Source organism: Halomonas huangheensis (assembly GCF_001431725.1).
Classification (GTDB): Bacteria; Pseudomonadota; Gammaproteobacteria; order Pseudomonadales; family Halomonadaceae; genus Halomonas; species Halomonas huangheensis.
Map to the genome: position 1 here is coordinate 4,660,679 of NZ_CP013106.1, position 57,671 is coordinate 4,718,349.

The window sequence follows — 57,671 nt, forward strand, 5'->3', positions numbered from 1 at the left end:
ATCCTGCCAGAGCGCCCTTCCGCTCAGGTCATCGCCACGCTGGTCGCGGAACTCGAACCGCTGCTGGGCAAGCGGATTACCACCGCCCAGGGGATTCGTGATCAGCACGGACACGATGAATCCTGGCATCACCCCTCACCGCCGGATGCGGTGTGCTTTCCGCATTCGACCGAGGAAGTCTCGGCGGTGGTCAAGGCCTGTGCGCGGCTGGCCGTGCCGGTGATTCCCTACGGCGTGGGCACCTCGATCGAGGGTCAGGTCATCGCCGTGCGCGGTGGGTTGTGTGTCGATCTATCGGCGATGAACCGGATCATCGAAGTACGCCCCGAGGACATGGACGCCACGCTGCAGCCGGGGGTGACTCGCACCCAGTTGAACACCGACCTGCGCGCCACCGGGCTGTTCTTTTCCGTCGATCCGGGAGCCGATGCCAGCATGGGTGGCATGGCCTCGACCCGCGCCAGCGGCACCAATACCGTGCGCTATGGCACCATTCGCGACAATGTGCTGTCACTGACGGTGGTGATGGCGGATGGCCGTATCGTGCGCACCGGAGGGCGGGCACGCAAGTCTGCGGCAGGTTACGACCTGACTCACCTGATGATCGGTGCCGAGGGCACGCTGGGCATCATCACCGAGTTGACCGTCAAACTGCATGGGCTGCCTGAGGCGATCTCTTCCGCTACCGTGGCCTTCGAGGATGTCGAAGGCGCCGTCAACAGCGTGATTGCCTCGATCCAGTACGGCATCCCCATGGCGCGCATCGAGTTGCTCGACGCGCTGTCGATGCAGGCGGTCAATCGCTTCTCCCACCTCGACTACGCCGAGAAGCCGACACTATTTCTCGAGTTCCACGGCACCCACGCCAGTGTGCGTGAACAGGCCGAGGCGCTGGCCGAGATCTGCAACGACTTCGGCGGCAGCGACTTCGCCTGGGCGACTCGCGAGGAAGACCGTCAGAAGCTGTGGCAGGCGCGCCATGATGCCGCCTACGCCGCCAAGCAACTGCGGCCGGGGATGGAGTTTCTCGCCACTGATATCTGCGTACCGATCTCGAAGCTCGCCGAGTGCATCGAAGCCACCCAGCAGGATGTCAGCGCAACCGGCCTGGTGGCGCCACTGCTGGGCCATGTCGGCGACGGCAACTTCCATCTGGTGGTGGTGATCGATCGCGACAGCGAACAGGAAATCGAGCAGCTCAAGGCCTTCAACGAACGCCTGGTCCAGCGCGCCCTGGCCGCCGGCGGCACCTGCACCGGCGAACACGGCATTGGCCTCGGTAAACGCCACTACATGACCAATGAACACGGCGAGGCACTGAGCGTGATGCGGGCGATCAAGATGGCCCTCGACCCACAGGGCATCATGAACCCGGGCAAGATGGTGTAACGTCACTCAAACCCGGCTTCATCCATATAACCGATGAACTTGCGCTTCTTCTGGTGCACTTCACGCAATTCATCAATCGCATGCCTGAGTGTTTCCTGCTGTGTACTGGTCTTGAGCGTCTTGCGATAACGCTCAAGCAGGCCAATGGCATTGCGATAACCACGGTCATTGGCCTGCTCGACCTCGCCACGAATCAACTGCAGAAACAGCTCCAGACTATCCTCGGGACGATCCTTGAGTCTGGCGAGTAACTGACGAACGGTTGTCGGTGTCGTGTGCCACTGGCGACAGATGGCCAGCGCCGCATCGGTATCACCCTCGGCAAGATGAATTTCCACCAGCTGTGTGGCTTCTCGACAGATGTTGAGCGGGAATCGGGAAGAGCAGGAAATGGTGGATTGCGGCTCCGGCAGTTTCGCACTCAGCCCATCCACAACGCGCTGGCGATACTGGCTATCCAACCGCTGGTAATCACTCAGCTCACGTGTCTGCTGATAGATCCGCCATTGCAGCTCGGCGGCTTCATCAGCCTTTTCCTGGTGCTCCCATAGCGTCACTCTCAGCCTATCGACGTCTGCCTGCCATCTACCAGTGCTGGAGTGGGCCTCATCCGCCAACTCGAGCCAGTGTTCGGCGAGATCCCATGCCTGATGTTCGATACAGTCACGTACCGCATGTATACAATCCATCCGCTGATTGGCGGTCTTGCGATATAGAGAGAGGACAGCTTCCAGATCACCGCGTTGCCGGGCATCTTCCAGCAAGGGATCACGTATCCGAGAGAAACGAAATGTCAGGCTCCAATCACTACCGGCAGGGGGCTTCGGTAGCGCATCCCACTGCTGGCGCAGAATGGCAAGAAAAGCCGCCATCCCTTCATCGCCCAGCACCTCACGATAGGCCTCGGGAATCGGCGCGTACCAGTCCTCCCTTTCTCGGCCATCATGGGCAAATGAAAGTTCATGGAGATATTGCGCCTTGTGCTGTGCAGACCAATCGAGGCGCTGCATGGCTTCGATGTGCAATTCCTTGAGTGTTCCCTCGCAATGCAGTCGGAAACCGCCGGAATCATCAATGGTCTCAAGCGCACGGTACAAGCGAGTCTGGGCGTAATCGACCAGCTTCAACAGTTGCTCAGGGGACAATAGCGGCGCCTGGCTTTCCAGCAGGTCCATAAGCGGCTCGGCACGCGAGAAATACGTGCTCACCTGCGCATATCGGAACAGCCCATCACGGGGAAAAGGAAAGGCCGCCGTAATGCGCTTCTTCAGCTCGGCGGGCGCAATCGCCGCTTCAACCGTACTCTCCCTGGCAACAGCCTTTCCGCCAACACTTTTCCCGGAAGAACTCTTCTCAGCCGGAGCCTCAACAGGCTCTCCATTCAGTTCGGCACGATAGGCCAGGGCGGCAGCCACACAATGCTTACAGAAATCGAAGCCGCCCGACGCCGGGCAGATACAGACACCATCCAGGCCATTGCGGCTCAGCGTCAGATCAGCACGATAGACCTGGCTGCCATCCACTACAGCAACGATACGACTTCCGGTTCGATCAAGATCGCGTACCCGTCCCTGACGGTAGTATTTTTCTCCCCGCGCAAAAGCCCCCCCACCGGCCAGGCGGGCCAGGTGCTTATCGGACAGGAACGACATTTCCTCGTCATGGGTCATAGGGTCAATCAACTCGGCTCTCGATTGTGTTTCATCTCGTTTGTTTCACTTACCGCAACCTTCTTGTTCTTCGCTCGCCAGCATGTTCATGATCAAGCGAATCATGGTGTCCTTGTTGGTGGGATCGGACTCGGCCAACAGACCCTCATCATAGCGTTGCAGCAGAAAGGTCTGCGCATAGCGGCTGACGATATCCACCAGGCCACGCCCACTGGCGAACTATCCGGAAATCCCGGAGAGTTGCCTCGCGCTCCAGCTAGACGTTGTTATAGATATTTTCCATGAGGATAGCACTGAGGGTGTCTCCTCTACGGTCGATTCACCGGGGCAGGCTTATCACGGCGAAATCCAGCACATATCGATACTATCGACATGACAAGGCCACGTGTCGATAGAAGCAGATTCCATCGACACGTGGCCTTGAAGCGTTATCGCTCCAGTTATTGCACTACTTATTGCACTACCGAGCCGCCAGAATCTCCTTCAATGCCGCCAGACACTGGTCTACTTCGTCGAAGGTGTTGTAGTGGGCCAGTGAGATGCGCGTTACCGACGGCAGTCCCAGCGGGCGCAGGATATTACCGGAGAAGGTGTCGTCCTTGCGGGCATGCACGCGGATGCCGTGCTCGTCGAGCCGGGCGACGATCTCCACCGCATCACGCCCTTCCACCGCGAAGGACACCACGCCTTCCCGCCATGGGGAGTCGGCTTCGCCGATCAGACGCACGCCGGGTAGTCGGGCCAGGCCATCCAGGTTTTCGGTGCCGTGAATCACTCGGGTGGTCAGGGCGATTTCCTGGGCGTGCATGGCGCGTGCGGCGGCCAGCAGGCGTTCGCGACGTGATGTCGCCTCGCTGAAATGCCCGCCCAGCCATGCCAGATAGTCGACCATCTCGCTGACGGCGGCGAAGGCTGCCGGGTCACGGCTTCCCAGTTCCCAGGCGTCGTCCGGCTTGCCCAGCAAACGGTCGTGATCCACGCGGCTGAGCCGGGGTGACAGCCACGCATAGCCGTTGTTGAAGTGGCAGAAGGTCTTGTACATCGACACCACATAGCCATCGACGCCGTAATCGGCCACGTCGATATCGCCGTGCGGGGCATGCTGAATGCCATCGACGATGATGTAGCAATCCGGGGCAACGGCTCGAATGGCGGCGGCGATGGCGGCAACGTCCTGGGCCATGCCGGTGACCGGACTGGTGTGCAGGATGCTGGCGACGCGGGTATCCGCTCGCACCACCCTGGCATAGTGCTCGGCGGTTACACGGCCACTGCTGGTATCGAACGGCACCGTCAACCATTCACGACCGGTACGTCGTGCCCATTGGGCAGTACCGTCGAAGCTGGAGGGATGCTCCAGTTCACAGGCGACGATGCTGCCACCTTCCGCAGCCGCTGTGGCGGCGGCACGAATCAGGCGAAACAGGCATTCGCTGCCGGTCTCGCCGCTGATGATCACACCGTCCTCGGCACCGAAGAACTCACGCAGTGCCTCGCGCCCGTCCTCAACCCGTTGCTCGATGGCCCGTGAGGCGTCGTTGTCACGGTGCGCGTTGTCCGGCACGGCGGCGATCTCCGCCACACGTTGCACAACGGCCTTGAGGGTCAGTGAACCACCGGCATTCTCGAAGAACACGCGCTTGCCGGTATAGGGGCACTGCTCGACATGATGAAAGCGCTCGCGGATCGCGCTCAATAACTCGCCGGAAATGCCATCGCTCAGCGTATCGGGCTGTGCGACCCGGTCAGGGGGTGTTGTCATGTTGTCAGCTCCAGCATCCAGAAGGAAAAATCACGCAACGGCGCCCTGACGCTGTCGCCAGCGACGCCACAGCGGAATGACCAAAGCCAGCACCACCAGCAGGCACAGCGCCAGTGATAGCGGGCGGGTGAAGAAGGTGGTGATATCCCACTGGGAAATCTGCATCGCGCGGCGGAAGTTGACCTCCAGAATCGGTCCGAGGATCAAGGCGATGACCAGCGGTGCGGCGGGATAGCGCCAGCGCTCCATGAAGTAGCCCAGCAAGCCGCAGCCGACCGCCAGCCACACATCAAACATCTCGTTACGCAGCGCGTAGGTACCGACCACGCTGAACAGCAGGATCAGCGGGCCAAGCACGGCTCCCGGCACGCGCGTGACCTGAACCATATAGCGACACAGCCACAAGCCGAGCACGGCAAACATCAGATTGGCGAACAGCAGAGACACGATCAGGGTGTAGGTGCTCTCGGCATGCTGAGTGAACAGCGAGGGGCCGGGAATCATGCCGTGAATTGTCAGGCCACCGACAAAGACGGCGGTGACGGCATTGCCGGGAATCCCCAGCGTCAGTGTCGGAATCAGGGTGCCGCCGGTCACCGCATTGTTGGCCGCCTCCGACGCCGCTACGCCTTCGATCTCACCCTTGCCGAAATTCTCGGGGTTGGGCGCGTGACGGCGCGCTTCGTTGTAGGAGATGAAGGCCGCGATGCTGGTCCCGGCACCCGGCAGAATACCGACAATCGAGCCGATCACCGAGGAACGACACAAGGTGCGAAAGCAGCGCTTGAGGTCGGCCCAGTACGGCAGATTGCGACCCGCCAGGCGCTGGGCCTTTCCCGACAGCACTCCGCCACTGCGCGGAATACACAGGTTGAAGGCCTGGGATACCGAGAACAGGCCGATCAATACCGGCAGCAGCGGTACGCCATCGAACAGTTCACTGCGACCGAAGGTGTAGCGCTGTTCGCCGGTGAAGGCATCGAGGCCCACGGTGGCCAGAATCAACCCCAGCGCCGCCGCCAATACGCCCTTCACTGGTCGCTCGGACACCACCCCGACAATCGTCACCAGGCCGAAGATGGCCAGCCAGGTGTATTCCTGCGGGCCGAAGGCCAGTGCGACCTTCGACAAGGGCGGTGCGATGGCCAGCAGCACGAAGACACTGACCAGGCCGCCGAACAGCGATGCCAGGGTCGCCATGCCGATCGCCTCGCCACCTCGTCCCGCCACCGCCATCGGATAGCCATCCAGCGCCGTGGCAATCGAGGCATCGGTGCCGGGGGTTCGCAGCAGAATCGCCGTTACCGAGCCTCCGTAGACCGAGCTGACATACACGGCACCAAGCAGGATCAGTGCCAGCTCCGGCGGCATATTGAAGGTAATGGGGATGCACAGTGCCACCCCCATGGTCGAGGAAAGCCCCGGCAGGGAGCCGATCAGAATGCCGGCCAGAGTGCCCAACACCAGCGTCAACAATGCCGCGGGCGCCACCACATTGGCGAAGGCCGTTACCAGGATATCCATGCAATAGTCCTAATTTCTACAGGCTGGGTTACAGGCCCGGTTTGCTGCAGGTTCAACTCAGACTCAGCTTGCCAGCAGCCCCATCGGCAGCGGTACCGCCAGTAGGTAAGCGAAGACGAGATAGAGGATCAGCGTAAAGCCGCAGGCCAGCATCACTGCCGCCAGCCAACTCAGGCGTGCCAGTACTTTCAGGGTGAAGAGCAGAAACAGCGGCACCACGATAAAGGTGCCCAACGGCTCCATCAGCGCCAGCAGGGCCAACAGCCCCAGGCACCACAACCCCATGCGCTGGCGGTCGAAGGGTGTCGGTTGCTCCCCGTCCTCCCTCCGGGCCGCCTCCCCGCGGCAGGTCAGCGCCAGCCAGCCACAGGCCAGCAAACCCAGGCCGCCGCTGATGAGCGGGAAGACTCCCGCATCACCACGCATGTTCCAGCCCACCACCATCACCGCGAAGCAGGCGACGGCAGCAACCAACGTCACCAGCCGATCAATGCGATACAGTGTCATTGTTCAATCCACGGTTCCTGATCCCAGATCGCCTTGAGACGATCATGGCTATCCTTCAGGGATTGCGCATATTCCTCGCCGTAGATCGGCTCCAGCGGCATGTTGAGCCGTGCCAGCTCCGCCTCGAATTCAGGGTTCTCGATCACCTGCTGCGTTACGTCGAGCAGGCGCTGGTAGACCTCATCCGGTACCCCCGCCGGCAACGCCAGTCCGCGCGAGGCAGAGGACACCACGTCATAGCCCAGCTCTTCGCCGGTCGGCACATCGGGAATCGCTTCCATCCGCTGGTTCGACCACACCGCCAGGCCGCGAACGGCGCCATCATTGATATGCGCGGCGGCTTCCGACATGTTGCCCTCGAAGGCATCGATATGCCCGCCGAGCAGAGCGGCGGTCGCCTCGGCATTGCCATTGAAGGATACGAAGTTGAGTTCGATACCGGCATCGCCGGCAAAGTTGAGTGCGGCAAGGTGGTCATCACCGCCGACGCCTTCGTGGGAAACGGTGACCGAACGTGGCTCGGCCTCCACCGCCTCGACCAGATCATCCAGCGTCTGCCAGGGACTGTCTGCGGCGACGGCCAGCACGCCGGGATCGGTGACGACATTGGCCAGCGGCTGAAGGTCATCCATGCTGTAACCGACCGTCTCGGCACGGGTGAAGGGATGTGTTTCCACCGACGGGGAATTGATCAGACCGATGGTATAGCCGTCCGGGTCGGAGTTGGCCAGATACACCCAGCCCAACTCACCGCCCGCGCCAGGCTTGTTGACCACCACGACACGCTGGCCCAGTTGTTCCTCGGCATATTTGGCAAAGATCCTCGCCATGGTGTCGGTGCTGCCACCGGCGCCATAGGCCACGATCATCTGAATGGGTTTGCTCGGGTAATCCTCGGCCAGAGCGGACTGGGACATCCCCAGCGCCAGACCGAACGCGGCCAGCGCCACGCTTCCATGTTTTATAAACGAATGCTTTATGAATGAGTGTTTTACACGTCCGCGTTGCATGAATGGAAGCTGCATGGTGATGACTCTCCTTATTGGCGTTATTCGAGTGGCCTGCCGGTGAACAGCAAGTGCGACAGACCACCAGTGAGTCTTCCAGGCTGCAGGTAGCTACAGCGTCAAATCACTATAGAAGTCTTGCAAAGATGAAAAAAAGCGAATTAATTTCATCCTTATACATTCATAAAATTCACCAACGGTGACCTTCATGCTGACGCTCAAACAGCTGGAAAGCTTTGTGCAGATCGTTGAGCTGGGCACCTTCGAGCGTGCCGCTCAGCGCCTGAACACCACGCCTTCGACCATCTCCAAGCGTATCGCCGAACTCGAGGAGACCACCGGGCTGACACTGTTCGACCGCTCCCGACGTGGCGCCCAACTGACCGATGACGGCGAGCAGTTGCTCGAACACGCCATGGCCACCGTGCAGCAGGCCCAGCGCATTCTCGAGCTCAAGCACCAGCCCTCTCAGCTGCATCGCATCCGGTTGGGCTTTACCGACCTCACCGCACTGACCTGGCTACCGGGGTTCCTGGCATCTTTTACCGAACAGCGGCCCGATGTGCGCCTCGATATCAACATCGACATGAGCCGCACCCTGTACCAGCTGTTTCAGGATGGTGAACTCGATCTGGTAGTGATTCCGGGAGATCAGCAGGCCTTTGCCCAGCCGGGTACCGAATCGCGGCTGGTCGGCGAAGTGGAAATGGCCTTCATGGCGCGCAAGGGACTGGTGAAGCAACCGCGCCCGGTGGAATTGCGGGCATTGGATGGCTACACCCTGATCGGCCAGGGCAAGCGCTCGGGCTTCGCCCAACAGGTCAATCGCTGGCTGCACCAGCAGGGGGTGGTGGGATCGACACTGACCGCCGATAACCTGCTTGCGCTGGTCGGACTGGTCACCGCTGGTCAGGGCATCAGTGTGCTGCCATACCGCTGTGTCGCGGGCCTGGCCGGGAACCATGCTCTGGAGGTCATCGATACGCAGCCACCGCTACCGCGCATCGGCTACTATGCGGTGTTTCACGACGGTTCACGACTCAAGCTGATGGAGAGCCTGGCCCAACGGCTGGCGGAAGCGGCGGATTTTACCCAACCGTTCTTTCTGATTGGATCTGCCTCCCACAATCAGCAAAAAACCCCATCACCTTGATCGTGACAGGCCTGGCATTGGCCGTCAGCCTGAAATAAACTGGTCGTTATAGTGACTTTTCATCACAGATTTGGCCCAGAGAAGATGCCCATGGCGCTGCTGTCCGACATCAATGCTCCCCAGCGAGAACAGTCCCAGTCTTCGCCCTATGAACGCCTCAGCGAACGCGAACTGCTCGAGCGAGTGTTGGAAGTCTACGACCAGGGTCGTATCGCCGAAGCTCTGGCAGAAGCAGACCCCGGCAACTGGTGCCGTGAAACCGTCAATCGTTGGGTCAAGGGCAAGGCTTCGCCCCGGGTCACCAGAGCAGCATGGCAGAAGCTGGTCTCGATGCTACCGGCACCGCCGGTGAATCATCGCCAGGCTGACTTTCGTTTTATCGACCTCTTCGCCGGTATCGGCGGTATACGCAAGGGCTTCGAGGCCATCGGCGGCGAGTGTGTGTTCACCTCTGAGTGGGACAAGTACGCGGTACGCACCTACAAGGCCAATCACTTCTGTGATCCTGTCCGCCACCGTTTCAATCATGATATCCGCGATATCACTCTGTCCGCGCGCACCGATGTCGATGAGGACACCGCCTACCGCCACATCGACCGCGAGATTCCCGATCATGATGTGCTGCTGGCGGGCTTTCCCTGCCAGCCATTCTCTCTGGCCGGCGTATCGAAGAAGAACTCGCTGGGGCGCAAGCACGGTTTCGAGTGCGATGCCCAGGGCACACTGTTCTTCGATGTAGCGCGAATCATCGCCGCCAAGCGGCCAGCCGCCTTCCTGCTCGAGAACGTCAAGAACCTCAAGAGTCACGATAAGGGCAAGACGTTTCGCATCATCTGCGAGACCCTCGATGAACTGGGCTACGAGGTTGCCGATGTGGATGCTCCACGCAGCCGCGACCCCAAGGTCATCGATGCACGACATTTTGTGCCCCAGCATCGCGAGCGCATCGTGCTGGTCGGCTTCCGCCGCGACCTCGGTGTCCATCAGGGCTTTACCCTCAAGGATCTCGACAAGGTCATCCCCAAGCGGCGCCCAACCTTCGGCGAGTTGCTGGACAGCGAGGTCGACAGCAAGTACATCCTGACGCCCAAGCTGTGGGAGTACCTGTACAAGTACGCCCAGAAGCACCGTGAAAAGGGCAACGGATTCGGCTTCGGTCTTACCGGCCCCCATGATGTGGCACGCACACTGTCGGCGCGCTATCACAAGGATGGCTCGGAGATTCTGGTCGATCGTGGCTATGACGAGAACCTGCCCTTCCACGGCGAGCGTAACCAGCGTAACCGGCCGCGCCGCCTGACTCCCCAGGAGTGTGCAAGGTTGATGGGCTTCGACCAGCCAGGTGAATCGAACTTTGTGATTCCGGTCTCGGATACCCAGGCCTATCGCCAGTTCGGCAACTCGGTGGTGGTGCCGGTGTTCGCCGCCGTGGCACAACTGATGCACGAGCGGATCGTCGCGGCCCGAGAGAAGACGCGCCAGCGCGTCGAGGCCGAAGTACCGCAATTGGAAATGCCGCTGAGCCTGTAATCGCCAGGCGTACTCACTGGCCAGGCTGGCTCGCAGCAGCCCGGGATTCACCATGGCCGAGAAGATTACCCCGCAAACCCGCTCGCGGATGATGTCATCAATTCGTGGGCGCGATACCCAACCGGAGCTGGAGCTGCGGCGCTTTCTGCATGCCGAGGGATATCGCTTTCGGCTGCAGCGTCGTGATCTACCGGGCCGGCCCGATCTGGTGCTGCCGCGCTATCGCCTCGCCGTCTTCGTTCACGGCTGCTTCTGGCATCGTCATCCCGGTTGCCACTACTGCTCTACTCCAGCCACCCGGGCCGAGTTCTGGCAGCAGAAGTTCGCCGACAACATCGCCCGCGACCAGCGCAACCAGCAGGCGCTGGAGCGCCTCGGCTGGCGAGTACTGGTGGTGTGGGAATGCGGCTTCAAACACTGCCTGGAGCGCCTCGATGAAATCCCGCTGTTGATCGAAGCGGTCAACCAGCTCCAGCAGTGGCCATATCAGCCGCCACGGCTGAATTGAAGACGAGTCACACGTACTCGTCTCCTGTATATATGTATACAACCTAGAAAACACTTGAGTTTATATTGTTTTAAGTGGCCAATTACTTCCAGAAAATACTACTAAAATTGAGCGGCATTCAACGTCCTTATGTTCTATCATTGTCACGGATTCGCCATATAGAACTATTTAGTTTCACCTAGTAGATTCATTCAGCCAGATGGCTGCATTACGAGGCAAAAGAACACCATGAAACAGGACAGCTCTCCAGCCTCATCACCCAACTCTGACGCTTTGGCTGAAGACCTGGTGTATGACCGTATTGTCGATGCCTTGATCGACAAGAATCTACGCCCGGGTGAGCGCTTGAATGAGGCTAAGTTGGCGAATGCCTTCAATACACCAAGAAGTCGAGTAAGGCGCGCTCTAAACCGTCTCATGAACGAGCGTCTGGTGCGCTTCGAGATGCATCGCGGTGCCTTTGTCTCGTTGCCTTCCATCAAGGAAGCTTACGATGTCTTCGAAACAAGGCTGCATATCGAGGCTGCCGTGGCACGCATTGCCTGTGAGCGTATCAATAGCGACGGCATTGCCACGCTACGAGAGCACCTGCAACTCGAGCACGAGGTTTACGACGACCACCGGCCCAGCGTCAATCGCATATCAGGCGACTTCCATGTCCTGCTGGCAGAATTGACCGGCAATGAAGAGCTGACCGCAATTGTGCGTCCAATCATTCGCCGCTTCTGCATTATCCAGTCCCTCTATGAGCGTTCCTCCGGAGTGCTATGCCTTACTCATGAACATGGCACTCTTGTCGATTTGATCGAGGCTGGAGATGCAGAAGCAGCGGCGACGGAAATGATGGAGCATTGCAAACATATTTTCTATAGTCTTGATTTGTCGGAAAAACGTCGCTCAGAAGCCAACATCTACGGCATTGGTGAAGACAACCTCAACAAACAATGACTCATTCAATAAAAATATTGAGGTCGCCAGAAAAGGCGCCTTGATTCGGCGCCTCTACGTTACTGCTGTCATCAGTAAGTATGATATTACATGGCATCGTCCAGCGCCTTTATCAAGCGATCGACTTCATCAAAGTTGTTGTAATGCACCATGGACATTCGTACCACACCGTTGATTTTCATCAAACCAAGATCTTCCGCAAGACGCCGAGCGTAGAAGTCACCATAACGAATTCCCACCATGCTTTCATCGACCTTACTGACAATTTCATCCGATTTCCGACCATCGACGGTAAAGCTTACCGTCGATACACGGTGTTCGATATCGGCATCATCACGCCCAATAATCCTGACTCCTTTCCTGGTTTTCAGGTAACTCAGTAGACGCTCAGTTAGTCTCGCTTCATGTTCAGCGATATTGGCGAATGTACTGCGTAGCCTATCCCGAGGGTCATCGCTCTCAACAGCCCCCAGCCCCAGCAAATAGTCGAGGATACCCGTGCAGGCGTAGGTGAGTTCGTAGTTGGGATTGCCTGGCTCAACCTTGCCGGGAATCTGGTCGCGGGTGAAGAAGTGGTGATAGATATTGTCGAGCTCCAGCAGACACTCCTTCTTCGCATAGAGTACCGCGTGGTGAGGACCGAAAACCTTGTAAAGACTGAAGCCGTAGTAATCCACATCCCAGTCCTGGACATCAATGATTCGATGAGGCGCAAATGCCACGCCATCGACGCAGAGCCGTGCACCGTATTCATGGACGAGGGTAGCGATCTGCTTGACCGGATTAATGGTGCCCAGCAGGTTTGATACATGGGCGATACACACCAGTCGCGTACGATCCGTGAGTAGGCCACGCAGGTCATCGAGCTCCAGTTCAAGGCTTTGCGGGTTACAGTTCCAGAATCGGATGGTGGCTCCACTGCGCTCGGCGAGGCGAACCCAGGGACCGACATGGCTTTCATGGTCAGTATTGGTGACGATTATCTCGTCACCAGCCGCAAACTGACTGGTCATGGCATCAGCCAGCAGACGGAACTGAATGGTGGAGCTGGGCCCGAACACCAGTTCCTCGACGTGGCGTGCATTGACCAAAGTGGCGACAGCCTGGCGCCCGGCATTGACCTTGTCCCGCGCATGCTGGCTAGGCGCATAGCTTGCTCCCAGCTGCACATTGTCACCGAGTAGGTAGTCACTGATTCGCTCTACAACTACCCGTGGAACCTGGGCACCACCCGCGTTATCCATGAACACCCAGTCACTGTTCAGCGAGGGAAACTGCGATCTGACGAGGTTGATATCAAGGGTCATGTATTCATCCTATTATTGTCACTGGCCGCCAGACTATGCCCAGCAGTGCCAAAATACGTATCAATAACGTCCAGGTATTTCAGTGCTCCAGCACCGACTTCAAGAACGCTTGAGTACGTGGCTCCTGTGGCTTGCTGAAGATCAACTCCGGCGCGCCTTCCTCAACTACCTGGCCGGCCTCCATGAAGATGATCCGGTCGGCCACATGGCGGGCAAAGCCCATCTCGTGGGTGACCAGCAACATGGTCACACCTGTATCAGCCAGCGTCTTGATGACGTCCAGTACTTCACCCACCATTTCCGGGTCCAGCGCTGAGGTAGGCTCATCAAACAACAGCACACGGGGTTCGTTGGCCAACGCACGCGCAATGCCAACCCGTTGCTGCTGCCCACCGGAAAGCGCCCCGGGGTATTTGTGCATCTGCTCAGCAATACCGACCTTTTCCAGCAACTCCTTAGCTCTATCTTCTGCCTGTTCGCGACTCATGCCCCGCACCCGGATCGGGCCCAGGGTAATGTTTTCCAACACTGTCATGTTGGGAAACAGGTTGAAGCTCTGGAACACCATACCTACATCCTTGCGCACTTCGATCAGTTCAGGCCCTGGCTGTACTCGAATACGGTCGACATAAATATCCCCCTGTTCGTAGGGCTCCAAATAGTTTATGCAGCGAATCAGCGTCGACTTACCGGAGCCTGATGGTCCGAGAATGGCAACGACTTCCCCTTGGGCAATCTCCAGGCTGATGTCCTTCAGTGCATGAAAATTACCGTAGTACTTGTTGATCTGTTGCAGAGACACAATGCCTTGGGTGCTCATGTCATATCCTCCCTTGGGCGAAGCGACGTTCGAGCAGACCTACCAGACGTACCAGTGGCAGGAGTACGGCCAGATAGAGTAGGGCCACCCCGATCAAGGGCGTCGGATTTGCCGCCAACGCCTGGGCTTGGGTGGCTTGCTTGAGAAGATCAGGCATGGCAACCACCGAGGCCAGTGCCGTGTCTTTCATCACATTGATGCAATTACTGGTAAGCGGCGGAATGATCAGGCGAAAGGCCTGGGGCAACACCACGTCACACATCACCCGATACTGGCTCAGGCCAATCGACTGGGCTGCCTCGAATTGTCCCCTGGGCACAGCTTCGATCCCGGCACGATAGATCTCGGCGGCATAGGCACTGGAGATCATCGACAAGGCTGTGCATGCCGCAGCGAAAGGCGACAGGGTGATACCCATGAATGGCAACGCGTAATAGACGATTACCAACCACACCAGAACCGGCAATGAACGGAAGATATCGATATAGGCAATGGTGACAATACGCACCACCAGCGGCCCATAGAGCCTGAGCAGCGCCAGCACCAGGCCACCTATCAGGCCAATCAGAATGCTCAGAAAGCCCAATACCAGGGTTTTGCCGAGCCCCTGCAACAACATCGGGAGTGTGCGCACGAACACATCCCAATTCAGGAAGGTCTGGACGAGATCCATGAAGCTTGTCTCCACCACCTGCACGAAAGGAATAGCGCGGCATGTTAGCCGCGCCCGAAGTTGCACTGTCGATTACTGAGTAACCGGCGTGGATTACTGGGCAACTGGCATGTCACGCACCTGCACGGTGCTGGTCGTCGCCTCAGCCTCGGCACCAAACCATTTCTGATGCAACTCAGCGACGAAGCCCTCTTCTTTCAAGGTGGAGATAACATCACTGGCACGTGCCGCCAGCTCAGAGTTTTTGGCAAACATCATCGAGTACTGTTCACCGCTGGGGATTCGCTCTACGACCTGAAGCTGAGGCTTGTCGCGGACGTAGTACTGTACGGCGGGAATATCCGAGATATAGGCTTGCAGGCGGCCACTGGTGAGATCAAGCATGGCCGGTTGAAGGCCTTCATAACGACGGATTTCAGCGAAGCCATACTCCTGCTGATGCTCGGTGGCCCAGATATCACCTGTCGAACCGGTATCAACACCGATGACCTTGCCGTCGAGATCCGCCAGACCGGTGACTCCGGTATCAACGCTGGTAGCCAAGGATTGATCACTGTCGTAGTAGGGCTGAGCAAAGGACACCGACTGCAGACGCTCAGCGGTGATGGTAATCGATGATACCGCGACATCAATGCGCCCAGACTGCACCGCAGAGAACAAACCATTAAAGGGAATGTTGTTGATAGCTACTTCGTCATAGCCGAGACGACTACCGACTTCATTGACAAGATCGATCTCGAAACCGACATAGTCACCATCGGAGTCCTGAAACTCCCAGGGCAAGTTTCCGATATTTGCACCTACATTGAGGGTTTCGGCGTAGACAGTACTGGAACTCACGAGTGCTGCCAGAGAGAGAGTCAGTGCTAGAGAGATTTTCTTCATGGAATTGTCCTTCATTGTTATCGTTGTACATATCTTCTGTGATGCGTCACTTTTCTGTACGTCGTTGTTGTTGCGTATTATTGTTACGTATTGTTGTTATAAATCGATATCAAGAAGCGGCCCTTGTAAGCGGCTGTCCTGATGACACAACCTGCTCATTCTTCAAGAGCAGGCACTCCACAAGCAGACGAAGTATCACCACGCGCCACCCATGCCCTGGCAATCTCCTCTCGTGTAGCAAACCATACCCCTTCATGGGTCTGGGCATAGGCGATGAAATCCTTGAGTGAACGGATCTTTCCCGGACGTCCAATCATTCTCGGATGCAAGCCGATTGACATCATGCGAGGACCTCTCTCAGCCTCTTCCAGCAGCACATCAAAGCCCTCCTTTAAATAATCAAGGAACTCATGGCCACTGGTCAGCCCAGGAGATAACCAGAAACGGAAATCATTGAGGTCAGTGGTATAGGGCACCACCAGATGGGATTTGCCCGAAACCTCGGTAAAGTAGGGCACATCGTCATTGTAGGCATCGGCGTCGTAGAGGAAGCCTCCCTCCTCCACCAATAGACGACGGGTGTGCACGCTGGGCCCATAGCGGCAATACCAGCCAACCGGGCGCTTGCCGGTGGTACGCGTAATGGATTCAATTGCCAGCCGAATGTGCTCACGCTCCTGGTCCTCGCTGAGACGAAACACCTCTTCCCAGCGGTATCCGTGACTACAGAACTCGTGCCCATCTGCGGCAGCTCGCTTGGCGACCTGGGGGTTCTGCTCCAGAGCGATGGCACAGGCAAAGAAGGTCGCGGGCACATCAGCATCGCGCAGAATATCCAGAATGCGCCAGATGCCGACCCTCGAGCCATATTCATACATCGATTCCATGGCCAGGTTGCGGATGCCGGGAGGCGTCACGTAACTGCCCCATTCAGTCATCGTCTCCTGATCCGCATCGCCCATAGCAAAAGAACGCTCGGAGCCTTCCTCATAATTGATGACAATGTTGATTGCCAGGCGTGCCCCATTGGGCCAGCTGCCTTCAGGTAGCTGCTCACCGTAACCAATCAGGTCACGCTGGACCATATGCCGTCTCCTGTGATCATCGCAGAGGGCGTTCGAGAAGCGCTCTAAAAATTGCACGCAATTATGCGTGCGATATAAACAATAAAGCACAAGAAAGGTCTGCCCGCAAAGAAATACTGGTATTTCCCCTGGCCAGCCATTGCAGTCAAGGACGATAGGGAAGGGAGAGGAGCAGTCGTGAACAAGAAACAGAGCAGGATCAGACGAGGAATGAGGACTGGATAAAGGCACCTGGCAAAGGGCTATGCTCCCGTGGTCCATGACTACATACCGGGTCGCCGAGTCAGGGAACCAGGATCGAGGAGAAGGTTCAGCAGCCCTGAATGCTCTCCACTAAAGTATCGAGAAGTACAGGCCAATACATGGGTACGTTTTGCACATTGTCGGCGGGGGTTTGTGATTAGCGGACAAATTTTTTTGCCTGCATAGATGAAGCTGGTAGGGTGCTCGGTCCCATCGCGCCCCTGGCGTTCGGCCCCTCCCATTCGATCAAGCATGGAGGCAATCAAGATGACGACCCACAAGGTCTCGCAACCTGCTGAAGATAAACAGTTCTTCGGCCATCCCCGGTCTCTCGCCACGCTGTTCGGCATGGAAGTCTGGGAGCGCTTCTCCTTCTACGGCATGCAGGCCATTCTGCTGATCTACCTCTATTACGAGGTCAGCCGTGGGGGATTGGCGATCAGCCAGTCGGTCGCCATCGGTATCGTTGGTGCCTACGGCAGTGCCGTGTATCTGGCGTCGATTCTCGGTGGCTGGTTCGCCGACCGGCTGTTCGGTGCCGAGCGCACGCTGTTCTATTCCGGCATCGTGGTCATGCTTGGGCATATTGCACTGGCGGTGCTGCCCGGTGTGCATGGTGTTACGGCAGGTTTGATCTGTGTGGCGCTAGGTAGCGGTGGGGTCAAGGCGACCTGCTCATCATTGGTGGGGGCGTTGTACGAGCCCGGCAGTGATCGACGCGACGCCGGTTTCTCGCTGTTCTATCTAGGTATCAATGTCGGCGGTTTCGTCGGTCCGCTACTGACCGGTCTGCTGCAGAAGAACATCGGCTTTCACTTCGGTTTCGGCATCGCCGCCATCGGTATGGCCATCGGACTGACTCAGTACGCCTTCGGCCGCAAGCGACTCCCGGAATCCCAGAAGGTTGCCCCCAACCCTCTGGAAGCTGGTGCGTTCAAGTATTACGTCATCGCCACTGCCGCAATCATCGGTGCAGTGCTGGTCGCTGTCACCATCGGCTGGGTACGTGCCGACAATCTGTCGGATGTAATGCTGACCATCATCGCCATCTTTGCGGTTGCCTACTTCTGCGTGATCCTCTCTTCCAGCCGTGTGACCAGTGAAGAGCGACGCCGTGTGCTGGCCTTCATCCCGCTGTTCCTGACCAGCGGTGCCTACTGGGCTCTGTACAGTCAGTCCTACACGGTGATCACCGCCTTCTTCGATCAGCGTGTCGATCGCAGCGTGTTCGGCTGGGAAGTTCCGGTCGGTTGGTTGGTGTCCGCTCAGGCGTTGACCGTCATCGTCCTCTCCGGGGTCTTTGCCTGGTTGTGGACCCGGCTGGGCAAGCGACAGCCCAGCTCGGCCAGCAAGTTCGTGATTGCGATGTTCATTATCGGCCTGACCTTCCTCGGCTATCTGCCCTTCCTCGGCAGCGATGCTGCCAGCATGCCGCTGATCATGCTGATTGTCCTGCTGCTGGGCTTCACCGCCTCGGAGCTGTGCCTGTCACCCATCGGCCTGTCGGTGACAACCCGGTTGGCCCCGGCGGCCTTCCAGACCCAGATGATGGCGTTGTTCTTCATGTCACTGGCGCTGGGCTTTGCCGCTGGCGGCAGCCTCGGTGGCTTCTACACCGAAGAGAACGAGGTCCAGTACTTCATCGGCATGGCCGGGTTGGGTATCGTCACCGCAGTGCTGTTGGCGCTGTGCCTGCCGTTCATCAAGTACGCTTCACGCGGTACCGAGTAAGGAGAGCCCATGAAAGCCCAGCAACCGTCTGTTCCCGGACTCGATATCATCGATCACAGTATCGAGGTGCCTCTGAATTGGTCACAGCCTGACAGTGGCAAGACCATCGAGGTGTTCTTCCGCGAGGTCTGCCAACCCGGCAACCGCGATAGCGAGCTGCCGTTGCTGGTGTTTCTACAGGGTGGGCCGGGAGGCAAATCACCACGCCCGACCTCGGCTGGTCCCGGCTGGTTGCTGGAGGCGATCAAACACTTTCGCGTGATCCTGCCCGACCAACGTGGCACCGGTCGTAGCTCGCGGATCACCGGCGAAACCATGGCGGCCTTCGCCGATCCCGAGCAGGGCGCCGACTATCTGGCCTGCTTCAATACCCATGCCATCGTCGCCGATCTCGAGCATATTCGTCAGCAGGTCTATGGCGGCGTGCGCTGGCATAGCCTGGGCCAGAGCTATGGCGGCTTTCTGACCCTGAGTTATCTGTCCTCGGCACCACAGGGGCTGGAGAAGTGCTACATCACCGGCGGTATTCCCGGCCTGACCCCTGATGCCGATGAGGTCTATCGCCTCACCTGGCGTCGTGTTCAGCGCAAGATGTCGGCGTTTGTGGCGCGTTATCCCGAAGATGGGCAGACATTGAACGCGATTGCCGATTACATAGCCCGGCATCAGCCGACGCTGCCCAACGGCGACCCGCTGACCATCCCGCGCCTGCAGAGCCTCGGCCTGCTGCTGGGCATGGGCGATGGCTTCGAACGCTTGCACTGGCTGCTTGAGGAAGCCTTCAACGACGACAGCCAGCAATCTCTCAACCATCACTTCCTGTGCGACGTGATGGCGTTGACCGGCTTCGACGAGAACCCGCTCTACGCCGCCCTGCATGAACACATATATGCCTCTCCCGATACGATCTGCGATTGGGCCGCCGAACGCCAGCGTCTACAGCTCCCGGAATTCTCGCCATCACACCGCCCTCTGCAATTGGGCGGCGAGATGATTCATCCGTGGATGTTCGACGAGATCAGTGTGCTCAAGCCATTCCGCGACGCCGTGCACTGTCTGGCCCAGCGACGCCTGGCAAAGCCGTTCTACGACCCACAGCAGTTAGCAGCCAATGAGGTTCCGGTCGCGGCCCTGATCTACTTCGATGACATGTATGTCGACGCCAGCTTGTCGCTGGCCAGTGCCGAGGCCATCGGCAATCTCCAGTACTGGGTGACCAATGAGTACGAACACGACGGCCTGCGCCAGGACCCCAGCGTCTTCACTCGACTGATGGCGATGATCGAGGAGGCGTGATGCCTGTCATCACGCTGTTTAGGGTACCTTGGCAGGAAGTCCGGCAGTATGAGAGCAGACATCAGGAGGACTGAGCATGAGTACCACCAGCTTCACAACCAACCACTTCAAGCTGGCGCTGCGTGAAGGCCGCCCACAGATCGGCCTGTGGCTATCGATGGCTGACTCCTATAGTGCGGAGATATGCGCGACATCGGGCTTCGACTGGCTGCTGATCGATGGCGAGCATGGACCCAATGATGTGCGCTCCACGCTTTCCAATCTGCAGGCGGTCTCCGCCTACCCCAGCCATCCGGTGGTGCGTGCTGTTCAGGGAGACACTGCACTCATCAAACAGTTACTGGATATTGGTGCTCAGACACTGCTGGTACCAATGGTCGATACACCAGAACAAGCTGCAGCCACCGTCGCCGCTACTCGCTATCCCCCAGAAGGCATTCGTGGGGTCGCACCTTCCATCGTTCGCGCCTCACGCTGGAACGCCGAGCCAGACTACATCCACCGTGCCAATGAGGAAATCTGCCTGCTTGTCCAGGCAGAAAGTGTGACGGCGCTCAACAACCTGGCGGCAATCTGCGCCATCGACGGTATTGATGGTGTCTTTGTCGGCCCAGCAGACCTCGCCGCATCCATGGGCCATCTCGGCAACCCGAACCATCCCGAGGTTCAGGCTGCCATCGATGAGGCCATCACCACCATTATCGCCAGCGGCAAAGCCGCCGGCACTCTGACCAGCGATCCCGGTCAGGCAAGACATTACCTGGCCCTTGGAGCCCAGTTTGTGGCAGTGGGGCTCGATGTTTCACTGCTGGCTCAAGCAGTGCGTCAGCGCGCGGCTGATTTCGATCTTCCCCCCCACCATAGCCACCTCACATAGCTTCCGACCAGAAGCCGTCAACTGGAAGTGCAGGCCACAGGCTCGCCGATATCCCGCCGCGCGCTGTCGAGGCATGACTGCATACGCGACACCTGCCCATTGGTGAACATGACCATGGTGTCGTCGTCGACGTAGTCCATGAAGTTCATGAACATGTCGCCATGTGGTGCGTTATCACAGGAAACACTGGGAAATTCCGGTTTTCCGGTATTGGGGCCGGCCTGGTTGGGAGTGTCGTCGACAAAGTCGCTGCCTGAGCAGCCGTCACCATCGTCACCCCATATATGGCGCAGATTCAGCCAATGGCCTACCTCATGGGTAGTAGTACGCCCCTGGTTGGAAGGCGCTCTGGCGGTACCGGTGGTGCCGAAGGCGGTGTAGGTGACCACCACGCCGTCTGTCGCCGCTGGCCCTCCGGGAAACTGGGCATAGCCCAACAAGCCTGCGCGCAGCTGACAGACCCAGATATTGAGGTAACGATCCGCCGGCCACGCATCCTGACCACCAATGGCGCTGGACTTGACGCCATCATCAACATCGAAGCTGTCATGCGCTGTTTGCGTCCGAGTAATGCCTTCGCTGGGATTACCATTCGGATCAGCGGTGGCCAGCTCAAACTGAAGACGCGCATCACCGGCAAATTCGGCAAAAGCATCCGGAACCTGGTTACGGTCGGCGTTCTGGCGGCGAAAATCCTGGTTCAGGACCGCGATCTGGCTCTCTATCTGTTCACGGGAGATGTTCTGTTCCTCGGTATGATGCACCACATGCACCACCACCGGAATTCTGGAACACCCCTCCCGCAGTAGATTGCCGGCGCGCCGGGCGCGAAACGCCTGGTCCTCTATATCCCGCTGGCGCCGGGCATACTCCGGGTCATTGTCAAGCAAGCGGCGGTGTACCTGCATGGTACCGCAGCCACGGCAGACTGCTGATGATCTCTGATGGTCCGTCATGATGATTCTCCCTTGATCTCAATGATCTCAATGATCTCAATGTTCAGTGATCGTCGCCGTTTTCCGGCTGGCGCGATTGCAGAATCAGTGTGTCCGGCAACAATTGATCGATACGATAGTCGCCATCCCAGCCCGGCAACGTCAGGCTCAGTACCCGGCCGACACAGTGCCAGCGCCCCTGGGACTCACACTCGAGCCCGTCATCAGGGCTACCCCTCAATAGCTCAGCATAGCCGTCGTGATGCAGATACAAGCGCCTGCGTGGCTGGCGTCTTGGTGCGATATCGGCCGATACCTCGCGCCATACCAGGTAGCCGGGGCGCTGCTGCTCCTCAATTTCGACCCACTGTCTTGCCAGTTGCTCGGGGAGAATGCTGGCGCTGCTCATACGCTGCCTCACGGGTTATCCCATGTTCGTCATCGCCCTGGCTCGACAGCCGCCAGGTTCCAGCCGGTCTGGAATCAGCTTTCACTATTGCTGACAGCCAGATCAATGTAAAAGTGCCGGAGAAATTCCACTTCAAGCCATGGCGGATTCGCTCTACCATGACCGGCCACCGGGTGGAGGCAGGCTGATCATTACGGAACATTTCATTCTTTCCGTTTTGTTACCATGCACCACTATTGAGCATAGATCCGGGTCTTTACCTTCCATTACGCCAAAGTTACCGCTTTTTCCCTACTGGAACGCCCCACATACTGCTGTGAACTCTCGCAAAGGTATCCAGCATGCCTTATACTTTGGTAGTAAATTAACTACACCCATCTATTATCTCTGGCCGCCATTCGTCGCCGGGAGGTCAATTAATGCCATTCAAGATTACCGCCATCCGAGCACGCTATCCGCGCCTGGCGGAGCTCGCCCTGGCCCTTGGCGGGTTCGGTATCGGTACCAGCGAATTCGTGATCATGGGCTTGATGGAGCGTGTCGCCGGCGACCTCTCGGTGACTAGTGCGGATGTCGGCTACGCCATTTCCGCGTACGCGCTGGGTGTAGTGGTCGGTGCACCGTTGATATCGGCGCTTGCGGCGCGAGTCCCGCGCCGCACACTGCTGATTGCGCTGATGCTGGTATTTGCTCTCGGCAATATCGCCAGTGCCATGGCGCCAGGTTTCTGGTCATTTGTTGGTCTACGCTTCCTCGCCGGCTTGCCCCATGGCGCCTACTTCGGTGTTGCCGCGTTGGTCGCCGCGGCCGCAGTACCCATCGAGGAACGCGCCAGGGCCGTGAGCCGCGTGATGCTGGGTTTGACTACCGCCATCGTGATTGGGGCGCCACTGGCCACCTGGGCCGGACAGTGGCTGGGTTGGCAGTTCGCCTTCCAGGCCGTGGGGGTCATTGCCTTCATTACCATGGGCATGATTCGCCTGTTCGTGCCGCGTCAGCCACACGATGTGGAGGCCAGCCCGAAGCGCGAGCTGACGGCGCTGGTCAAGCAGCGCGTACTCTTTACGCTGGGCGTGGCCAGCATCGGCTTCGGCGGCATGTTCTCCGTGTTCAGTTATGTGGTACCGACGCTGCGCGCCCAGGCGGATATGCCGGAAACGGTCGGCCCCTGGGTACTGGCAATCTTCGGTATCGGTGGCATTCTGGGTAATCTGGTAGGAGCTCGTGCCGCTGACAGGAACTTGATGAAGTCGGTGCCGCGTATTCTGGTCTGGTGTCTGGTGGTACAGGCAGGCTTCTACTTCGCCGCCAATAATCTTTACACCGGCATCCTGTTCGTCGGACTGGTTGGCACCAGCATGGCGTTGGGTCCTGCATTGCAGACCCGCCTGATGGATGTCGCTGGCGATGCCCAGACCATGGCCGCGTCAATGAACCATGCGGCCTTCAACTGTGCCAACGCCCTCGGTGCCTGGCTGGCCGGCGTGACCATCAAGTCCGGTGCCACCTGGTCATCCAGTGGTCTGGTTGGCGCCGGACTCGCCTTCGGCGGACTGGTGGTGTTCTACATTGGCCTGCGGATGGAGAAGCGCAGCGACAAGCGTCGCGCCCTGCGCGCGCAGTCGAAGAGCCTCTGACCGAGATGTCGACTCCAGGCTCCCCGCAGAATGGGGAGCCTGGCTGCTCTCCGCAGCGTCTCGTCACACTATACTGTCGACCAGAAGTAGCGCACCACGTGAAAGAAGATCGGTGCCGAGAACACCACCGAATCGAGACGATCGATAAATCCGCCATGCCCTTCGATCAGATGCCCCCAGTCCTTGATGCCCCGGTCACGCTTGATCGCTGACATCACCAACCCACCGGCGAAGCCCAGCAAGGCGATCATCATCGCCAATGCCGCCGCCTGAAGAAAGCTGAACGGTGTCATCCATGCCAGACAGCCGCCGATCAAGGTGGCACTGGCCACCCCGCCAATAAAGCCTTCCACGGTCTTCGATGGTGACAGGTTGGGAGCGATCGGGTGTCTGCCCAGCAACTTTCCCCACACGTACTGCAGTACATCACTGAGCTGCACGACCACAATCAGGAAGGCAATCAACAGCATATTTCGGCCTTCAAAACCGGGAATCTCGAGGCTCAACAGCGCCGGCACATGAGATACGCAGAACACGCAGATCATGAGTGCCCACTGCACCTCACTGATGCGTACCAGGTAGCCCTTGCTGTCACCGCGCAGTGCCGCTATCACCGGTAACAGCAGGAAGGCATAGACCGGGATGAAGATCGAGAACATGCCGTAGTAGTGTTGCCAGACGAAGATGTACTGCACCGGCAATATCACAAAGAACACCAGTGCCAATGCCCAGTGATCGGACTGACGTGCCTGAACAAGGCTGATGAACTCGCGCAGTGCCGAAAACGAGGCGAAAGCGAACAGCAACACTACTGCGGTGCGCCCCCCCAACAGAGCAATCCCCAGCAGGATCGCCATGATCCACCAGGAGCGAATCCGCTGATTGAGATTCTCGACCACATCATTGTCGCCCTGCGGAGAATAGCGACGCTTGAGCGCGTAACCGATGATACTGGCCACCGACAGCAGGCCGGCCACCGCACTGAGCAGGGTCCAGAGCCCCGCCGGAATGGTACTACTCATCATCTTGCGACTTCCCTCCATGGGCTGGCGAAAGCGCCAGCAGCGATGCTCGAGCCCGCGCAAGGAAGGCGTCTCGATTCTCGTCCGACTCAAGTGTCAGTGGTTGACCATAGATCACGCTGCACAGTAGAGGAATCGGCACAACCTCACCCTTGGGTAATACCCGGTTGAGGTTATCGATCCATACCGGCACCAACTCTATCCCGGGGTGGGTGCAGCTCAATTGATAAAGCCCCGAGCGAAACTCCTGTAACGGATGCTCCGTGGTATTACGGGTGCCCTCCGGGAACAGGATCAGCGAGTCACCAGCGTTGATCGCAGCATTCATTATCTCCAGCGGGTTTTCCTTGCGCGGCTCGTGCCGCTCGATCAATAGCCCATGGAATACGTCATGAATCAGGAATCGCCGCAATCGCGAGGCCTGCCAGTAATCGGCACCGGCCACCGGTCTAGCAGACTGACGCAGACGTGGCGGCAAGGTCATCCAGATCAGTACGAAATCCCCATGGCTGGCATGGTTGGCAAAGTAGATACGCTGGCGCGGTATCGGCTCCATGCCCTGCCACACGGGGCGGGCCGCTGTCACCAATCGCGCCATCAGGCGCACCATTGCTGCCGTTAGAGAGGCCGTCCATTGCCGAATCACATCCATCCCCCTACATGTGCACCGAGGCTTCCATCATAGCGGAGTTCAGAAGCCCGCCAAGTTATGCGATACTTCGCCCCCTCTCATTTCCCCCTTACGACCGCGACAATAGGCGCCGATCATGTCCCAAGGCACGCTGTTCATCGTTTCCGCCCCCTCCGGCGCCGGCAAGACCAGTCTGGTGCGTGAGCTGATCGAGAGCCTCGACGGTATTCAGGTTTCTGTCTCGCATACCACCCGCGCCATGCGTCCGGGTGAGGTCGACGGGGTCAACTACCACTTTGTCGATGTCGCTACCTTCGAAGGCATGGTCGCCAAAGGTGACTTCTTCGAGCACGCCAGGGTCTTCGACAACTACTACGGTACCTCGCGCAGCGCCGTGGAAGCTTTGCTGGCTGCCGGCCAGGACGTGATTCTCGAGATCGACTGGCAAGGCGCACGCCAGGTCCGTGAGCAGATGGACAACGCTGTATCGGTATTTATACTGCCACCATCGCGCGAGGAGCTGGAGCGTCGCCTGGCCAGCCGTGGCACCGACGACCATCAGGTGATCAGTGGCCGGATGCGTGAAGCCGTCAGTGAAATGTCGCATTACGGTGAGTATGATTTCGTGGTGATCAACGACGACTTCACCAGCGCGCAGGACGAGCTTCGAGCGCTGGTGATCGCCCACCGCCTCGAAACTCAGCGTCAGCGTCAGCACCACACCAGGCTGCTGGATGCCCTGCTGGCATCCTGATCCAGCGTCTCCATCTTGTCAGAAGCCATCGGCATCAAGTAATCTAGCCTGTCTATTTGCAGGTGCACCCCCGGGCCCGGTCTGTATTCAACAGACGTCGGCGGGGGCATAGTCCGTGAGGCCAGCACCTGTCAGACACACTGCATGTCATCTCAGGAAGGGCCCTATGGCACGTGTTACCGTCGAAGATTGTCTGGAAAATGTCGAGAATCGCTTCAAGCTGGTGATGATTTCCACCCAGCGCGCTCGTCAGCTGGCTCGCGGTTCCCGTGACGCCCTACTGCCGTGGGAAAACGACAAGGTCACCGTCATGGCGCTGCGCGAAATCGCTGATGGCTTGATCGACTCAAGCGTTCTTGATGAGCCGCTGGAAGCCCCTACTCGCTTCCGCCCCGAGTACCAAAGCTCGCCCTCCGAGGAGTGATCACCTCTGCCAACGTGGTCTGACGCCACGCGCAGGGCTCTCATCCAGCACTCAGGGCACGCCACATGTTCACAATCGATGATCTGTCCGACCGACTCGGAGGCTATCTGCCTGCCGAAGAAATCCAGCAGGTCAGGCGTGCCTTCTACTATGCAGAGCAGGCCCATGACGGCCAGCGCCGTCGCTCGGGTGAGCCCTATGTGACTCATCCGCTCGCAGTAGCCAATATCCTCGCCAACATGCACATGGACCATCAGAGCCTGATGGCCGCCATGCTGCATGATGTCATCGAGGACACCGGCGTCTCCAAGGAGGCCCTGGCGCTGCAGTTCGGTGAACCGGTCGCTGAACTGGTCGATGGTGTTTCCAAGCTGACCCAAATCACCTTCGAGGACAAGGCCGTCGCCCAGGCGGAGAACTTCCAGAAGATGGTGATGGCGATGTCCCGCGATATCCGCGTGATCATCGTTAAACTTGCTGACCGCCTGCACAACATGCGCACTCTCGGTGCGCTGCGGCCGGACAAGAAGCGACGCATTGCCCGCGAGACACTGGAAATCTACGCCCGCGTAGCCAGCCGCCTGGGTATCAATACCATCCGCGTCGAGCTCGAGGATCTGTCCTTCCAGGCAATCCATCCGATGCGTGCCGAACGCATCAAGCGCGCCGTGGCCAGCGCTCGAGGCAACCGACGATCGGCAATTCGCCAGGTCCAGGATGCTCTGCAGACCCGACTTGATGAACACAGCCTCAAGGGCACCGTCATCGGCCGTCAGAAGCATCTATTGTCGATCTATCGCAAGATGCGTGACCAGCGTAAATCGTTCAACGAGATCATGGATGTGTTCGGTTTCCGGATCATCGCCGACGATGTCGACAGCTGCTATCGGATTCTTGGCATAGTACACAACCTGTACAAACCGGTTCCCGGACGCTTCAAGGATTACATTGCCATCCCCAAGGCCAATGGCTACCAGAGCCTGCACACCACGCTGTTCGGCGCCGGTGGTATGCCCATCGAGGTGCAGATCCGTACTCGCGAGATGGAGGCGATGGCCAACAACGGTATCGCCGCCCACTGGCTGTACAAGGCCGGTCAGACCACGCATCCGATTGCCGAGGGCAGTCACGCCCGCGCCCGTCAGTGGGTCAAGGGACTACTCGAGATGCAGCGCCATGCCGGGGATTCGCTGGAGTTTATTGAACACGTCAAGAACGATCTTTTCCCCGATGATATCTACGTGTTCACGCCAAAAGGCGACATCATGGAGCTACCTCAGGGAGCTACCGTGGTCGACTTCGCCTATGCCGTGCACACCGAGATCGGTAACAGCTGCATCGCCTGCCGCATCGACCGCCACCTGGCACCACTATCGTCACGACTGGAAAGCGGTCAGACGCTGGAGATCATTACCTCTCCCGGTGGCAAGCCCAACCTCGCCTGGCTCAACTTCGTCATCACTGCCAAGGCACGCTCGGCGATCCGTCATGCGCTGAAACATCAGCAACATACCGAGGCGGTACAGTTGGGACGGCGGCTGTTGACCAAATCACTGGCCGAATTCGAGATCAACCTCGAAGAGTTGACCGACCCAGTTCGGCAACAACTGCTCAAGGAAATGGAGTACAAGGATGAGCCATCACTGCTTGGGGCCATTGGCCTCGGCAATTGTGTCGCTCACCTGGTTGCCCGTCGCCTGGTCGAGCTGGCACGTGGTGAGGCAATTGGTGTCGACAACTACGCCTCTCAGGGCCCTGTGACGATAAGCGGTACCGAAGGCCTGGTGATCAAGTTCGCACGCTGCTGCCATCCGCTACCCGGTGACACCGTGATCGGCCACCTTTCTGTCGGCAAGGGCATTGTGGTCCATCGTTCGGAATGTCGTAATCTGCAAGAACTCAAGAGTGACCCGGAAAAGCTCATTGTTCTGCGTTGGTCGGAGAACACCAATGAGGATTTCCCGGTTGCCCTGCGCCTGGAAGTGGAGAGCCGCCGTGGACTGGTTGCCGAACTGGCTGCCCTGATCACCGATGCTGGTGCCAATATCGAACGTATCGGTATCGAGGATCGCGATGCGCGTCTGTCGATCGTCAACCTGACTCTGTTGGTACGCGACCGTACGCACCTCGCACGCATCATCAAGCGCATGCGTAACCTGTCGAACATCGGTCGAATCTCACGCCTCGGCAACTGACGACCCGGTAACGGAAGACTGAGGGAATGCGGCCCTTGTGGCCGCTCCCATTCGCAGTGGCAATGACAACGCTGCAGTGACAATTGAACCCAGCCGTAGGCCATCGCAACCGCAATGGTCCGGTAACTGTTTTTTTGCTGTTCCTGCGAACGGCATGACTTAATGGAGGCCACAATGAGCAATAAAGCCGTCATCAACACCGACAAAGCCCCCGCCGCCATCGGTCCCTATTCCCAGGCGATCAAGGCCGGCAACACCGTCTACCTGTCCGGCCAGATTCCACTGGACCCGGCGAGCATGGAAGTCGTCTCAGAGGACTTTGAAGCCCAGGCCCGTCAGGTGTTCACCAACCTCAAGGCAGTCTGTGAGGAAGCAGCCGGTACTCTGCAGGATATCGTCAAACTCAACCTGTACCTGGTCGACCTCGACCAGTTCGCCATCGTCAACAAGGTGATGGAAGAGTACTTCGACAAACCGTATCCTGCCCGTGCTGCTGTGGGCGTACGCGCTCTGCCCAAGGGTGTACAGGTGGAAGCCGAAGCCGTGATGGTCATTGGCGACTGATTGAGCGCTGCATTGCATTGCGATGCGAGCTACGGGCACCTTATATGCTCGTAGCTTCTCGCCCGTAGCTCACCAGCTGCATGCCCATGCGCCTGTTTCTCGCTCTCTCACCACCCGATGACCTTCGCCAGCGCCTCGGTACGCTGGCGGACAGCCTGCATGACGAGTGCGGTGGACGGCGTGTGCCTGACGCCAACCTGCACCTAACGCTGGCGTTTCTGGGCGAACAGAGCGCGGAGCAAGCGCAGCAGCTCGAGGCCTGGCTACAGCAGATGCAGGTTGCCGCTGGTGATATCCGGCTGGATCACTGCGGCCACTTCCGTCGTCCCGGTATCGTGTGGATCGGTCCACGACACACGCCCAGCCCACTGAAATTACTGCATGCCGACGTATCGCATGCATTGAAGCACATGGGCATTGCGACGCATCCGTCCGAACATTTCCGCCCGCATGTCACTCTGCTGCGCAACGCCAACGCCCCGGTGACCACCATGCCAGTACAAACACTTCACTGGTCATACAATCAAATCCAACTCATTCAATCGACGCTGAACACCAGCGGCAGCCACTATCGTTGCCTGGCCTCGACGACAGTGCGGTAAGAGCGCTGGGCATTTTCCGCACGCACTGAACGAGCAACTGATGACAAGTCAGTTGCTTTCCCAATATCTCATCCAGCTTATCTGTGATGAAAAACCGCCGCGAAAAGCACGGCGGCACCCGCTATCAGGCGCGTTGCGGGCTGAGGAAGCCTCCTTCCTTGAGCACCTGAGCATAGCCTTCGCGGTAGGTCGGGTAACGGAAGCGATATCCGCTCTCGACCAACAGACTAGAGTCACAGCGTTTGCTCGCTCGTCGACGTAGAGGTGACTGGATGATGTCGGTGGATTCGACCTTGAGCTGTTTTGCCAGCCAGGTCATGACTTCATTGAGTGGTGCAGGCTCAGTGTCACTAGCCAGATAGATGGGAGCAATTTCCTCGCCCTTCAGAGCCCTGGTGATGAGATGAGCCATCGCTCCTGCGCAATCATCGCGATGGATACGATTGCTGTACATCGGCGGTGTAGCCGGCGCGATTCGTCCCTCACTGACCTGGCGGATAAGACGATCACGGCCCGGGCCATAGATGCCCGAGAAGCGCACCACAGTGCCGGGCAACGCATGATCGACCAGCGCCTGCTCTGCCTCACGCATCAACACTCCGGAGAAACCGGTGGATTGCGTGGCACTGTGCTCATCTACCACCTCGCCTTCCTGCTGAGCGTATACACTGGTGGAGGAGACGAAGAAGACATGCTTCGGCTGTTTCTTGCGCTCAGCCATTACCGACAGCACCTGTTTCAAGCCATCGGGATAGGCTGCGCGATAGGCAGCTTCCTCGAAGCGATCCGCAGTGACCGTATAAACTACGATATCCGCATCCGGTAACGTGGCCACGGCCTCTGCATCGTTCAGATCGATACTGATACCTTCGATACCGGTATCAGCGAGACGCTCGGCACGACGACGAACGCCAATCACCTTGTGTCCCAGCTCGATCAACTCGCGTCCCAGCGTAGTGCCAATATCACCGCAGCCGAGAATCAGTGTTGTTGTCTTCACCTTTACCTCGTCCCCTTGATATAAAATCCCTATCAGGTTCTGTGAAACGGTCGCCAAGGTAGGCGAATGCCGTGACCAGAACCGGGCTGAGCCGGAGCCTCATGCTCCGGATTCATGCCGCCGAGCAGCACAATCCCCAGACTCGAGGATGCCGCCAGGCGCCACCATGACTCTAACAGAACTCAGATACATCGTAACCTTGGCTCAGGAGCGCCATTTCGGGCGTGCCGCTGAACGCTGCTTCGTTTCACAGCCGACACTGTCCGTGGCGGTGAAGAAACTCGAGGAAGAACTCGAGGTAGCGCTGTTCGAGCGATCCAAGTCGACCGTGCAGGTCACGCCACTGGGCGAGAAGATCGTCGAGCAGGCGCAGCGGGTACTGGAACAGAGCAGTGCCATCAAGGAACTGGCCACTGCAGGGCGTGACCAGCTCATCAGCCCGCTGCGGATCGGCGCCATCTACACCATCGGCCCTTACCTGTTTCCGCAACTGGTTCCGGAACTGTTGCGTGCCGCGCCACAGATGCCGCTGTATATCGAGGAAGGTTTCACCGGAAATCTGCGGCGCAAGCTGCGCAACGGTGAGCTGGATGCCATTATTGTGGCGTTGCCGTTCACCGAAACGGACGTGGTCACCAAACGCCTCTATGACGAGGACTTCGAGGTTCTGATACCCACGGACCACCCCTGGGCCAAACGCAAGACGGTAACCAAGGAAGCCCTGCTGGATGAACGCCTGTTGCTGTTGGGTGAAGGGCACTGCTTCCGTGACCAGATCCTCGAGGCCTGTCCGGCGATTGGCCAGAAGCTGAACAATCCCGACAACACACTCACTGCAGAAGGAGGCTCGTTGGAGACAATTCGCTACATGGTCGCCTCTGGGCTGGGTATTACCGTGCTGCCCAAGTCAGCCCTGGGTACCCCTTACTACGACAGCGGTTTGTTGACCAGTCGTCCGTTCACGGATCCACCGGGACGCACCGTGGCTATCGCCTGGCGTGCCAGTTTTCCGCGACCCAAGGCGATTGATGCGGTGACCGATGCCATCGCTTCCTGTCGAGCAGGCGGGTTGGAAGTGGCAACTCCGTGAGTGAGCTGGACAGTTCCGTCACGACACTCAAGGGCGTCGGGGAGGCCCTGGCCCTGAAGCTGGCTCGATTGAAGATCGAGAATGTGGCAGATCTGCTGTTTCATCTGCCACTACGCTACCAGGATCGCACCCGTATCACGCCGATAGCGACCCTGCGTAGCGGCCACGAGGCAGTGGTCGAAGGCGAGGTGGCGGCCGCCGATGTGGTACGCGGCCGCCGGCGCAGCTTACTGGTACGCCTACGCGATGGCAGCGGCATTCTCAGCCTGCGCTTCTTCCATTTCTCTCCGGCCCAGCAACAGCAGTTTCGGGCCGGAGTCCGTGTACGCGCCTTTGGCGAAGCGCGTGCCGGGGCGACTGGACTGGAGATCTACCACCCGGAATATCGCTTGATCGGCGCCAATGAACCACCGGTGGAAGACCACCTGACTCCGATCTATCCCACCACGGAAGGCCTGCATCAGGCGCGTCTGCGTGCGCTGATCGATCAAGCCATGGTTATGCTCGAAGCGAACCCTGAGACACTGCCTGATGGCATTCCTGACGCATTGCGCCAGCGCTTTGACCTGCCGCCGCTGCGGGAATGTCTCTCTACCCTGCACCACCCACCTCCGGATAGTGATGCCGATGCCCTCAGCGAGGGTATGCATCCGGCGACTCGACGCCTGGCCATGGAGGAACTGCTCGCTCATCAGTTGAGCCTGCGCGAGGTGCGCCTGCGTATCCAGACCGATGGCGCGCCACAGTTGCCCAGTGGGCGTGGCTTGAAGACTCGCTTCCTCGCACAGCTCCCCTTCTCGTTGACTGCAGCCCAGCGCCGCGTGCTCGATGAGATCAGCCACGACCTGGCACGCCCGGCACCAATGCTGCGCCTGGTGCAGGGCGATGTCGGCTCGGGCAAGACTGTGGTGGCGGCCATGTCGGCACTGACGGCAATTGCCGGCGATTGCCAGGCCGCGATCATGGCTCCTACGGAGCTGCTCGCTGAGCAACACTACCGCTCTTTTCGCGACTGGTTTGCGCCACTCGATATCGAGGTGGCCTGGCTGTCGGGCAAACTCAAGGGCAAAGCACGTCTCGATACCAAGGCGGCGATCGCCGATGGTCGCGTGCGGATGATTGTCGGGACTCACGCCATCTTCCAGGATGACGTACATTTTCAGCGCCTGGGGCTGGCAATCATCGATGAACAGCATCGCTTCGGCGTTCACCAACGCCTCGCACTGCGCGAAAAGGGTGAAGCCGGTGGTCTGACGCCACATCAGTTGGTCATGACCGCTACCCCTATTCCCCGCACGCTGGCGATGAGCGCCTATGCAGACCTGGATGTGTCGGTCATCGATGAATTACCTCCGGGACGCACTCCGGTCACCACTGCCGTAGTCCCGGATGAACGCCGCCCGGATGTGATAAGCAGGATTCGCAACGCCTGCGCCGAAGGGCGCCAGGCATATTGGGTGTGCACGCTGATCGAGGAGTCGGAAACCCTGACTTGTCAGGCCGCAGAAGTGACCCGTGATGAACTGGTGGAAGCACTACCGGATCTGGCTATCGGCCTGGTTCACGGACGCATGAAAGCCAGTGACAAGGCGGAGGTCATGGATGCCTTCAAATCAGGAGAGCTGGATCTGCTGGTCGCCACTACCGTCATCGAAGTCGGGGTCGACGTGCCGAATGCCAGCCTGATGATCATCGAGAATCCCGAACGTCTGGGGTTATCACAGCTGCATCAGTTACGCGGACGGGTCGGGCGCGGCAGTACCGAAAGCTTCTGCGTACTGCTTTACCATCCTCCCCTGTCGGATACCTCCAGGCAGCGCCTGTCGGTCATGCGCGAAACCACCGACGGTTTCCGTATCGCAGAACGTGATCTACAGATTCGTGGCCCCGGTGAAGTACTCGGCACCCGCCAGACCGGCCTGGCACAGATGAAGATCGCCGATCTCGAACGCGACGCCGATCTATTACCGCGTATTACCCCACTGGCCGATGCTCTGCTGAATACTCAACCAGATGCCAGCAAGCTATTGATTCGACGTTGGTTGGGGGAGGAAGCCGGGCGTTATGGGCAGGTATGAGGAAGAGGGAAGAAACGAGAGGGAAGAAGTAAGAAGTGTGGTGCGCCTCAGTCTTCGCAGACAAGACCTGGGGGTTGGGGTTACTTACCTCTTACCCCTTCCTTCTTTCCTCTTGTCACCGCAAATGCTTGAACAACCGCTGTAGTCGATCCAGGTCCCGTGAATCGCCGACCACTCGCAGTGTCCCTTCCATCAGGGCGTTGCGAAAGGTGGTCGGGGTCGGGCGGCGCAGCACACTGACGGCGCTGGCGACATCCTGAAAACGTAGTTCCAGATCGAGGTCAACCGGCAAACCAGTCGCCGACTCGATACTCCGATGATTCATGCGGTAGTGACGTGCGATCGACAGATCCTCCGTGGCAATCCCCCAATCGAGGCCACCGATCTGTTCGAGCTGCTCACGAAAACGCGCCTTGCGGTTGCGTGCCCGCTTGAGCATCAGTGCAAGTAGCCACAGCATGAATTTGAGTGTCATGGTACCTCGTGATATCAGGCTTGGGTGAAGTACCCCATGAAGAGAAGTACACGGCCCGGGGCGCCGGGCCGTGTGCATCGCCTATCCAGTGGTGAAGCGGCGAGCGGGGAGCCTAATGGCGATTTACTTCGCAACAGCGTCCTTGAGTCCCTTGCCGGGACGGAAAGCGACCGTCTTGCTCGCCGGGATATTCAGCGGCTTTCCGGTCTGAGGGTTTTTACCGGTGCGGGCAGCACGCTCGCGCACAGTGAAAGTACCGAAACCGATCAGCGCGACATCATCGCCCTGGGAAACACTACCGGTGATCTCGTCGAGGATGACATTGAGCACCTGACTGGCCTTGTCCTTGGAAAGATCGGCACGCTCGGCAATCGCCGCGGCGAGTTCTGGCTTGCGCATAAAGCCCTCCTGAGTTTGGCTTGCCACCGGTGAGATGACACCGGTGTCATTGTTATACCTACAAATACGGATACATATCCACTTTCTGTCGCACTCCCTCAGCCAAGCCAGGGAAACAGCTACGACACAAAGATGGCACCTCAACGGAGCATCGAAAATCAGATCCATCCGCCCCGTTGACCAATCTAGCCTAGCAACGGCGGTGCCGCCCGCGCCAGTTCGACTTTCCGACGAACGCAGCTACCGGTCAACGCAAAGCCCTGCAATTGTCCAAGTTCATCCTCTGCCAACGCCGTCATATCCTCACCATCAGCCTCGATACGCCAGGTCACTCGGTCGTGGGCCGGAGGCAGAGAGACCACGGGCAATAACGGGGTTTTGACCAGCACTGGCCAGGCACCATAACCGACTTCTGTCGGCTTGCCATCAAGCGTTGCAGCCAGTGCCCTGATGGCTGCCTGCAGGGGTTGGACGTACATGGCATTGATACCGTCGACACAAGCCACATCCCCCAGCGCATGCACATGGGCCTCGCTAGTGGTCAGCCGACGATTGACCTTGACGCCATCTTCGCCAACCTCGAGCCCCGCCGCCACAGCCAGCTCGGTGCGCGGCTGCAATCCGGTTGCTACCAGCACCAGATCGGATTGCAGTTGTTGGCCGTCATTCAGTATCAAGGTGGCTTGAGCGCCCTGCTGGTCCACCCTGGTCACCAGACGCTGATAATGGACATCAATACCTGAGGCAACAAAGACACGGCCCAGCGCCAGCCCCAGTGGCTCTGGCAACAAACGTGGCAGAAGCGCCTGCTCGGGGCCCACCAGCGTCACCTGATGTCCACCGGCCTGCAGATCATTGGCGAATTCACAGCCAACCAGCCCCAGCCCGACAATCGCGACCCTCGCCGGACGCCCCAGTGACTCCAGAGCGGCATGGAACCCTCGGTAATCATCGAGATCATTGATGGAAAATACTCGATTAGCCAGTGATGAGCCGATCGCAAACGGTGGACGTGGAACAGCACCGGTTGCCAGCACCAGGTCCGACCACGGCAGACGCTCCTCTCCAATCACCAGTTGCTGCGCCTTGGTATCAATGGCATCGACCCTGGTTCTGGTGCGAACCACCGCGCCGAGCTGATCTGCTACCTCAAGCGCCGAGCGCATGGCCAGACGCTGTGGCGGCATACGCTTGGCAAAGCCAGTGGACAGCAGCGGCTTGGAGTAGTCGTCACCGGAATCGGCGGTTATCAGGGTGATGGGGCGGTCATTGCCCAGAGCACGCAGTTGGCGGGCAAGGCCGATTCCCGCCATGCCAGTGCCAATGATCGTCAGGGGTGCTTGCATCTTGCTTCCTCAGGTCCTTGCAGGCTTACGGAGGCCATCGGGGGCCAATCCCGTCTATGCCACATGGTACACTACCGCCCCCCAGCGGTTTACGACGGCGACAGGGGTTCGAGCTGGCGTGGGGTTTGAACTGGCATGAATGTTGAGCAGACATGATATTTGGAAAGCGCGATGACACAGGATCCTCGATGGCAGCCGCTGGCGACTGCACGGCCGAAGATGAGCCAGAGCTGGTGGCAATGGATCTCCTCTCGTGACTCCTTGACCCAACGCCTGGTACAGGCCGCAGGAGAGCGCCGCTTCAATGTCCGCCTGCTCGATGAACGCAGTGGTCAACCCTACCACGACGAAGCCGCCGCACTCGGCCTGATGGACGGGCGCCGTGCCTGGCTACGTGAAGTCGCGTTGTGCGTCGATGACCAACCTTGGGTGGTGGCGCGTTCGGTCGCCCCTTTGGTTCCACGTCGTTCAGCACCTTTTGCCGGGCTCGGAGAAACCTCACTGGGCAGTTGGCTGTTTCGCCAGCCAGATCTCGAGCGTGGTCCCATCGAAGTCAGTCAGTCACCGCGCCCGATCCATGGTGAGAGCGGGATCTGGCAACGCCGCTCAGTCTTTCGCCATGATGGTTGGGCGTTGCTGGTTCAGGAAGCCTTTCTGCCACAGATGTGCCGCGATCTGTCACTGACGCCCTGAGCCTTACAGCGGTACTGGTCAACCCCGGCTGGCCGCGATAGGCTGACCCCATTTCCGATCAGGCCGCATCGACAGCAACGCGGCAGCCAACCACGAGATAGCCAGATGGATCGATCCCTGCTGCGCCCACAAGGCCTGCTGACGCGCCTCCCCGATTTTCTCGCCCTGATGCGCCTCGACCGCCCTATCGGCACCTGGCTGCTGATGTGGCCAACGCTATGGGCGTTGTGGGTCGCATCGCAGGGCATCCCGGAACGCAGCACGCTGCTGATCTTCGTGCTCGGTGTCTATCTGATGCGTGCCGCCGGCTGCGTGATCAACGACTACGCGGATCGTCATTTCGACGGTCACGTCAAACGCACCCGCAACCGGCCGCTGGCGACTGGCCGTATCAGCGAGACCGAAGCCAAGGTGCTGTTTGCGTTGCTGATTACTGCGGCTTTCGTGCTGGTCTGGTTCACCAACGGCTTTACCGTCTGGCTGTCATTGATCGGCGCGGCGCTGGCCGCCTGCTACCCCTTCATGAAGCGCTATACCAACCTCCCCCAGGTCGTACTGGGCGCGGCCTTTTCCTGGGCAATTCCCATGGCCTTCGGTGCAGTACTGGGCGAGGTGCCCAAGGTCGCCTGGTTGCTGTTTATCGCCAATGTGCTGTGGACGGTGGCCTACGATACCCAATACGCCATGGTCGATCGTGATGATGACCTGCGCGTCGGCATCAAGTCGACGGCAGTACTGTTCGGGCGCTTCGATTGCCTGATCATCGGGCTGCTGCAGCTGGCCACATTGGTATTGCTGATCTGGGTCGGTGCCCTTCTCCAACTGGGCGGTTTCTACTGGTTGGGCCTGGCCTCCATGGCCGCGACCTTCCTCCACCAGCAACGCCTTATTCGTGATCGCGACCGCGACCGCTGCTTTCAGGCATTTCTCAACAATCACTGGTCGGGCCTGCTACTGTTCGCGGGGCTGGGATTGAGCCTGTACCCCAGCATCACTCCTTGAGTAACTTTCAGTCACTGAACGGCACCAATTCAGCTTCCGGCAGCATATTTTTCGGCATGCCATATTCATGTTTCTGCACAAGCTGTAACCAAAACGTCATAATTAAATGCTGTCATCATCAGCGTAGTATCTTGTGCTCCTGAGCACTGTCCATGCCCCAGAGCAGTATTTACGCCCCTGATTCATGAGGCCCCGGGATGACCGCCAAGACCGTTCTGATCGTCGACGATGAAGCGCCTATCCGTGAGATGATCGCTGTGGCGTTGGAAATGGCCGATTACCGCGTACTCGAGGCCGACAACGCCCAATCCGCGCATGCGATTATCGTCGACCACCAACCCGACCTGGTGCTGCTCGACTGGATGATGCCTGGTACCAGCGGTATTGAACTGGCTCGTCGTCTCAAGCGCGAGGAAACTACCGCAGAATTGCCGATTATCATGCTCACCGCCAAGGGTGAGGAAGACAACAAGATCCAGGGGCTCGAAGCCGGCGCCGATGATTACATCACCAAGCCGTTCTCACCGCGAGAACTGGTCGCCCGCCTCAAGGCAGTACTGCGCCGTGCGACGCCACGAGGCATCGAGGACCCCGTTGAAGTTGAGGGTTTGATGCTCGACCCGGTCAGCCATCGCGTCAGCGTAGAAGGTCGGTCACTGGAAATGGGTCCGACCGAGTATCGCCTGCTACAGTTCTTCATGACCCATCAGGAACGTGCCTACACCCGTGGCCAACTGCTCGATCAGGTGTGGGGTGGCAATGTCTATGTGGAGGAGCGCACCGTGGATGTTCATATCCGCCGCCTGCGCAAGGCACTCGGTGAGCCGCATCAGCAATTGATTCAGACGGTCCGCGGCACCGGCTACCGCTTCTCCGCCAAGGTGTAAGGGCCATTAGTGGGACTTCTCTGGAGACGCGAGCTGTGGCGACTGACTGCACTGGTTACGATTGGTGCGCTGCTCGGCTGGCCTTTTTCCCTTGCCGCCTGGGGCATCATCATCGGCCTCGGCCTGATACTGGCCTACCATCTGCGTCAGCTACACGCCCTCTATGACTGGCTGACCCACCGTCCTCAGCAGGAACCCCCCGCTGCCACCGGCATCTGGGGTGAGTTGTTCGATCGTCTATACCGCTACCAGAAAGGCCAACGCATCACCCAGCGTCGCCTACGCTCGACGCTGCAGCGTATCCAGGAATCGTCTGAAGCCATGCGCGACAGCGTGGTGATGCTCGACCGCCATGGTGACCTCGAGTGGTGGAACAGCGCCGCCGAACGCATGCTCGGGCTCAAACCAGCCCAGGATCGCGGCCAGCACATCACCAACCTGCTGCGTGATCCGCGCTTCGTCGGTTACCTCAACAAACGAGACTATCGCGAACCGCTGTCGCTGCCGTCGCCCATCGACGAGAACATGATGCTGCAGTTCCAGATCACCCTGTATGGTGACGACGAACGGCTGCTCATGGCACGCGACATCACTCGTCTCCACCGCCTCGAACAGATGCGCCGTGACTTCGTGGCCAACGTCTCGCACGAATTGCGCACGCCTCTGACCGTACTGACTGGCTACCTGGAAACCTACAGCGACATGGCGGAGATGCTTCCAGCACGCCTGGCGCGGAGCATCGATCAGATGCAGGGACAGACCCGGCGCATGCAGAACCTGGTCAATGACCTGCTGCTGCTGTCACGGTTGGAAAATGACCAGGGCGGCAATGACCATGTCCGTCTCGACCCGCGCAGTCTATTGCAGGCCGTGGAACGCGATGCCAACGCGCTATCCAATGACCGCCAGCGAATCGAGATCAGTGTCGATGACCCCCATGCGCTCTGGGGTAGCGAAAAGGAAGTCCACAGCGCGCTGTCCAACCTCGCCTTCAATGCGGTGCGCTATGCCGGAGACGGTGCGCACATTCAGCTGCGCTGGCGTTCCTGCCCGGGAGGTGCCTGCTTCGAGGTCGAGGATAATGGCGAGGGCATCGATCCACGCCACATCCCACGCCTCACCGAACGCTTCTACCGTGTCGACAAGGGACGCAGCACCGCTACCGGTGGGACCGGCCTTGGCCTCGCCATCGTCAAGCACGTGCTGCTGCGCCACAATGCTCACCTCGAGATCAGCTCACAGCCTGGTCAGGGCGCGACCTTCCGCTGTATCTTTCCTACCCAGCGGCTGGTTGATATTGCCGCCAATGACGAGCCCGGCGCAGCGCAGTGCAGCCAGGCACAGACACCAGAGTAGCGCAGGATACTGGCTACCCCTTGTCTCAACGTCCGCTGCTGCCATCGGTCACCGCTGGTAGCTGTCGATAGTGTTGATCCCACATCAGGACCGCTCCCGCCACAGCACCCGGCAGCAGGAACAGGTTCGCCAACGGAATCCAGGTCACCAGCGTCACCAACCCGCCAAAGCTGAGACTCGGCCACCAGCGAGCCGACAGGCGCTTGCGCATATCCCGGAAACTGACCTTGTTGTTGTCCATCGGATAGTCGAGGTAAGTGATGGACATGGTCCAAGCGGTGAACAGCACCCAGAGCAGCGGCGCAATCAGGTTCAACACCGGAATCCAGCTGATGATGAACAACGCAATCATGCGCGGCAGGATATACGCCAGCTTGACCATTTCCCGGCCCAGCGCGTCGACACCGGTCTTCAGCCAGCCACGATCATCGAGCGGCTCCCTGCCGGTCAGCTCGACTTCGGCCCGTGCCGCCAGAAAACCGTAGAAGGGCGCGGCGATCAAATGCGTCACAAGGGTGAAGGAAAAAAAGACGATCAGCACCAGACTGACCACGAACAACGGCCAGATCAGCCACTCGAGCCAGCTCAACCAACCGGGGACCATCGCCATCCAGCTGGCTAGCCAGCCACCAAACTCGCTCAGCACATAGCTGAACATCGAAACATAGACCACCAGATTAACCAGAATCGGCAGAAACACGTAACGCCGCAAACCGCGACTGTAGACCAGACGAGTGCCACGTCTCATGGCATCCATAGCATTCAACATTTCATACATCCTTGGCAGTGACCGGCCTTCCAGCCCCTGAAACTGATTTCGACCTCCTGAAACGAGAACGGGCCATCGCCGATTGCGATAGCCCGAAGAGGACAGCGGCATATTGCCATCCCGCCAGGAGCGGCTCTATTGAGGCCGCTTATGTCTCGGAGGTCAAGACTCGATACACGCCTACCAGTTGCCCGACCACGCTTATTGCTTTCTCGCCGGGCCAGGCCCGGTGATGGCATCATGATCAAGATCATCGGGGTCGGTATGGCGGATATCCAGCCCCTTGACCAGGTAGATGACATATTCGGCCAGGTTGTTGGCGTGGTCGCCGATCCGCTCGAGAGCGCGCAGGATCCACATCACACCCAGCACCGGAGAAATCGAGCGAGCATCTTCCATCATGAATGTCATCAAGGCACGCATGGCGCTCTGATATTCGCTATCGACGCGATCGTCTTCCTGGACGACTTCCATCGCCAGTTCAGTGTCGAAACGTGCAAAGGATGTCAGTGCATCACGCACCATACGCCGCACATGCTCACTGATGTTGCGGACTTCCACGAAGCCTCTGGAACCATTATTGCTGCCGATGAGTTCGATGGCATTACGCGCGATCTTGCTGGCTTCATCGCCGATCCTTTCTAGATCGGAGGCCGCACGAATCACCGCCAGCACCAGACGCAGATCCGAAGCCGCCGGCTGGCGACGCGCCAGTACACGGGTACACTCATCATCGATCTTGATCTGCATGTCATTGACCGCACGATCATTGTCGACCACACGCTCGGCCAGCGTCGAGTCACCATCGAGCAGTGCGCTGACCGCGTCCTGCACCTGCTTCTCGACCAGTCCACCCATGGCCATCAGGTGGGTCTTGAGCTCCTCGAGTTCATGGTTGAACTGACGAGAAATGTGCTGGCTGTGGGTATCGCTGGTGATATCCATAGGTCTCTCCTGTCGGACTCGGTCAACTGACCATTCGCCCGGTAATATAATTCTCGGTGCGCCGCAGACGGGGATGGGTGAACAGGGTATCCGTCGAGCCATACTCCACCAGTTCGCCGTTATGCAGAAACGCTGTGTAATCCGACACCCGCGCCGCCTGTTGCATGTTGTGGGTCACCAGCACCAGAGTGAGATGCGACTTCAGGTTGCCGATCAACTCCTCGATCTTCAGTGTCGAGATGGGGTCCAGCGCCGAGGCTGGCTCATCGAGTAACAACACTTCCGGCTCAACGGCCAGGGTACGGGCAATCACCAGGCGCTGTTGCTGGCCCCCCGACAGGGACCATGCCGACGCGCGCAGGCGCCCCTTCACTTCCTCCCACAGCGCCGCCGATTTCAGCGCCCACTCGACGACATCGTCGATACGCCGTTTACTCAATCCTCCCTGCAAGCGCAGGCCAAAAGCCACATTGTCGTAGATCGACATCGGAAACGGGTTGGGTGTCTGAAATACCATGCCGACCCGCCGCCTGAGTTCCGCTACCTCAACCCGAGGATCATGAATGTCATGTCCTTCCAGATGAATGGAACCCTGCCGCGTCACGCTCTCGTCCAGATCATGCAGGCGGTTGAGAGCACGCAGCAGAGTGGATTTTCCGCATCCCGAGGGGCCGATGAAGGCAGTCACTCGATGACGTGGAATACGCAGCGTCAAGTCTCTGAGCGCCGGCTTGCCATCATAGGCGAGCGTCAGCCCTTCGATATCAAGGCTTGTCTCGGTGGAGGGAAAATCCATGATCGCCCTATTCCGAGTGCTCTGAACACTGCCATCCTTCGGCTTACGATTGACGGACATCAACTCCCCAGCCTCATTGACGCGCGAACGCGCCATGACGCGTGCGCAAATAGTGACGCAAGAATATTGCAGTAAGGTTAAGCACCAGAATCACCAGTACCAACAATAGCGCTGTGGCATAGATCAAAGGCAAGGCCGCCTGCACATCACTGGAATGGAAGGCCGAATCGTAGATCTGGTAGCCAAGGTGCATGAACTTGCGTTCGAGGTGCAGCCAGGGGAACTCTCCATCCACCGGCACCTGAGGAGCCAGCTTGGCCACCCCAACCAACATCAAGGGAGCAACTTCTCCGGCGGCACGCGCAACCGCCAGAATCATCCCGGTCAGCATCGCCGGCATTGCCATCGGCAGCACCACACGAGTCAGCATTTCAAGGTGGGTGGCCCCCAACGCCAATGCACCTTCCCGCTGATGCATGGGAATTCTCGCCAGTCCTTCCTCGGTGGCGACGATGACCACTGGCAAGGTCAGTAGCGCCAGTGTCAGCGAGGCCCACAGTAATCCTCCTGTGCCGAAGGTCGGCGATGGCAGCGTATCGGCGAAGAACCATTCATCCAGTTGTCCGCCGATGCCATAGACAAAGACACCAAGCCCGAAGACGCCATAGACAATCGAAGGCACGCCCGCGAGATTGCGGACACCGATCCGCACCAGCCGGGTCAACCGTCCCTGATGGGCAACTTCATTGAGGTAGACCGCAGCCAGTACACCGAAGGGGGTGACCAGGATCGACATCAGGATCACCATCAGCACCGTGCCGAAAATCGCTGGCCATACGCCTCCCGCCGTATTGGCTGCGCGGGGTCCCTCTGCGAGAAACTGCCATACCCCACGGGCCCAGTGACCCACTTTCTGGAAAAAATTCATGCTATTGGGCTGAAAGATGGCATCCACTTCGTCAAGTGGTTGTTCGAGGCGCCAACCCTCAGCGGTCTCGAGAATCAGCGTGGTACCGCCCATCGATGCTTGCAGATCATGCGCCTGTTGTTGGAGCTCACTGAGACGCTGATGAAGCTGAATGTCTTCACCATTGCCTTCCAGTTGACGAATCAACGGCAGAATTCGAGTGTTCTCCAGCACGTCACGCTGATCACGCAACTTCCTGATTTCGGAAAGGTTCTTGTCAATCTGTTGCCAAGCCGCGTCACCATCGAAACGTTTGCCAGCCACATTGACCGCCACCAGGTGGCCAAGAAAATCACTCCAGCTCATCCGCTTGAGGTGCACAATATCGGCTGGGGTGGTGTCCTGCTCTATGTCTTCTACATCTACCCAGCGCCAGATGCCACCGGAGACATCACGGTTGGCAGTAAAGTAACGGCGCTCCTCTTTACCCTCTCGACTGCTACCCGCTTCGCTGCTACCTGCGTCCGGAATTTGCCGAGTTTCCACCGGCACGCCGATGACCTGACTACCATCCGCCAGGCCAAGTCGATGCACTTCGGAGGGCCAGAAGTTGGCCAGACCGCGGCTCATCAACAACACCAGCAATGCACCCAGCATCAGCAGCGACAGTGCCACGGCCATCGCGCACCACCATGCCCAGGGCCCTTCACCGCTGCGCCAGCGTCCCGTCTGTGCCGATTCGACGGCAGTATGTCCGGGAATTTTCATGGGTCACTCCGCACAATACGGAAGCGCCGCCTCAGGCGGGTACGCACCAACTCGGCCAGCGTATTGACGAGGAAGGTAAACAGGAACAATGCCAGAGCAGCGAGCAACAACAAGCGATAGTGGGTGCCACCGGGGCCGGCCTCGGGCAGTTCAATGGCAATGCTGGATGCCAGCGAACGCAATCCATCCAGCGGGTTGGCGCTCATCAGTGCGGTGTTACCACTGGCCATCAGCACAATCATGGTTTCGCCCACAGCGCGCCCGGCACCGATCATCATCGCCGAGAAGATTCCCGGCCAGGCCACTGGCAACACCACTCTGGTTAGCGTCTGCCAACGAGTGGCGCCCATTGCCTGTGCGCCGTCCGAGAGACCGCGCGGCACATCCACCAACGCATCCTCGGCCAGCGCATAGATACCCGGCATGACCGCGAAGCCCATCGCCAGACCGAGGATCAGTGCATTACGTGCTTCGACGTCCCAACCCAGCCAGGTTTCAATCCACAACCTGAGATCCCCGCCAAACCACCAATCCTCAAACAGCGGCGCCAACCAGTGGGCAAGCCATACCAGCAACAGCAGCCATGGAATCAGCCACAATGATGCCCAGCGCAGCGACAATGCCAATCGCCAGCCGCCAGGTAAGCAGCGGCGCGCTCCGGCAAGGCATAACACACCAAGCGGCAGCAACAGTACCGTCATCAATGCCATCGCCAGATGTAGCTCCACCCAGGGCCCAAGCACCAGACCCGCAATGAAACCCAGTACCACACTGGGCATGGCTTCCATGAGTTCAAGCGTTGGCTTGATACGTGTTCGCAGATGGCGAGACATGTAAAGGCTGGAATGAATCGCTGCGCCCAGTGCCAATGGTACCGCGAGCACCAATGCCCATGCCGCGGCTTCCAGGGTTCCCCATGCCAGCGGCACCAGACTGACGTATGGGGTCCCACTTTCTTCGAGACGATAGGGCAGCCAGCGATATTCGAGATTGTCACCGTAGGGTTGCGGCTGCCACAACATGGAGAGAGTCAGCCTGGGTGCCGTTTCCGACGGAAGGTCATCGGAAGGAAAGAATAGCGGAATGACCTCCACTGCGAGGAAAACGCCAATCGCCAATACCGCCATCAACACGCCAATCCCACCGGCGGTGATCAGAGCCCTGGCCAGCCGATCGCGCCGCTGGCGATAGCGGTGCAAATGTAGCGGACTCTTCGCGGAAGAGTCAGGCGTGGGCGCGTCAGGCATGGGAAATAATGACCGGGTTCATATAGCAAAGTTAAGGCAATTTCATGACAGCAAGATGACAACCGCCAATTCACAACTTCCCGTCCACCAGGCAAGTTCTCTGATCCTCAGGTCCCGGACAATACATCCAGATCGCCAAATGCCGGCAGGCCAAGGCGTTGCCGCTGAGTCTCGAGCTCGGGAATCGGCAGCGCCACAAACCCCAACTCAGTCACCACCTGTTGTCCGCGTGGTGACAGAATCAGGTCAAGCAGCGCACGCTCCGGCGCTGGTAGGGCGGCGTCTGGAGGACGGTTGACGTACAACAGCAGCTCTCGTGCCATGGGATAGGCCCCACTATGCAGCGTTTGATGATTGGGACTCACAGCCTCTCCACGGGGCCCGATGGCAACGGTATGCACATCGGCCGTCAAGTGGTTGAGGCCAGCATAGCCGATGGCACCAGGATCCGACCCCACTGCGGCGACCACCGCCGCTGAACCGGGCGACGCATTGACCGTGACTCGAAAGTTGCCATCACACAAGGCGGCACGGCGAAACAGCTCATGGGTACCGGACACCGCATTGCGTCCATGCACATGGATGCGCCCCGAAGGTGAGTCGAGCCCCAACTGACTCCAGTGTGTCACTTCTGCTTCAGCACCACAGCGTCGGGTATCGGAAAATATCGCATCCAGTTGCTGCGCAGTAAGCTGCTGAAGGGGGTTATGGCGATTGACTACTATCACCAGCGCATCTCGACCTACTGCCACGCGCGTCGGCTGATATCCATGACGTTCAGCAAAACTCGAGCGCTCGTTATCCAGCATCGGTCGCGACATGGGCCCGATCAGCGTCGTACCCGCGGTCAGTGCTGTCGGGGCGCTGGCAGAGCCGCTGGCCTGCATCTGCACCCTCAGGCCGGGATGATCCTGCCTCAGAAGCTCTCCCCAGCGCAGCATCAACTCCGCCATGGTATCGGAACCCACGGTATCCAGATTGCCCACCACATCATCAGCCTGGGCCCAGCCTGGGGTCAGACCGAGGCAACACAGCAACAACAGGCAGACGATATTTCCTGTTATCTGAAGATTTCGCAACAACTGCATGGACCCTCCGCGCAGTGATGTGGTCTATCAGCAAGTAGAGGGGCGGTATATAGCATGGCATGATGTCAGCACATGCTAGTGTCGCCACAATAACCACAATGACAACAATGCGTCAGGACGACCACCATGACTGAAGTCGATGACATTCCAACTCCCCGTGGCCAACTGGCCCTGAAAATCGCCGCAACACGTGCGCATACCAATGCCCATGGCGATATTCCCGCCGGCTGGCTGATCAGTCAGATGGACCAGGCTGCTGAACTGACTGCAGGCCGCGAGGCCCATGGACGCACAGCCACCGTGGCAGTGGAAACCATGGATTTCCTGTGTCCGGTACGCGTCGGTTCAGTGATCAGCATCTATACCGAGGTTGGCGATATCGGCCACAGCTCGATCAAGATTGATGTCGAAGTATGGGATGACGAGCTACACAAGGTCACCGAAGCCTACTTCGTGATGGTGGCTCTGGACGACAACGGCCGTATCCGAGCAGTACAGACATGAACCATAACGACAAGCTACGAGCGGCGGAAGGCCAACTCGTAGCTCGTTCTCGGTATCAGCTCTGTACCACGCTCTCACGAGCTTTCAGGTAGGCGAACTCACCTACGTCGGTGAAACCGCGCACCTTCTGCTGGAAGGCCTGGTAGGATTCGAAGATCTTCGCAGACGGCGGATCACTGTCTACCTGCTGCTGAATCACCTGCTGAGAGGAATCGTACAGCGCCTTGATGACATCCTCAGGGAAAGCGCGCAGTTGAACGTCATGTTCGTTGACCAGCGTGTCCAGCGCTTCGGCGTTGCGCAGTGCGAATTCGCTGATCATGGCCAGATTCGAGGCCATCGCGGCTTCGGTCACCACCGCCTTGAGGTCGTCTGGCAGTGCGTTCCAGGCATCCAGATTGACGGTGCCTTCGAGTATCGCGCAGGGCTCGTTCCACGCTGAGGTGTAGTAGTAGTCCGCCACCTGATGAAGGCCGAAGGCCAGATCGTTGTAGGGGCCAACCCAATCCGCTGCATCCAGCACACCAGTCTGCAATGAGGTGAAGATTTCACTGCCGGGAATGGTCAGGGTGGAAACACCGATGCCGGCCATTGCTTCACCCGCCAAGCCTGGCAGACGCAGTTTGAGCCCCTGCATGTCATCAAGAGAGTTGATTTCCTTCTTGAACCAACCCGCCATCTGGGTGCCGGTGTTACCTACCGGGAAGGGCTTGAGGTTGTGCTCGGCATAGAGCTCATCCCAGAGTTTCTGGCCATCGCCGTAGTACAGCCAGGCATTGGTCTCGGTGGTGTTCATACCAAAGGGAACGGCGGTGAAGAACTGGGATGCCGCCACCTTGCCACGCCAGTAATAGGACGCGGAATGTCCCATCTCGGCGGTGCCCTGAGCCACGGCATCGAACACTTCCATGGCCGGTACCATCTCACCGGCACCGTGTACCTTTACGCGCATCCGCCCGCCGGAAAGGCGTTCGATACGCGCCGCGAAATCATTGGCACCGGTGCCCAGTGCAGGAAAATTCTTCGGCCAGGACGTCACCATATTCCAGGTGATGGTGTCCTGGGCGCTGGCGGTACTGACGAAGGGGGCTGCGGCAACACCGGCAGCACCAATACCGGCAGTCTTGAGGAAGGAACGGCGTTCCATTAGGCGTGCTCCTGAGGTTGTTATGTCGGCGCCGACATTATCCTGTGGCGCAGTGTCCGCCAGGCAGTATGCGGGAAACGGAAATTAGCCTGCAAGCGGCTCCTGATCAGCTCAGTGTGCCCTTCTCCCTCACAACGGAGTCAGTTTGGCAAAACCCAGCACCAACCATTTGTCGCCTTCATCCTCGAAACTGACATGGACACGCGCCCGCTCGCCCTGCCCTTCAGCATTGATGATCACTCCTTCTCCGAACACCGGGTGCGCAACGCGCTGGCCCAGCGCCAGGGCCGGCAGGTCATCACTGGCGTCAATGCTCGCCTGCTGCCAGCGGGATGGAGACGGCCTGACACTCACGGGTCGCGACACCTGGCCACGCAGACGGACCTCCTCAAGCAGCGATTCCGGTAATTCACGCAAGAACCGTGACGGACGCTGGAAGGTTTCCTTGCCATGCATGCGACGTATCTCGGCATGGGTCAGGTAGAGCTTGTGCATGGCCCGGGTAACGCCGACATAACATAGGCGCCGCTCCTCTTCGAGTCGACCATGCTCCTCAAGCGACATGCGATGAGGGAAAAGCCCCTCCTCAACACCGGCAATGAACACCACCGGGAACTCCAGCCCCTTGGCCGAGTGCAGCGTCATCAACTGCACACTATCCTCGAACTCGTCGGCTTCATGATCTCCAGCGTTGAGTGCGGCTTCGGCAAGGAAGGCCTCGAGCGCCACCATGCCTTCACCGACTTCGATATCTCCCTGAGTCTCGCCCTGCACGAACGCCCTTGCCGCATTGATCAGTTCCTCAAGGTTCTCGACTCTCGCCTGGCCCTTTTCGCCTTTTTCATTGCGGTGGTGTTCGATCAATCCGGTGCGCTTGTTGATCAACTCGATGATGCGATGCAGCTCGAGCCCGGAGGCTTCGTCATCGCAACCGTCAATCAGATCAGCAAATGCCTTGAGAGAGGTCGCCGCGCGTCCCTTCAGCGAGCCATCGGCAAGTGCGTCGTGCAGCGCCTGCCACAATGGGACCTCGGTGTGACGAGCCCGCTCACGCAGAATCTCGACGGTACGCGTGCCGATGCCACGCGCCGGGACATTGATGACCCGCTCGAGGGAGGCGTCATCGTCACGATTCAACAGCAGGCGCAGATACGCCAGTGAGTTCTTGATCTCGAGACGTTCGTAGAAGCGATGCCCACCATAGATACGATAAGGCATACCCTGACGGATCAGTGTTTCCTCGAGCACTCGCGACTGGGCGTTGGAGCGGTAGAGAATGGCGATGTCACGGCGATTGATCCCTTCGTCCACCCTGGATTTGATGGTATCGACGATGAAGCGTGCCTCGTCCATATCATTGAAGCCGGCATATACCGAGATCGGCTCTCCACGCTCGCCTGCCGTCCACAACTCCTTGCCCATACGGTCAGAGTTCTGACGAATCAAGGTATTGGCGGCCTCGAGGATGGCGCTGGTAGAGCGATAGTTCTGCTCGAGGCGTACGGTGCGCGTATCCGGAAACTCTTCCTCAAAGCGACGAATATTCTCGATCCGTGCGCCGCGCCAGCCATAGATCGATTGATCATCATCACCCACCACGGTCATCGGTGTACGCTGGCCGGTCAACAGCTTGAGCCAGGCATACTGCAGGGTGTTGGTATCCTGGAACTCATCGACCAGAACATGGCCGAAACGCTCCTGATAGTGGGCCAGTAGCGCTGGATTATCACGCAACAGCTCGAGACTGCGCAGTAGCAACTCGCCGAAATCGACCAGACCGCCACGCTCACAGGTCAGTTGATAGACGTTATACAGCTCTGCCATCTGCTCGACATAGGCGTCCCCGTTGACCTTCACCTGGTGGGGCCGTAACCCCTCTTCCTTGCAACCGGAGATAAAGGACTGCACCTGGCGCGGTGGAAAACGCTCGTCATCGATCCGGCCATCTTTCAACAGGCGTTTGATCAGACGCAGTTGGTCATCGGAGTCGATGATCTGGAAATGCTGGGGCAGGCGTGCATCCTGCCAGTGAGTGCGCAGCAGGCGATGAGCAATGGAGTGGAAGGTGCCTACCCAGACATGGCGCAGCGACATCCGCAGCACCGACTCCAGGCGCGTACGCATCTCGCGTGCCGCCTTGTTGGTAAACGTCACCGCCAACACTGCATAGGGCGATAGGCCCTCAACCTGCATCAACCAGGCGATGCGATGCACCAGCACCCGTGTCTTGCCGGAACCGGCACCGGCCAGCACCAGCATATTGCCTTGCGGGGCACATACCGCTTCGTGTTGAGCCGGATTGAGGCCGTCGATGATCGCCGTGACATCATCCATGAACAAGACACCGTCGTGGTCGAAAATGGAAGCCTAGTCTACCACAGCGATGCTGGATGAATGGACAGTAAGAAAAGAGAGAGGGAAGGAAGAAGAAGGAAGAGAAAAGCCGGGAGCCGGGGTTACTTCCCTCTTCCAACTCACCTCTTACAGCTCGCCCGAATCATTTCTCGTCCGGTTCAGGGTAACGCAGCGGGTTGAGGCTGCGCTTGACCGATTTGAGCTGTTCGGCAAGTTTGGGGCCACGAGTCTTGGCCACGCCCACTGCCAACACATCGACCAGCACCAGGTGGGCGATACGTGAGCTCATCGGGGTATAGATCTCGGTGTCTTCATGGACATCGATGTACAACGGCAAATTGACTTCTCCGGCCAGCGGCGAGCCGCTGGGGCACAAACCAATCACGGTGGCACCGGCTTCGCGCGCCAGCTTGACGCTGGCGACCAACGCACGAGTACGACCGGTCTGGGAAATCGCCACCACCACATCGCCTTCCTTGAGCGTCACTGCCGACATGTTCTGCATATGCGGATCGGCATAAGCGGCTGTGGATATCTGCAGGCGGAAGAACTTGTGCTGAGCATCGAAGGCGACAGCCCCCGAAGCGCCAAAGCCATAGAACTCGACACGATTGGCCATGGCCAATGCATTGATGGCCTTGTTCAGCCCTTCATTGTCGAGTCGGTCACGAATCGACAACAGGGTCCCCACGGTGGAATCGAAGATGCTATGCGAGAATTCAGCGACAGAATCGCTATCGTTCATCGAGAACTGGGCGAACTGGCTACCGGCGGCCAGCATCTGCGCCATCTTCAGCTTGAAGTCCTGAAAACCGTCACAACCGAGGGCGCGACAGAAGCGCACCACTGTCGGCTCACTGACCTTGGCTTCCGTGGCCAGGTCAACGATCCGCATGTGGATAACTTCTTCCGGATTACGCAACACGAAACGTGCCACCTTCTGCTCGGAGCGCCGGAAGTGCTCCATGCGACGTCGCATTTCATCAAACAGCGCCCGACTCACCCTGAACACCTCACTCAACTGAAGAACTTACATGACAGAAGAACTTGTATAACTGAAAACCAGGCATACGGCGTATATCGCCATTATCAGAATGCAGTATGCCCGAAGCACAGCAGGAATGCTTGTAACCTGGTTCCGGTTGGCATGCGTGAGAGCGGTCGCGAGTCCTCCAGCACAGGCCTGCCTGGTATGACCTTGCAGATCTGAGCTCCCGATCGTCATCTTTTTGTCAAGTACGGTATAGTAAAAGATGCAGTGTCGCGCAGCGTCCTTGATGCCGGCACATTCACTGCATAGGAGAGTCGATCATGCGCAATGTCGAACGGTTAACCTCCCTCAAGAGTGAACTCCTCGACATCTTCATGAGCATGGAAGTCGCCGAACACGAACGGCGCTCCCGTACCGCCGCACAGCGCAATCTACGCGCTCGCCGCGGAATCGAACTTCATCGGGAATTCAAGCGTCTATCCGAGGATATTGCGGAGCTCCCCGAAGACGCCGTAGAAGACGAAATGCATTGATCAGCCCGTTCTGATCCTGAAGGAGTTCTTCAAGGATCAGACTTGAAAACACTGCGGGCCTGAGACAGGGCGTTGCGACTACCTGAAGCGCAGCGTTCATGAGCAGTCCTCCACGGGATCCAGTTCCGGTATCCCGTAGGGCGTTGTCACCGCAAAAATTGCCACCACAGAAGTGGCGCCACCTCTGGCTTTCGGCGCCAAAGCCCCCCTCATGCCAAAGCCCCTATCATGCCAAAGCACCTGTCACGCCAGAGTCCCACTCGCGCCAATCTCTTCACACACTCCCTGCCACTCTACTCATGTCCGCAAGCACTGCAGAGATATCACCAGCCAACCGGCAGGATAGTGTCTCCCTCCCTCAACAGGATTCCAGAGCCCAGTCATCAAGGACCTGGGCATTCAACACTGAAGACACCAAACACTGAAGATACCAGAACACGCAGAATGGAACGCTGAAGCCCGGCGGTTGCCGGGCTTCAGGGAGTCGTACTGCTATATCATCAGCTGCTACAGGCTAGCAAAGAACACCACCAGCACACCGATCGGCGCGACAAACCTGGTCAGTAGAGTCCACAGACCAAAACCTGTGTCCCCCAGCTCCAGTTCCGCACGCACTTCTTCCTTGCTCAAGAACCAGGCAGCAAAGACCACCGCACCAAGCCCCGTCAACGGTAGCATGAACTTGCTGGTCAGCTTGTCGAGAAGGTCGAAGATGCCAAGATCAAAGAAGGTAACGCCGCTCCACAGATTGAACGACAACAGCGCGGCAACCCCCAATAGCCAGGCCGCCAGGCCAGCAACAATCGCGGAAGGCGCGCGTGACAGCGGTGTACGCTCCTCAAGGAACTCAGTCACCGGCTCGAGCAGTGAAATCGCCGAGGTCAGAGCGGCAAAGGTCAACAGCACAAAGAACATCAAGCCGAGAATAGCGCCACCGGTCATATTGCCGAATGCCACCGGTAGCGTCACAAAGATCAGGCTCGGGCCGGATGCAAGATCCAACTGATTGGCGAAGACAATCGGGAAGATCGCCAAACCAGCTCCCAGCGCAATAACGGTATCCATGATCACCACGGTACGCGCGGTCTTGATCAGGTTGACCTCTTTGCCGAGGTAGGAACCGTAGGCCAGCATGATGCCCATACCCAGCGACAGCGTGAAGAATGCATGGCCCAACGCTGCAAGTACGGTCTCACCGGTGAGCTTGCTCCAGTCTGGGCTGAACAGATAAGTGACAGCTTCACCGAAGTGGCCGGTCGTCATGCCGTAACCCACCAACACCAGCAGCAGTACTGCCAGCGCCGGCATCATGATATTGACCGCGCCTTCCAGTCCCTTGGTCACACCACGGGCTACGATCAGGATCACTACCAGCATGAATACAGAGTGCCACATCAACAACAGGCCGGGATTGCCCAGCATGCCCTCGAACAGGCTACCAATGCCTTCAGCAGTCTGGCCGGAAAAATCACCGGTAACGCTACCCAGTGTGTAATAGAGCGACCAACCGCCGATCACGCTGTAGAAGGAAAGGATCAGGAAGGCGCCGAGAACCCCCGACACACCGACCAGTGCCCAGGCACGAGTCCGCCCTGCACTGTGAGCAACCTTGCTCATGGTCGTAACCGGGTTACTTTGACCGCGCCGGCCAAGCATCCACTCGGTAACCAGAATCGGCAAACCAATCAAGAAGATACACAGAAGATACACAAGCACGAAAGCGGCACCGCCGCTCTGCCCCACCATGTAGGGAAACTTCCAGATATTGCCGAGCCCCACTGCAGAGCCAGTAGCAGCGAGAATGAACGAAAAGCGCGAAGACCACTGCGCATGATTGGCTTTGGACATATTCCACCCGTTGGATACGTGTCATCACCGATCGATCAGATGCGATGATGGGTTGTGTTTGTAGTCGCCACGTCCTCGATGTCCCGGTTCGCGGGCACATCATTCAACAAGGGGTCTGACGGATGTCAGCAGGATCACTGCCGTTACACCACTCAATTCGGCACCGGATCAGGTACCGATGTGGACCGGCGAGCACAAGTGCCGCAGTACACCGGGTAGGTGTAATACACGGAACTGGCCCATGGCAAGTGACGAACGACCGGACAAATTAGCCGATGATGCGGAAAAACACCAGAGTCCTTTCGTCACAGTAGTCGATTCTGCCGCTCTCCAGCGAAGGGAGCCAACTCAGGCAAGTCATCCACGGAATCATGCAGCAGCCTGGCCAACTGCGGCGCGCTGCGGTTATCCGCAGTATGCACAAACAGGAAAGGGGTTTTCCCCTGTTTTATCCACAGGCTAAGTCGATCTCGCCAGGCTGCGAAGTAGCTCTCATTGATGGAATTGTCAAGATGGCCAATGAAGCGAATCAAAGGAAAATCTCCCGTAGAGATCACGTGCAATGGGACTTTTGGCTTTTCTGCCTGTGCCTGAAGGAGTTCAGGCCGGTCGTCCGAGTCAGTCGAAAACAGCGGTCGTACGTCGAGCATCACACGGTTGGCAGCATGAGTTATCAACAACCTGTTGAAATTTCGCTCGGCATCACCCTTGTGGAAAAAATCACTGTGTCTCGCCTCGACTGCACAAGGAATTTCTGAAGGCCAACGTTCCAGCAACCTCTCCAACGCAGGCAGCTCGGAAGAGCCGAAGTCACGCGGCAACTGAATCATCATCGGCCCCAGCAGGCCTGACAGTGGTGACAGTGCACTCAGGAAGTGGTCAAGACCAGCGTCGATATCCTGCAGACGCTGCACATGGGTCAACTGTCGCGGTAGCTTGAAACAGAAACGGAAGTGCGCAGGCGCTTGAGCGGCCCAACCAGCAACAACTTCAGGGCGTGGAGCACCGCTGTAGAACGTCGTATTGCCTTCCACCGCGGAAAACACTCCAGCGTACTCCTCCAGCCAGTGCTCCCGACCAGCGTGCGGTGGAAAAAGGCTGTAACGCCAATCAGGGTTGGCCCACATCGCCAGGCCCATATACAACGATGGCTGATGTTGTGGCGAATGTCTGCTGATGTCGGGCCCCGTCATGGCGTGGTGTCAGTCCTTTGCATGGCTATCCCGCTACCCGAACCAATCCGGCAGCTTGCAGGTCTTATGGTAACTACCTTCAGCAGCGCTCAGCAGTAACTTTGCTATTATCTTGAGCAGACCCTGTCAGTGACACAGCACCACTCAAGCAATGCCGGATTGCCTGCGAATCGTTTTACAGGATCAGGCTTCTTCCACAGGATCAAGTGCCTGATCCTGCCTGCTTCATCGGTGTACAACCTTTTCACCTGCATGACCTGTGCTGCAAAGGATTGCCCATGACTCGCTCTCATCGCGATCTGACCGTTGGCTCAACACTTTCCACGCTGATCCGTCTCGCGGCACCGATCGTTGTAGCCAACATGCTGCAGACTGCCTATCAGCTGATCGATGCCTTCTGGGTCGGGCGATTGGGTGCGAATGCCGTCGCCGCAGTATCACTGAGCTTTCCCGTCCTGTTCCTGTTGATCTCGGTAGGCATCGGTCTGGCAGTCGCCGGCACCATCCTCGCTGCTCAACATTATGGTCGAAGAGAGCTGGATGCCGTCAATCACGTCGCGGCTCAGGCCATGCTCGGCATGATCGTGCTGTCACTCCTGTTGGCGATCACTGGCTATCTGATCAGTCCCCACGCCGTGACCTTTCTCGGCGCCAGCACGGAGGTGGCTCCGCCTGCTGCCGACTATCTGCAGATTTCCTTTCTCGGTATGCCATTCATGTTCGTCTATGCCGCCTTCCAGTCACTGATGCGCGGTGTAGGCGATGCGCGCACCCCGTTATGGATAGTATTCGGCACCGTGGTACTCAACTTCATCCTCGACCCACTGCTGATCCTCGGGCTCGGCCCAGTACCGGCGATGGGCGTCTCCGGTGCCGCGGTGGCCACGGTTATTACCCAGGCCCTGTCCGCTGTCATCGGCTTGTATCTACTGTTCTATGGACGTTTCGGCATTCAGTTGCAATGGCATCATATGCGTCCCGACCTCCACCTGTTGTGGCGACTGTTTGCACTTGGCGGGCCCACGGCAGTGGAACAGAGTACACGTGCTCTGGGTATGATGCTGATGACGACACTGGTTGCCGGTTTCGGTACCGTGACTCTCGCTGCCTACGGCATCGGTACCCGCCTGCTCAGCTTCGTTATCATTCCGGCATTGGGGCTGGCCCAGGCAACCTCTGCGCTGGTGGGACAGAACATCGGTGCCGGCAAGGTGGAACGCGCCGAGAAAACGGCCAACTTGAGCGCGCTGATTGCCTTTGTGTCGCTGACAGTGGTCGGCATACTGGCGGCAATCTTCGCCGAACCACTGGTCGCCATCTTCGTTCCCGACACGCCTGAAGTGATTACCGAAGGCGCCCTGTTTCTGCGTCTAATGGCACTGACCTTTGGCCTGATGGGGGCTCAGACGGTAATCGCTGGAGCCTTCCGTGGTGCCGGCGATACCATGGTGGCAATGATCATCGCCCTGGTATCACTGTGGATGCTGCAGTTCCCGCTGGCCTGGCTGCTGGCGGAGCGCACCAGCCTTGATGAGGTCGGAATCTGGCTAGCCTATCCGATCCAGAATGTCGTTACCGTGCTGGTTGCCTGGTATTGGTTCCGCAGTGGTCGCTGGAAACAGCACCAACTGCTCGATCCGCAATCTTCCGCAACACCACCACTCGCCCCCCCTCCCCGAGCCCCTTGACTCCCCGTGCCCTTGCGTAGCACAGCTATGACAGGAGTCACTCCACAATCAACGTATCCTGCTCAAGAGGCCTGATCAAAAAGAGAACCGCCACTCAGAGGTGGCGGTATCTACGATCTTCTACAACGACCTGGCCATCCTTCAACAGTAGCCAGTCATGACAGTTGCACTACTCTACGGTCACTGACTTGGCCAGGTTACGCGGCTGATCGACGTCAGTGCCCTTGAGCACGGCCACGTGATAAGACAGTAACTGCAGCGGCAGGGTATACAGTATCGGTGCCAGAGCTTCGTGGATATGCGGAAGATGCAGCACACTGATGCCCTCCGCCGGTGTCAGGCCTACGTTCTCATCGGCAAAGACATAGAGCTCACCGCCCCTGGCACGTACTTCCTGAAGGTTGGACTTGAGTTTGTCGAGCAGATCATCATTGGGCGCCACTGAGATCACTGGCATCTCACTATCGACCAGCGCCAA

The 57,671-nt window shown here is 58.6% G+C and carries 54 protein-coding genes (2 of these 54 running past the window's edge); 23 read left to right on the forward strand and 31 right to left on the reverse strand.

The genetic code is table 11. The features are described from left to right. Positions 1 to 1,389, forward strand: the 3' portion of a protein-coding gene (locus AR456_RS20290) for an FAD-binding oxidoreductase (RefSeq protein WP_021819432.1). It extends 48 nt beyond the left edge of the window; the window shows 1,389 of its 1,437 coding nt (coding positions 49–1,437); its start codon lies off the left edge, out of view; the stop codon is at positions 1,387 to 1,389. Positions 1,390 to 1,391: 2 nt separating this feature from the next. Here AR456_RS20290 and AR456_RS20295 read toward each other — a convergent pair whose 3' ends face one another. The 6 genes from AR456_RS20295 to AR456_RS20315 all read right to left on the reverse strand — a co-directional run bounded on the left by AR456_RS20295 (position 1,392) and on the right by AR456_RS20315 (position 7,769). After that, complete coding sequence (locus tag AR456_RS20295; protein WP_155829283.1) at positions 1,392 to 3,071, reverse strand: SWIM zinc finger family protein; 1,680 nt, start codon at positions 3,069 to 3,071, stop codon at positions 1,392 to 1,394. Positions 3,072 to 3,104: 33 nt separating this feature from the next. Further along, complete coding sequence (locus tag AR456_RS21525; protein WP_021819434.1) at positions 3,105 to 3,257, reverse strand: hypothetical protein; 153 nt, start codon at positions 3,255 to 3,257, stop codon at positions 3,105 to 3,107. A gap of 262 nt (positions 3,258 to 3,519) precedes the next feature. Further along, the gene (locus AR456_RS20300; protein ID WP_021819435.1) at positions 3,520 to 4,821 is read right to left on the reverse strand and encodes an aminotransferase class V-fold PLP-dependent enzyme; all 1,302 of its coding nucleotides are present in this window, start codon (positions 4,819 to 4,821) and stop codon (positions 3,520 to 3,522) included. Between the two features lie 30 nt (positions 4,822 to 4,851). After that, positions 4,852 to 6,345, reverse strand: a complete 1,494-nt coding sequence (locus AR456_RS20305; RefSeq protein ID WP_021819436.1) for a tripartite tricarboxylate transporter permease — start codon at positions 6,343 to 6,345, stop codon at positions 4,852 to 4,854. 63 nt (positions 6,346 to 6,408) lie between these two features. Next, positions 6,409 to 6,852, reverse strand: a complete 444-nt coding sequence (locus AR456_RS20310) for a tripartite tricarboxylate transporter TctB family protein (protein ID WP_021819437.1) — start codon at positions 6,850 to 6,852, stop codon at positions 6,409 to 6,411. After that, positions 6,849 to 7,769 (reverse strand): tripartite tricarboxylate transporter substrate binding protein, encoded by a 921-nt coding sequence (locus AR456_RS20315; RefSeq protein WP_162148482.1) that lies wholly within the window; start codon positions 7,767 to 7,769, stop codon positions 6,849 to 6,851. Before AR456_RS20315 ends, AR456_RS20310 begins: the two co-directional genes overlap by 4 nt. A gap of 298 nt (positions 7,770 to 8,067) precedes the next feature. Between AR456_RS20315 and AR456_RS20320 the strand changes: the two genes are divergently transcribed. The 4 genes from AR456_RS20320 to AR456_RS20335 all read left to right on the forward strand — a co-directional run bounded on the left by AR456_RS20320 (position 8,068) and on the right by AR456_RS20335 (position 11,998). Further along, complete coding sequence (locus tag AR456_RS20320; RefSeq protein WP_021819439.1) at positions 8,068 to 9,012, forward strand: LysR family transcriptional regulator; 945 nt, start codon at positions 8,068 to 8,070, stop codon at positions 9,010 to 9,012. Positions 9,013 to 9,102: 90 nt separating this feature from the next. Further along, positions 9,103 to 10,542 carry a DNA (cytosine-5-)-methyltransferase gene (dcm, locus tag AR456_RS20325; RefSeq protein ID WP_021819440.1) on the forward strand — a complete coding sequence of 480 codons (1,440 nt, stop codon included), beginning with the start codon at positions 9,103 to 9,105 and terminating at the stop codon, positions 10,540 to 10,542. 52 nt (positions 10,543 to 10,594) lie between these two features. Then, complete coding sequence (locus AR456_RS20330) at positions 10,595 to 11,050, forward strand: very short patch repair endonuclease (protein WP_021819441.1); 456 nt, start codon at positions 10,595 to 10,597, stop codon at positions 11,048 to 11,050. 228 nt (positions 11,051 to 11,278) lie between these two features. Next, the gene (locus tag AR456_RS20335) at positions 11,279 to 11,998 is read left to right on the forward strand and encodes a GntR family transcriptional regulator (RefSeq protein ID WP_021819442.1); all 720 of its coding nucleotides are present in this window, start codon (positions 11,279 to 11,281) and stop codon (positions 11,996 to 11,998) included. 86 nt (positions 11,999 to 12,084) lie between these two features. Here AR456_RS20335 and AR456_RS20340 read toward each other — a convergent pair whose 3' ends face one another. The 5 genes from AR456_RS20340 to AR456_RS20360 all read right to left on the reverse strand — a co-directional run bounded on the left by AR456_RS20340 (position 12,085) and on the right by AR456_RS20360 (position 16,768). Beyond that, positions 12,085 to 13,305 carry a cysteine desulfurase-like protein gene (locus tag AR456_RS20340; RefSeq protein ID WP_021819443.1) on the reverse strand — a complete coding sequence of 407 codons (1,221 nt, stop codon included), beginning with the start codon at positions 13,303 to 13,305 and terminating at the stop codon, positions 12,085 to 12,087. Positions 13,306 to 13,384: 79 nt separating this feature from the next. Further along, positions 13,385 to 14,125, reverse strand: a complete 741-nt coding sequence (locus AR456_RS20345; protein ID WP_021819444.1) for an amino acid ABC transporter ATP-binding protein — start codon at positions 14,123 to 14,125, stop codon at positions 13,385 to 13,387. Between the two features lies 1 nt (position 14,126). Beyond that, complete coding sequence (locus AR456_RS20350) at positions 14,127 to 14,798, reverse strand: amino acid ABC transporter permease (RefSeq protein ID WP_021819445.1); 672 nt, start codon at positions 14,796 to 14,798, stop codon at positions 14,127 to 14,129. A gap of 93 nt (positions 14,799 to 14,891) precedes the next feature. Further along, positions 14,892 to 15,683, reverse strand: coding sequence for a transporter substrate-binding domain-containing protein (locus tag AR456_RS20355; RefSeq protein WP_021819446.1), 792 nt, complete (start codon positions 15,681 to 15,683; stop codon positions 14,892 to 14,894). 155 nt (positions 15,684 to 15,838) lie between these two features. Beyond that, positions 15,839 to 16,768, reverse strand: coding sequence for an allantoinase PuuE (locus AR456_RS20360; RefSeq protein WP_021819447.1), 930 nt, complete (start codon positions 16,766 to 16,768; stop codon positions 15,839 to 15,841). Positions 16,769 to 17,278: 510 nt separating this feature from the next. Between AR456_RS20360 and AR456_RS20365 the strand changes: the two genes are divergently transcribed. The 3 genes from AR456_RS20365 (at position 17,279) to hpaI (ending at position 20,915) form a co-directional block, all read left to right on the forward strand. Further along, on the forward strand, positions 17,279 to 18,742 hold the full coding sequence (locus AR456_RS20365) for a peptide MFS transporter (protein WP_021819448.1): 1,464 nt from the start codon (positions 17,279 to 17,281) through the stop codon (positions 18,740 to 18,742). A gap of 9 nt (positions 18,743 to 18,751) precedes the next feature. Continuing rightward, a complete protein-coding gene (locus tag AR456_RS20370; protein ID WP_021819449.1) occupies positions 18,752 to 20,038 on the forward strand; it encodes an alpha/beta fold hydrolase in 1,287 nt (428 codons plus the stop codon). 76 nt (positions 20,039 to 20,114) lie between these two features. Next, complete coding sequence (gene hpaI, locus AR456_RS20375; protein ID WP_021819450.1) at positions 20,115 to 20,915, forward strand: 4-hydroxy-2-oxoheptanedioate aldolase; 801 nt, start codon at positions 20,115 to 20,117, stop codon at positions 20,913 to 20,915. Positions 20,916 to 20,932: 17 nt separating this feature from the next. On the opposite strand, the gene AR456_RS20380 is transcribed toward hpaI, so the two are convergent. Both AR456_RS20380 and AR456_RS20385 read right to left on the reverse strand, forming a co-directional pair. Next, positions 20,933 to 21,871, reverse strand: coding sequence for a zinc metalloprotease (locus AR456_RS20380; protein ID WP_021819451.1), 939 nt, complete (start codon positions 21,869 to 21,871; stop codon positions 20,933 to 20,935). Between the two features lie 43 nt (positions 21,872 to 21,914). Next, the gene (locus AR456_RS20385; protein ID WP_021819452.1) at positions 21,915 to 22,259 is read right to left on the reverse strand and encodes a hypothetical protein; all 345 of its coding nucleotides are present in this window, start codon (positions 22,257 to 22,259) and stop codon (positions 21,915 to 21,917) included. A gap of 419 nt (positions 22,260 to 22,678) precedes the next feature. Between AR456_RS20385 and AR456_RS20390 the strand changes: the two genes are divergently transcribed. Continuing rightward, entirely contained in the window at positions 22,679 to 23,896 is a 1,218-nt protein-coding gene (locus AR456_RS20390; protein ID WP_021819453.1) for an MFS transporter, read from the forward strand. Between the two features lie 68 nt (positions 23,897 to 23,964). On the opposite strand, the gene AR456_RS20395 is transcribed toward AR456_RS20390, so the two are convergent. Further along, complete coding sequence (locus AR456_RS20395) at positions 23,965 to 24,921, reverse strand: phosphatidate cytidylyltransferase (protein ID WP_021819454.1); 957 nt, start codon at positions 24,919 to 24,921, stop codon at positions 23,965 to 23,967. Then, positions 24,911 to 25,564, reverse strand: coding sequence for a lysophospholipid acyltransferase family protein (locus AR456_RS20400; protein ID WP_216635836.1), 654 nt, complete (start codon positions 25,562 to 25,564; stop codon positions 24,911 to 24,913). Before AR456_RS20400 ends, AR456_RS20395 begins: the two co-directional genes overlap by 11 nt. Before the next feature lie 121 nt (positions 25,565 to 25,685). Between AR456_RS20400 and gmk the strand changes: the two genes are divergently transcribed. The 5 genes from gmk (at position 25,686) to thpR (ending at position 30,088) form a co-directional block, all read left to right on the forward strand. Beyond that, on the forward strand, positions 25,686 to 26,303 hold the full coding sequence (gene gmk / locus AR456_RS20405; protein ID WP_021819456.1) for a guanylate kinase: 618 nt from the start codon (positions 25,686 to 25,688) through the stop codon (positions 26,301 to 26,303). A gap of 166 nt (positions 26,304 to 26,469) precedes the next feature. Next, entirely contained in the window at positions 26,470 to 26,727 is a 258-nt protein-coding gene (gene rpoZ, locus AR456_RS20410; protein ID WP_021819457.1) for a DNA-directed RNA polymerase subunit omega, read from the forward strand. A gap of 65 nt (positions 26,728 to 26,792) precedes the next feature. Then, a complete protein-coding gene (locus AR456_RS20415; RefSeq protein WP_021819458.1) occupies positions 26,793 to 28,922 on the forward strand; it encodes a RelA/SpoT family protein in 2,130 nt (709 codons plus the stop codon). A 174-nt stretch (positions 28,923 to 29,096) separates the two neighbouring features. Continuing rightward, positions 29,097 to 29,486: a RidA family protein gene (locus AR456_RS20420; RefSeq protein WP_021819459.1), complete on the forward strand. Its 390-nt coding sequence runs from the start codon at positions 29,097 to 29,099 to the stop codon at positions 29,484 to 29,486. 86 nt (positions 29,487 to 29,572) lie between these two features. After that, positions 29,573 to 30,088 carry an RNA 2',3'-cyclic phosphodiesterase gene (gene thpR / locus AR456_RS20425; RefSeq protein ID WP_021819460.1) on the forward strand — a complete coding sequence of 172 codons (516 nt, stop codon included), beginning with the start codon at positions 29,573 to 29,575 and terminating at the stop codon, positions 30,086 to 30,088. 124 nt (positions 30,089 to 30,212) lie between these two features. Here thpR and AR456_RS20430 read toward each other — a convergent pair whose 3' ends face one another. Continuing rightward, a complete protein-coding gene (locus tag AR456_RS20430; RefSeq protein ID WP_021819461.1) occupies positions 30,213 to 31,088 on the reverse strand; it encodes an SDR family oxidoreductase in 876 nt (291 codons plus the stop codon). 166 nt (positions 31,089 to 31,254) lie between these two features. On the opposite strand from AR456_RS20430, the gene AR456_RS20435 reads away from it, so the two are divergent. Then, complete coding sequence (locus tag AR456_RS20435; protein WP_021819462.1) at positions 31,255 to 32,178, forward strand: hydrogen peroxide-inducible genes activator; 924 nt, start codon at positions 31,255 to 31,257, stop codon at positions 32,176 to 32,178. Beyond that, positions 32,175 to 34,256, forward strand: coding sequence for an ATP-dependent DNA helicase RecG (recG, locus tag AR456_RS20440; RefSeq protein ID WP_021819463.1), 2,082 nt, complete (start codon positions 32,175 to 32,177; stop codon positions 34,254 to 34,256). Before AR456_RS20435 ends, recG begins: the two co-directional genes overlap by 4 nt. A gap of 115 nt (positions 34,257 to 34,371) precedes the next feature. Here the strand turns inward: recG and AR456_RS20445 are convergent, their stop codons facing one another. The 3 genes from AR456_RS20445 to AR456_RS20455 form a co-directional block, all read right to left on the reverse strand. Then, on the reverse strand, positions 34,372 to 34,731 hold the full coding sequence (locus AR456_RS20445; protein WP_021819464.1) for a hypothetical protein: 360 nt from the start codon (positions 34,729 to 34,731) through the stop codon (positions 34,372 to 34,374). Positions 34,732 to 34,854: 123 nt separating this feature from the next. Next, on the reverse strand, positions 34,855 to 35,130 hold the full coding sequence (locus AR456_RS20450) for an HU family DNA-binding protein (RefSeq protein WP_021819465.1): 276 nt from the start codon (positions 35,128 to 35,130) through the stop codon (positions 34,855 to 34,857). Positions 35,131 to 35,315: 185 nt separating this feature from the next. Continuing rightward, positions 35,316 to 36,476, reverse strand: a complete 1,161-nt coding sequence (locus AR456_RS20455) for an NAD(P)/FAD-dependent oxidoreductase (protein WP_021819466.1) — start codon at positions 36,474 to 36,476, stop codon at positions 35,316 to 35,318. A 171-nt stretch (positions 36,477 to 36,647) separates the two neighbouring features. On the opposite strand from AR456_RS20455, the gene AR456_RS20460 reads away from it, so the two are divergent. From AR456_RS20460 to phoR, 4 genes are all read left to right on the forward strand, one after another. After that, on the forward strand, positions 36,648 to 37,169 hold the full coding sequence (locus AR456_RS20460; RefSeq protein ID WP_021819467.1) for a chorismate--pyruvate lyase family protein: 522 nt from the start codon (positions 36,648 to 36,650) through the stop codon (positions 37,167 to 37,169). A gap of 105 nt (positions 37,170 to 37,274) precedes the next feature. Then, positions 37,275 to 38,171 carry a 4-hydroxybenzoate octaprenyltransferase gene (gene ubiA / locus AR456_RS20465; RefSeq protein ID WP_021819468.1) on the forward strand — a complete coding sequence of 299 codons (897 nt, stop codon included), beginning with the start codon at positions 37,275 to 37,277 and terminating at the stop codon, positions 38,169 to 38,171. A 197-nt stretch (positions 38,172 to 38,368) separates the two neighbouring features. After that, a complete protein-coding gene (gene phoB / locus AR456_RS20470; protein WP_021819469.1) occupies positions 38,369 to 39,058 on the forward strand; it encodes a phosphate regulon transcriptional regulator PhoB in 690 nt (229 codons plus the stop codon). A gap of 9 nt (positions 39,059 to 39,067) precedes the next feature. Beyond that, positions 39,068 to 40,414, forward strand: coding sequence for a phosphate regulon sensor histidine kinase PhoR (phoR, locus tag AR456_RS20475; protein WP_021819470.1), 1,347 nt, complete (start codon positions 39,068 to 39,070; stop codon positions 40,412 to 40,414). Between the two features lie 25 nt (positions 40,415 to 40,439). Here phoR and cysZ read toward each other — a convergent pair whose 3' ends face one another. The 6 genes from cysZ to AR456_RS20505 form a co-directional block, all read right to left on the reverse strand. Then, positions 40,440 to 41,183, reverse strand: a complete 744-nt coding sequence (gene cysZ, locus AR456_RS20480) for a sulfate transporter CysZ (protein ID WP_021819471.1) — start codon at positions 41,181 to 41,183, stop codon at positions 40,440 to 40,442. 201 nt (positions 41,184 to 41,384) lie between these two features. Continuing rightward, positions 41,385 to 42,128 (reverse strand): phosphate signaling complex protein PhoU, encoded by a 744-nt coding sequence (phoU, locus tag AR456_RS20485; RefSeq protein ID WP_021819472.1) that lies wholly within the window; start codon positions 42,126 to 42,128, stop codon positions 41,385 to 41,387. Between the two features lie 22 nt (positions 42,129 to 42,150). Further along, positions 42,151 to 42,924, reverse strand: coding sequence for a phosphate ABC transporter ATP-binding protein PstB (gene pstB / locus AR456_RS20490; RefSeq protein ID WP_021819473.1), 774 nt, complete (start codon positions 42,922 to 42,924; stop codon positions 42,151 to 42,153). A gap of 73 nt (positions 42,925 to 42,997) precedes the next feature. Next, complete coding sequence (pstA, locus tag AR456_RS20495; protein WP_021819474.1) at positions 42,998 to 44,599, reverse strand: phosphate ABC transporter permease PstA; 1,602 nt, start codon at positions 44,597 to 44,599, stop codon at positions 42,998 to 43,000. Beyond that, positions 44,596 to 45,846, reverse strand: a complete 1,251-nt coding sequence (locus AR456_RS20500) for an ABC transporter permease subunit (RefSeq protein WP_035588603.1) — start codon at positions 45,844 to 45,846, stop codon at positions 44,596 to 44,598. Before AR456_RS20500 ends, pstA begins: the two co-directional genes overlap by 4 nt. Before the next feature lie 107 nt (positions 45,847 to 45,953). Next, the gene (locus tag AR456_RS20505) at positions 45,954 to 46,934 is read right to left on the reverse strand and encodes a PstS family phosphate ABC transporter substrate-binding protein (protein ID WP_021819476.1); all 981 of its coding nucleotides are present in this window, start codon (positions 46,932 to 46,934) and stop codon (positions 45,954 to 45,956) included. Positions 46,935 to 47,060: 126 nt separating this feature from the next. Between AR456_RS20505 and AR456_RS20510 the strand changes: the two genes are divergently transcribed. Then, positions 47,061 to 47,438 (forward strand): acyl-CoA thioesterase, encoded by a 378-nt coding sequence (locus AR456_RS20510; protein WP_021819477.1) that lies wholly within the window; start codon positions 47,061 to 47,063, stop codon positions 47,436 to 47,438. Between the two features lie 55 nt (positions 47,439 to 47,493). Here the strand turns inward: AR456_RS20510 and AR456_RS20515 are convergent, their stop codons facing one another. The 3 genes from AR456_RS20515 to hexR all read right to left on the reverse strand — a co-directional run bounded on the left by AR456_RS20515 (position 47,494) and on the right by hexR (position 51,943). Then, complete coding sequence (locus AR456_RS20515) at positions 47,494 to 48,585, reverse strand: TRAP transporter substrate-binding protein (RefSeq protein WP_021819478.1); 1,092 nt, start codon at positions 48,583 to 48,585, stop codon at positions 47,494 to 47,496. Positions 48,586 to 48,714: 129 nt separating this feature from the next. Further along, positions 48,715 to 50,919: a DNA helicase II gene (gene uvrD / locus AR456_RS20520; RefSeq protein WP_021819479.1), complete on the reverse strand. Its 2,205-nt coding sequence runs from the start codon at positions 50,917 to 50,919 to the stop codon at positions 48,715 to 48,717. A gap of 163 nt (positions 50,920 to 51,082) precedes the next feature. Beyond that, positions 51,083 to 51,943, reverse strand: a complete 861-nt coding sequence (gene hexR / locus AR456_RS20525; protein WP_021819480.1) for a transcriptional regulator HexR — start codon at positions 51,941 to 51,943, stop codon at positions 51,083 to 51,085. Positions 51,944 to 52,251: 308 nt separating this feature from the next. Between hexR and AR456_RS20530 the strand changes: the two genes are divergently transcribed. Further along, complete coding sequence (locus tag AR456_RS20530; protein ID WP_021819481.1) at positions 52,252 to 52,464, forward strand: PA3496 family putative envelope integrity protein; 213 nt, start codon at positions 52,252 to 52,254, stop codon at positions 52,462 to 52,464. Between the two features lie 507 nt (positions 52,465 to 52,971). On the opposite strand, the gene AR456_RS20535 is transcribed toward AR456_RS20530, so the two are convergent. Both AR456_RS20535 and AR456_RS20540 read right to left on the reverse strand, forming a co-directional pair. Beyond that, positions 52,972 to 54,312, reverse strand: coding sequence for a sodium-dependent transporter (locus AR456_RS20535; protein WP_021819482.1), 1,341 nt, complete (start codon positions 54,310 to 54,312; stop codon positions 52,972 to 52,974). A 305-nt stretch (positions 54,313 to 54,617) separates the two neighbouring features. Beyond that, the gene (locus tag AR456_RS20540; RefSeq protein ID WP_021819483.1) at positions 54,618 to 55,505 is read right to left on the reverse strand and encodes a DUF72 domain-containing protein; all 888 of its coding nucleotides are present in this window, start codon (positions 55,503 to 55,505) and stop codon (positions 54,618 to 54,620) included. Positions 55,506 to 55,783: 278 nt separating this feature from the next. Between AR456_RS20540 and AR456_RS20545 the strand changes: the two genes are divergently transcribed. Continuing rightward, the gene (locus AR456_RS20545; protein WP_021819484.1) at positions 55,784 to 57,193 is read left to right on the forward strand and encodes an MATE family efflux transporter; all 1,410 of its coding nucleotides are present in this window, start codon (positions 55,784 to 55,786) and stop codon (positions 57,191 to 57,193) included. Between the two features lie 169 nt (positions 57,194 to 57,362). Here the strand turns inward: AR456_RS20545 and glmS are convergent, their stop codons facing one another. Further along, positions 57,363 to 57,671 carry the final stretch of a glutamine--fructose-6-phosphate transaminase (isomerizing) gene (glmS, locus tag AR456_RS20550; RefSeq protein WP_021819485.1) on the reverse strand. 1,530 nt of this gene lie beyond the right edge of the window, so 309 of the gene's 1,839 nt are visible here — the last part of the coding sequence; its start codon lies off the right edge, out of view; it ends in the stop codon at positions 57,363 to 57,365.

Coding starts and splice junctions, on each gene's coding strand:
- AR456_RS20300 (WP_021819435.1), bottom strand. CDS start 4,821: ATGACAACACCCCCTGACCGGGTCGCACAGCCCGATACGCTGAGCGAT.
- AR456_RS20305 (WP_021819436.1), bottom strand. CDS start 6,345: ATGGATATCCTGGTAACGGCCTTCGCCAATGTGGTGGCGCCCGCGGCA.
- AR456_RS20310 (WP_021819437.1), bottom strand. CDS start 6,852: ATGACACTGTATCGCATTGATCGGCTGGTGACGTTGGTTGCTGCCGTC.
- AR456_RS20315 (WP_162148482.1), bottom strand. CDS start 7,769: ATGTCCCAGTCCGCTCTGGCCGAGGATTACCCGAGCAAACCCATTCAG.
- AR456_RS20320 (WP_021819439.1), top strand. CDS start 8,068: ATGCTGACGCTCAAACAGCTGGAAAGCTTTGTGCAGATCGTTGAGCTG.
- dcm (WP_021819440.1), top strand. CDS start 9,103: ATGGCGCTGCTGTCCGACATCAATGCTCCCCAGCGAGAACAGTCCCAG.
- AR456_RS20330 (WP_021819441.1), top strand. CDS start 10,595: ATGGCCGAGAAGATTACCCCGCAAACCCGCTCGCGGATGATGTCATCA.
- AR456_RS20335 (WP_021819442.1), top strand. CDS start 11,279: ATGAAACAGGACAGCTCTCCAGCCTCATCACCCAACTCTGACGCTTTG.
- AR456_RS20340 (WP_021819443.1), bottom strand. CDS start 13,305: ATGACCCTTGATATCAACCTCGTCAGATCGCAGTTTCCCTCGCTGAAC.
- AR456_RS20345 (WP_021819444.1), bottom strand. CDS start 14,125: ATGAGCACCCAAGGCATTGTGTCTCTGCAACAGATCAACAAGTACTAC.
- AR456_RS20350 (WP_021819445.1), bottom strand. CDS start 14,798: ATGGATCTCGTCCAGACCTTCCTGAATTGGGATGTGTTCGTGCGCACA.
- AR456_RS20355 (WP_021819446.1), bottom strand. CDS start 15,683: ATGAAGAAAATCTCTCTAGCACTGACTCTCTCTCTGGCAGCACTCGTG.
- AR456_RS20360 (WP_021819447.1), bottom strand. CDS start 16,768: ATGGTCCAGCGTGACCTGATTGGTTACGGTGAGCAGCTACCTGAAGGC.
- AR456_RS20365 (WP_021819448.1), top strand. CDS start 17,279: ATGACGACCCACAAGGTCTCGCAACCTGCTGAAGATAAACAGTTCTTC.
- AR456_RS20370 (WP_021819449.1), top strand. CDS start 18,752: ATGAAAGCCCAGCAACCGTCTGTTCCCGGACTCGATATCATCGATCAC.
- hpaI (WP_021819450.1), top strand. CDS start 20,115: ATGAGTACCACCAGCTTCACAACCAACCACTTCAAGCTGGCGCTGCGT.
- AR456_RS20380 (WP_021819451.1), bottom strand. CDS start 21,871: ATGACGGACCATCAGAGATCATCAGCAGTCTGCCGTGGCTGCGGTACC.
- AR456_RS20385 (WP_021819452.1), bottom strand. CDS start 22,259: ATGAGCAGCGCCAGCATTCTCCCCGAGCAACTGGCAAGACAGTGGGTC.
- AR456_RS20390 (WP_021819453.1), top strand. CDS start 22,679: ATGCCATTCAAGATTACCGCCATCCGAGCACGCTATCCGCGCCTGGCG.
- AR456_RS20395 (WP_021819454.1), bottom strand. CDS start 24,921: ATGATGAGTAGTACCATTCCGGCGGGGCTCTGGACCCTGCTCAGTGCG.
- gmk (WP_021819456.1), top strand. CDS start 25,686: ATGTCCCAAGGCACGCTGTTCATCGTTTCCGCCCCCTCCGGCGCCGGC.
- rpoZ (WP_021819457.1), top strand. CDS start 26,470: ATGGCACGTGTTACCGTCGAAGATTGTCTGGAAAATGTCGAGAATCGC.
- AR456_RS20415 (WP_021819458.1), top strand. CDS start 26,793: ATGTTCACAATCGATGATCTGTCCGACCGACTCGGAGGCTATCTGCCT.
- AR456_RS20420 (WP_021819459.1), top strand. CDS start 29,097: ATGAGCAATAAAGCCGTCATCAACACCGACAAAGCCCCCGCCGCCATC.
- thpR (WP_021819460.1), top strand. CDS start 29,573: ATGCGCCTGTTTCTCGCTCTCTCACCACCCGATGACCTTCGCCAGCGC.
- AR456_RS20435 (WP_021819462.1), top strand. CDS start 31,255: ATGACTCTAACAGAACTCAGATACATCGTAACCTTGGCTCAGGAGCGC.
- AR456_RS20445 (WP_021819464.1), bottom strand. CDS start 34,731: ATGACACTCAAATTCATGCTGTGGCTACTTGCACTGATGCTCAAGCGG.
- AR456_RS20450 (WP_021819465.1), bottom strand. CDS start 35,130: ATGCGCAAGCCAGAACTCGCCGCGGCGATTGCCGAGCGTGCCGATCTT.
- AR456_RS20455 (WP_021819466.1), bottom strand. CDS start 36,476: ATGCAAGCACCCCTGACGATCATTGGCACTGGCATGGCGGGAATCGGC.
- AR456_RS20460 (WP_021819467.1), top strand. CDS start 36,648: ATGACACAGGATCCTCGATGGCAGCCGCTGGCGACTGCACGGCCGAAG.
- ubiA (WP_021819468.1), top strand. CDS start 37,275: ATGGATCGATCCCTGCTGCGCCCACAAGGCCTGCTGACGCGCCTCCCC.
- phoB (WP_021819469.1), top strand. CDS start 38,369: ATGACCGCCAAGACCGTTCTGATCGTCGACGATGAAGCGCCTATCCGT.
- cysZ (WP_021819471.1), bottom strand. CDS start 41,183: ATGTTGAATGCTATGGATGCCATGAGACGTGGCACTCGTCTGGTCTAC.
- phoU (WP_021819472.1), bottom strand. CDS start 42,128: ATGGATATCACCAGCGATACCCACAGCCAGCACATTTCTCGTCAGTTC.
- pstB (WP_021819473.1), bottom strand. CDS start 42,924: ATGGATTTTCCCTCCACCGAGACAAGCCTTGATATCGAAGGGCTGACG.
- pstA (WP_021819474.1), bottom strand. CDS start 44,599: ATGAAAATTCCCGGACATACTGCCGTCGAATCGGCACAGACGGGACGC.
- AR456_RS20500 (WP_035588603.1), bottom strand. CDS start 45,846: ATGCCTGACGCGCCCACGCCTGACTCTTCCGCGAAGAGTCCGCTACAT.
- AR456_RS20505 (WP_021819476.1), bottom strand. CDS start 46,934: ATGCAGTTGTTGCGAAATCTTCAGATAACAGGAAATATCGTCTGCCTG.
- AR456_RS20510 (WP_021819477.1), top strand. CDS start 47,061: ATGACTGAAGTCGATGACATTCCAACTCCCCGTGGCCAACTGGCCCTG.
- AR456_RS20515 (WP_021819478.1), bottom strand. CDS start 48,585: ATGGAACGCCGTTCCTTCCTCAAGACTGCCGGTATTGGTGCTGCCGGT.
- uvrD (WP_021819479.1), bottom strand. CDS start 50,919: ATGGATGATGTCACGGCGATCATCGACGGCCTCAATCCGGCTCAACAC.
- AR456_RS20530 (WP_021819481.1), top strand. CDS start 52,252: ATGCGCAATGTCGAACGGTTAACCTCCCTCAAGAGTGAACTCCTCGAC.
- AR456_RS20535 (WP_021819482.1), bottom strand. CDS start 54,312: ATGTCCAAAGCCAATCATGCGCAGTGGTCTTCGCGCTTTTCGTTCATT.
- AR456_RS20540 (WP_021819483.1), bottom strand. CDS start 55,505: ATGACGGGGCCCGACATCAGCAGACATTCGCCACAACATCAGCCATCG.
- AR456_RS20545 (WP_021819484.1), top strand. CDS start 55,784: ATGACTCGCTCTCATCGCGATCTGACCGTTGGCTCAACACTTTCCACG.